At 40.2% G+C, this 57,671-nt stretch carries 53 protein-coding genes, 1 pseudogene and 1 riboswitch (2 of these 55 cut by a window edge); of the genes and pseudogenes, 15 read left to right on the plus strand and 39 right to left on the minus strand.

Annotated features, from left to right (window positions below; translation table 11 throughout):
- The 9 genes and pseudogenes from P6N53_RS12905 to P6N53_RS12945 form a co-directional block, all read right to left on the minus strand.
- A protein-coding gene (locus tag P6N53_RS12905; RefSeq protein WP_373323046.1) for a phosphoribosylformylglycinamidine synthase crosses the window boundary here: on the minus strand, positions 1–805 show its start. The gene continues 2,912 nt to the left of window position 1, outside the view; 805 of the gene's 3,717 nt are visible here — the first part of the coding sequence; the start codon lies at positions 803–805; its stop codon lies off the left edge, out of view.
- A 315-nt stretch (positions 806–1,120) separates the two neighbouring features.
- The gene (locus P6N53_RS12910) at positions 1,121–3,085 is read right to left on the minus strand and encodes a CoB--CoM heterodisulfide reductase iron-sulfur subunit A family protein (RefSeq protein ID WP_304543796.1); all 1,965 of its coding nucleotides are present in this window, start codon (positions 3,083–3,085) and stop codon (positions 1,121–1,123) included.
- 23 nt (positions 3,086–3,108) lie between these two features.
- Positions 3,109–3,969 (minus strand): CoB--CoM heterodisulfide reductase iron-sulfur subunit B family protein, encoded by an 861-nt coding sequence (locus P6N53_RS12915; protein ID WP_304543799.1) that lies wholly within the window; start codon positions 3,967–3,969, stop codon positions 3,109–3,111.
- On the minus strand, positions 3,966–4,508 hold the full coding sequence (locus P6N53_RS12920; protein WP_304543801.1) for a 4Fe-4S dicluster domain-containing protein: 543 nt from the start codon (positions 4,506–4,508) through the stop codon (positions 3,966–3,968). The genes P6N53_RS12915 and P6N53_RS12920 overlap by 4 nt, the downstream gene beginning before the upstream one ends.
- Positions 4,509–5,011: 503 nt before the next feature.
- Positions 5,012–6,220, minus strand: coding sequence for an aminotransferase-like domain-containing protein (locus P6N53_RS12925; protein ID WP_304543803.1), 1,209 nt, complete (start codon positions 6,218–6,220; stop codon positions 5,012–5,014).
- A 161-nt stretch (positions 6,221–6,381) separates the two neighbouring features.
- Positions 6,382–7,263 carry an NAD(P)-dependent oxidoreductase gene (locus tag P6N53_RS12930; RefSeq protein ID WP_304543804.1) on the minus strand — a complete coding sequence of 294 codons (882 nt, stop codon included), beginning with the start codon at positions 7,261–7,263 and terminating at the stop codon, positions 6,382–6,384.
- Positions 7,264–7,507: 244 nt separating this feature from the next.
- A pseudogene (locus tag P6N53_RS12935) lies at positions 7,508–8,935 on the minus strand (methyl-accepting chemotaxis protein); the annotation flags it as partial.
- 430 nt (positions 8,936–9,365) lie between these two features.
- Positions 9,366–11,228 carry a methyl-accepting chemotaxis protein gene (locus P6N53_RS12940; protein ID WP_304543808.1) on the minus strand — a complete coding sequence of 621 codons (1,863 nt, stop codon included), beginning with the start codon at positions 11,226–11,228 and terminating at the stop codon, positions 9,366–9,368.
- Between the two features lie 267 nt (positions 11,229–11,495).
- A complete protein-coding gene (locus P6N53_RS12945; protein WP_304543810.1) occupies positions 11,496–13,967 on the minus strand; it encodes an EAL domain-containing protein in 2,472 nt (823 codons plus the stop codon).
- Between the two features lie 408 nt (positions 13,968–14,375).
- On the opposite strand from P6N53_RS12945, the gene P6N53_RS12955 reads away from it, so the two are divergent.
- On the plus strand, positions 14,376–14,840 hold the full coding sequence (locus P6N53_RS12955; RefSeq protein WP_304543943.1) for a superoxide dismutase family protein: 465 nt from the start codon (positions 14,376–14,378) through the stop codon (positions 14,838–14,840).
- Positions 14,841–14,968: 128 nt separating this feature from the next.
- On the opposite strand, the gene P6N53_RS12960 is transcribed toward P6N53_RS12955, so the two are convergent.
- Positions 14,969–15,514 carry an NADH peroxidase gene (locus P6N53_RS12960; RefSeq protein WP_304543812.1) on the minus strand — a complete coding sequence of 182 codons (546 nt, stop codon included), beginning with the start codon at positions 15,512–15,514 and terminating at the stop codon, positions 14,969–14,971.
- Positions 15,515–15,913: 399 nt separating this feature from the next.
- On the minus strand, positions 15,914–17,509 hold the full coding sequence (locus P6N53_RS12965) for a methyl-accepting chemotaxis protein (RefSeq protein ID WP_304543814.1): 1,596 nt from the start codon (positions 17,507–17,509) through the stop codon (positions 15,914–15,916).
- Positions 17,510–17,632: 123 nt separating this feature from the next.
- Positions 17,633–17,716, minus strand: a riboswitch (cyclic di-GMP riboswitch).
- Positions 17,717–17,877: 161 nt separating this feature from the next.
- Between P6N53_RS12965 and P6N53_RS12970 the strand changes: the two genes are divergently transcribed.
- Positions 17,878–18,480, plus strand: a complete 603-nt coding sequence (locus tag P6N53_RS12970) for a DUF4397 domain-containing protein (RefSeq protein ID WP_304543816.1) — start codon at positions 17,878–17,880, stop codon at positions 18,478–18,480.
- 85 nt (positions 18,481–18,565) lie between these two features.
- Here the strand turns inward: P6N53_RS12970 and P6N53_RS12975 are convergent, their stop codons facing one another.
- Positions 18,566–20,251 carry an AMP-binding protein gene (locus tag P6N53_RS12975; RefSeq protein ID WP_304543818.1) on the minus strand — a complete coding sequence of 562 codons (1,686 nt, stop codon included), beginning with the start codon at positions 20,249–20,251 and terminating at the stop codon, positions 18,566–18,568.
- Positions 20,252–20,263: 12 nt separating this feature from the next.
- Complete coding sequence (locus P6N53_RS12980; protein ID WP_304543820.1) at positions 20,264–20,818, minus strand: helix-turn-helix domain-containing protein; 555 nt, start codon at positions 20,816–20,818, stop codon at positions 20,264–20,266.
- A gap of 192 nt (positions 20,819–21,010) precedes the next feature.
- On the opposite strand from P6N53_RS12980, the gene P6N53_RS12985 reads away from it, so the two are divergent.
- Complete coding sequence (locus tag P6N53_RS12985; RefSeq protein ID WP_304543822.1) at positions 21,011–21,844, plus strand: methyl-accepting chemotaxis protein; 834 nt, start codon at positions 21,011–21,013, stop codon at positions 21,842–21,844.
- 274 nt (positions 21,845–22,118) lie between these two features.
- Here P6N53_RS12985 and P6N53_RS12990 read toward each other — a convergent pair whose 3' ends face one another.
- Positions 22,119–22,367 carry a helix-turn-helix domain-containing protein gene (locus tag P6N53_RS12990; RefSeq protein ID WP_304543824.1) on the minus strand — a complete coding sequence of 83 codons (249 nt, stop codon included), beginning with the start codon at positions 22,365–22,367 and terminating at the stop codon, positions 22,119–22,121.
- 229 nt (positions 22,368–22,596) lie between these two features.
- Here P6N53_RS12990 and P6N53_RS12995 point away from each other — a divergent pair, with 229 nt between their 5' ends.
- Positions 22,597–22,791 (plus strand): hypothetical protein, encoded by a 195-nt coding sequence (locus P6N53_RS12995; protein ID WP_304543826.1) that lies wholly within the window; start codon positions 22,597–22,599, stop codon positions 22,789–22,791.
- 617 nt (positions 22,792–23,408) lie between these two features.
- Here P6N53_RS12995 and P6N53_RS13000 read toward each other — a convergent pair.
- Positions 23,409–23,624 carry a hypothetical protein gene (locus P6N53_RS13000; RefSeq protein WP_304543828.1) on the minus strand — a complete coding sequence of 72 codons (216 nt, stop codon included), beginning with the start codon at positions 23,622–23,624 and terminating at the stop codon, positions 23,409–23,411.
- A gap of 190 nt (positions 23,625–23,814) precedes the next feature.
- Positions 23,815–24,150, minus strand: coding sequence for a helix-turn-helix domain-containing protein (locus P6N53_RS13005; protein WP_304543830.1), 336 nt, complete (start codon positions 24,148–24,150; stop codon positions 23,815–23,817).
- A 298-nt stretch (positions 24,151–24,448) separates the two neighbouring features.
- Here P6N53_RS13005 and P6N53_RS13010 point away from each other — a divergent pair, with 298 nt between their 5' ends.
- The 4 genes from P6N53_RS13010 to P6N53_RS13025 all read left to right on the plus strand — a co-directional run bounded on the left by P6N53_RS13010 (position 24,449) and on the right by P6N53_RS13025 (position 28,920).
- Positions 24,449–24,673 carry a hypothetical protein gene (locus tag P6N53_RS13010; protein ID WP_304543832.1) on the plus strand — a complete coding sequence of 75 codons (225 nt, stop codon included), beginning with the start codon at positions 24,449–24,451 and terminating at the stop codon, positions 24,671–24,673.
- 452 nt (positions 24,674–25,125) lie between these two features.
- The gene (locus P6N53_RS13015) at positions 25,126–26,280 is read left to right on the plus strand and encodes an iron-containing alcohol dehydrogenase (protein WP_304543834.1); all 1,155 of its coding nucleotides are present in this window, start codon (positions 25,126–25,128) and stop codon (positions 26,278–26,280) included.
- A 193-nt stretch (positions 26,281–26,473) separates the two neighbouring features.
- The gene (locus tag P6N53_RS13020; RefSeq protein ID WP_304543836.1) at positions 26,474–26,836 is read left to right on the plus strand and encodes a BlaI/MecI/CopY family transcriptional regulator; all 363 of its coding nucleotides are present in this window, start codon (positions 26,474–26,476) and stop codon (positions 26,834–26,836) included.
- Positions 26,837–26,847: 11 nt separating this feature from the next.
- Complete coding sequence (locus P6N53_RS13025; RefSeq protein ID WP_304543945.1) at positions 26,848–28,920, plus strand: M56 family metallopeptidase; 2,073 nt, start codon at positions 26,848–26,850, stop codon at positions 28,918–28,920.
- Positions 28,921–28,986: 66 nt separating this feature from the next.
- Here P6N53_RS13025 and P6N53_RS18770 read toward each other — a convergent pair whose 3' ends face one another.
- Entirely contained in the window at positions 28,987–29,226 is a 240-nt protein-coding gene (locus P6N53_RS18770) for a type II toxin-antitoxin system antitoxin SocA domain-containing protein (protein ID WP_373323047.1), read from the minus strand.
- 360 nt (positions 29,227–29,586) lie between these two features.
- On the opposite strand from P6N53_RS18770, the gene P6N53_RS13030 reads away from it, so the two are divergent.
- From P6N53_RS13030 to P6N53_RS13060, 7 genes are all read left to right on the plus strand, one after another.
- Positions 29,587–30,036: a DUF2975 domain-containing protein gene (locus tag P6N53_RS13030; protein ID WP_304543838.1), complete on the plus strand. Its 450-nt coding sequence runs from the start codon at positions 29,587–29,589 to the stop codon at positions 30,034–30,036.
- Between the two features lie 10 nt (positions 30,037–30,046).
- The gene (locus tag P6N53_RS13035) at positions 30,047–30,262 is read left to right on the plus strand and encodes a helix-turn-helix domain-containing protein (RefSeq protein ID WP_304543840.1); all 216 of its coding nucleotides are present in this window, start codon (positions 30,047–30,049) and stop codon (positions 30,260–30,262) included.
- Positions 30,263–30,326: 64 nt separating this feature from the next.
- Entirely contained in the window at positions 30,327–31,574 is a 1,248-nt protein-coding gene (locus P6N53_RS13040; protein WP_304543843.1) for a DUF4153 domain-containing protein, read from the plus strand.
- Between the two features lie 31 nt (positions 31,575–31,605).
- A complete protein-coding gene (locus P6N53_RS13045) occupies positions 31,606–32,034 on the plus strand; it encodes a DUF5412 domain-containing protein (protein ID WP_304543845.1) in 429 nt (142 codons plus the stop codon).
- A 455-nt stretch (positions 32,035–32,489) separates the two neighbouring features.
- Positions 32,490–32,795, plus strand: coding sequence for a hypothetical protein (locus tag P6N53_RS13050; protein ID WP_304543846.1), 306 nt, complete (start codon positions 32,490–32,492; stop codon positions 32,793–32,795).
- A gap of 13 nt (positions 32,796–32,808) precedes the next feature.
- Positions 32,809–33,276 (plus strand): hypothetical protein, encoded by a 468-nt coding sequence (locus P6N53_RS13055; protein WP_304543848.1) that lies wholly within the window; start codon positions 32,809–32,811, stop codon positions 33,274–33,276.
- Positions 33,277–33,642: 366 nt separating this feature from the next.
- The gene (locus tag P6N53_RS13060; protein ID WP_304543850.1) at positions 33,643–33,819 is read left to right on the plus strand and encodes a hypothetical protein; all 177 of its coding nucleotides are present in this window, start codon (positions 33,643–33,645) and stop codon (positions 33,817–33,819) included.
- 692 nt (positions 33,820–34,511) lie between these two features.
- On the opposite strand, the gene P6N53_RS13065 is transcribed toward P6N53_RS13060, so the two are convergent.
- From P6N53_RS13065 to P6N53_RS13170, 22 genes are all read right to left on the minus strand, one after another.
- The gene (locus tag P6N53_RS13065) at positions 34,512–34,835 is read right to left on the minus strand and encodes a replication protein (RefSeq protein WP_304543852.1); all 324 of its coding nucleotides are present in this window, start codon (positions 34,833–34,835) and stop codon (positions 34,512–34,514) included.
- Positions 34,836–35,183: 348 nt separating this feature from the next.
- Positions 35,184–36,362, minus strand: coding sequence for a nickel pincer cofactor biosynthesis protein LarC2 (gene larC2 / locus P6N53_RS13070; protein ID WP_304543854.1), 1,179 nt, complete (start codon positions 36,360–36,362; stop codon positions 35,184–35,186).
- Positions 36,363–36,394: 32 nt separating this feature from the next.
- Entirely contained in the window at positions 36,395–37,495 is a 1,101-nt protein-coding gene (locus tag P6N53_RS13075) for a M24 family metallopeptidase (RefSeq protein WP_304543856.1), read from the minus strand.
- Positions 37,496–37,513: 18 nt separating this feature from the next.
- Positions 37,514–38,317 carry an energy-coupling factor ABC transporter ATP-binding protein gene (locus P6N53_RS13080; protein WP_304543858.1) on the minus strand — a complete coding sequence of 268 codons (804 nt, stop codon included), beginning with the start codon at positions 38,315–38,317 and terminating at the stop codon, positions 37,514–37,516.
- Positions 38,310–39,287, minus strand: coding sequence for a cobalt ECF transporter T component CbiQ (cbiQ, locus tag P6N53_RS13085; protein WP_304543860.1), 978 nt, complete (start codon positions 39,285–39,287; stop codon positions 38,310–38,312). The genes P6N53_RS13080 and cbiQ overlap by 8 nt, the downstream gene beginning before the upstream one ends.
- A 23-nt stretch (positions 39,288–39,310) precedes the next feature.
- Positions 39,311–40,324, minus strand: a complete 1,014-nt coding sequence (gene cbiM, locus P6N53_RS13090) for a cobalt transporter CbiM (protein ID WP_304543862.1) — start codon at positions 40,322–40,324, stop codon at positions 39,311–39,313.
- 319 nt (positions 40,325–40,643) lie between these two features.
- Positions 40,644–41,396 (minus strand): nickel pincer cofactor biosynthesis protein LarC, encoded by a 753-nt coding sequence (gene larC / locus P6N53_RS13095; RefSeq protein WP_304543865.1) that lies wholly within the window; start codon positions 41,394–41,396, stop codon positions 40,644–40,646.
- Positions 41,397–41,398: 2 nt separating this feature from the next.
- Positions 41,399–42,151 carry a nickel pincer cofactor biosynthesis protein LarB gene (gene larB / locus P6N53_RS13100; protein ID WP_304543867.1) on the minus strand — a complete coding sequence of 251 codons (753 nt, stop codon included), beginning with the start codon at positions 42,149–42,151 and terminating at the stop codon, positions 41,399–41,401.
- Entirely contained in the window at positions 42,138–42,962 is an 825-nt protein-coding gene (gene larE, locus P6N53_RS13105) for an ATP-dependent sacrificial sulfur transferase LarE (RefSeq protein WP_304543869.1), read from the minus strand. Before larE ends, larB begins: the two co-directional genes overlap by 14 nt.
- Positions 42,963–42,994: 32 nt before the next feature.
- Positions 42,995–43,954, minus strand: a complete 960-nt coding sequence (locus P6N53_RS13110; RefSeq protein ID WP_304543871.1) for a DMT family transporter — start codon at positions 43,952–43,954, stop codon at positions 42,995–42,997.
- A gap of 188 nt (positions 43,955–44,142) precedes the next feature.
- The gene (locus P6N53_RS13115) at positions 44,143–45,486 is read right to left on the minus strand and encodes a UbiD family decarboxylase (protein WP_304543872.1); all 1,344 of its coding nucleotides are present in this window, start codon (positions 45,484–45,486) and stop codon (positions 44,143–44,145) included.
- A gap of 85 nt (positions 45,487–45,571) precedes the next feature.
- Positions 45,572–46,729, minus strand: a complete 1,158-nt coding sequence (locus P6N53_RS13120) for an iron-containing alcohol dehydrogenase (protein WP_304543874.1) — start codon at positions 46,727–46,729, stop codon at positions 45,572–45,574.
- A 21-nt stretch (positions 46,730–46,750) separates the two neighbouring features.
- Complete coding sequence (locus P6N53_RS13125; protein WP_304543876.1) at positions 46,751–48,454, minus strand: aldehyde ferredoxin oxidoreductase C-terminal domain-containing protein; 1,704 nt, start codon at positions 48,452–48,454, stop codon at positions 46,751–46,753.
- Positions 48,455–48,706: 252 nt separating this feature from the next.
- On the minus strand, positions 48,707–49,261 hold the full coding sequence (locus P6N53_RS13130; protein ID WP_304543878.1) for a UbiX family flavin prenyltransferase: 555 nt from the start codon (positions 49,259–49,261) through the stop codon (positions 48,707–48,709).
- A gap of 111 nt (positions 49,262–49,372) precedes the next feature.
- On the minus strand, positions 49,373–50,143 hold the full coding sequence (locus tag P6N53_RS13135; protein ID WP_304543880.1) for an IclR family transcriptional regulator: 771 nt from the start codon (positions 50,141–50,143) through the stop codon (positions 49,373–49,375).
- Between the two features lie 253 nt (positions 50,144–50,396).
- A complete protein-coding gene (locus P6N53_RS13140) occupies positions 50,397–50,630 on the minus strand; it encodes a MoaD/ThiS family protein (protein WP_304543882.1) in 234 nt (77 codons plus the stop codon).
- A 174-nt stretch (positions 50,631–50,804) separates the two neighbouring features.
- Positions 50,805–51,992: an iron-containing alcohol dehydrogenase gene (locus P6N53_RS13145; RefSeq protein WP_304543884.1), complete on the minus strand. Its 1,188-nt coding sequence runs from the start codon at positions 51,990–51,992 to the stop codon at positions 50,805–50,807.
- A 105-nt stretch (positions 51,993–52,097) separates the two neighbouring features.
- Positions 52,098–52,964, minus strand: a complete 867-nt coding sequence (locus tag P6N53_RS13150; protein WP_304543886.1) for a DUF7973 family transport facilitator — start codon at positions 52,962–52,964, stop codon at positions 52,098–52,100.
- Positions 52,965–53,046: 82 nt separating this feature from the next.
- Positions 53,047–54,249: an iron-containing alcohol dehydrogenase gene (locus tag P6N53_RS13155; RefSeq protein ID WP_304543888.1), complete on the minus strand. Its 1,203-nt coding sequence runs from the start codon at positions 54,247–54,249 to the stop codon at positions 53,047–53,049.
- Positions 54,250–54,402: 153 nt separating this feature from the next.
- Positions 54,403–56,292 carry an aldehyde ferredoxin oxidoreductase family protein gene (locus P6N53_RS13160; RefSeq protein ID WP_304543890.1) on the minus strand — a complete coding sequence of 630 codons (1,890 nt, stop codon included), beginning with the start codon at positions 56,290–56,292 and terminating at the stop codon, positions 54,403–54,405.
- A gap of 15 nt (positions 56,293–56,307) precedes the next feature.
- On the minus strand, positions 56,308–56,763 hold the full coding sequence (locus P6N53_RS13165; protein ID WP_304543892.1) for a 4Fe-4S dicluster domain-containing protein: 456 nt from the start codon (positions 56,761–56,763) through the stop codon (positions 56,308–56,310).
- A gap of 401 nt (positions 56,764–57,164) precedes the next feature.
- On the minus strand, positions 57,165–57,671 hold the 3' end of the coding sequence (locus P6N53_RS13170) for a hypothetical protein (protein WP_304543894.1). The gene runs 915 nt beyond the window's last position; only the last 507 of its 1,422 coding nucleotides appear in the window; its start codon lies off the right edge, out of view; its stop codon occupies positions 57,165–57,167.

Here is a 57,671-nt window from a genome sequence, read left to right on the forward strand (position 1 = left end):
GTCCCCTTTTCTTAAGCTCCTTCATGGCTAGGACAGCAATATCCATCAAGCAGACATCTTTTTCCTTGTCACCGTAAACAAATTTTCTTGAGGCCAGATATTCCTCGTAGGCTTTTTCAACAGGCTGATTTAGTAAACCTTTTTCAAATGAAACCTCTTCAATTTCCGTCATAAAGGTGGTGTGCCGGCAGTGATCCGACCAATAGGTATCAATAAGCTTTATTTCAGTTATAGTTGGGTTTCTATTTTCTGTATTCTTAAAATACTGCTGGCAAAAAATAAGATCTTCACTATTCATAGCCAGACCCAGGCTTTGTGACAATTCCTGAAGTTCCATGGCTCCATGATCAATAAAGTTATCAAGCACAGCGACCTCCCCGGGGACTATGGCCTCAAAATCTAAACTGGTAGGTTTATCCAGGGAAGCTTCCCGTGACTCCACAGGGTTAATACAGTAAGCCTTAATTCTGAGAAATTCCTCTTCACTAATTTGCCCCTTGAGTATAATTATCTTTGCAGAAACAATATTGGGGCGTTCCTTTTGAGTCAAAATTTGCACACACTGGGCTGCAGAATCGGCCCGTTGATCAAATTGGCCTGGTAAATACTCCACCCCAAAGACCCGTTCCCCTGGAGCACATGCCAAATATTCATCATACACTTGATCCACAGGAGCCTCAGAAAAAATTGTGCTGCGCGCCGCCGCATATTCTTTATCTGTAATACCCGAAACGTCATAGCGATTTACTACACGAACAGCCTCTAAACCTTTAATGCCCAGGTTCTCTCTTAGGTCTGACAGCATGCTCCTGGCCTCAATATCAAAGCCGGTGCGTTTTTCCACAAAAATCCTTCTTACATTTTTCAGCAATTAACTGCCCTCCTATAATTTCCTGATATATTTTTTAAAGGTTTAACCTGTCCATCTAAAGGGTCAGGTAACGAAAATAAGGGTTACTATTTAAAATAACCCTGGACGAATTAACTATATACTTGATTATCTGATATTTACACCTTTAAAGCAACGAAAATTTCTGCTCTTTTCACCAAAAATTGCATTTAAGGTTTAGATAAACAGAATATGGACTTCAAAGGTAGTTTTAAAGTCCATATTGTATATTTATTGACAAAGGGCCGATATCTCCGCCATTATTTGTTTATTGGAAAAGCCCTTTACGTCGGCGGCCCCGCTGCGGCAAGAAGATGAGCAGGCACCACAACCCTGACAAAGGCTGGTATTTATTGAGGCTACGGTCCTTTGCGTTTTAGGGTCGACTTTTGCCTCAATGGCTCTAAAGGGACAAACATTTTTGCAAACCAGACAGCCGGTGCAAATCCTTTCATTAATTTGGGATACCATGGGATCCGTGGCTAATTCCTTCTTGGCTAGTATGCCTAGAACCTTGGCTGCCGCTGCACTGGCCTGGGCTACTGAATCAGGTATATCCTTAGGTCCCTGACAGCAGCCGGCCAGAAAGACACCTCCGGTATTTGTTTCCACAGGTTTTAGCTTGGGGTGGGCTTCTTGATAAAACCCATCCTTGTCGGTTGAAAATCCCACTAATTGAGCTAAATTATCTGCACCTTGACTTGGCACAATGGCTGTAGCCAAAACCACTAAATCAGCTTCAATCTCCACTGGTCGTCCCAGGAGGGTATCTGCCCCCATAACAATCAGCTTATCTCTCCGTTGGTAAACCTTGGATACCCGGCCTCTGATATATAGGGCCCCTTCATCCACTGAACGCTGATAGAATTCCTCATAGCCCTTCCCAGGAGTTCGCACATCCATATAAAACACAACGGCCTGGGAACCTTCAATTTTTTCTAATACTTGATGGGCATGTTTCGCAGTATACATACAACAAGCTCTGGAACAATAGGTTTTCCCCTTTGATTCATCCCTTGAGCCTACACATTTGATAAAAACAACCCTTTTGGGTTCCTGCCCATCTGAGGGTCTAAATATCTTACCTGCCGATGGCCCGGAGGTATTTAACATCCGCTCAAACTGAAGTCCCGTAATCACATCAGGAAACCTGCCATAACCATATTCACCATAGGCTTTTTCCCAGGCAAATAGGTCATATCCAGTGGCCATAACAATTGTTCCCACTTGAAGTTCTAGAAACTTCTCAGTATCTTGATAATTAATTGCTCCAACCTGACAAACCTTCTGACATACTCCACACTTCCCGTTTTGGATCATCCGGCAACCCTTTGGGTCTATCACCGGTTTGTTAGGTACTGCCTGTGGAGAATTAATGTAAATGGACTTCCGCTTGCCTAAGGAAAGGTTATAATCACTTGTTACCTTAGCAGGGCACTTTTCAATACAGGAACCACAGCCATTACACTTATCATGATCTACATACTTTGTTTTTTGTTTAATCTTTACTTGAAAATTGCCTATAAAACCCCCTACCTCAACTACTTCAGAGTAGGTATACAGCTTTATATTGGGATGCTGTACCACAGCAACCATCTTGGGGGTAACAATTCAGCCACTGCAATCTAACGTAGGAAAGGTTTTATCCAGCATGGCTAGCTTGCCACCTATAGAGGGTTCCCTTTCCACCAGTACCACCTGGTGTCCAGCCTCTGCGATATCAAGGGCTGTCTGCATTCCTGCAATTCCCCCGCCGATTACCAGGGCTACCTTTGTCACCTCAATCTTATTTTCATATAGAGGTTCCATGTCCCAAGCTTTAGCAACTGCCCGACGAACCAGGGAAATGGCTTTATCTGTTGCCTTTTCCATCATCTTGGGGTGTACCCAGGCACATTGCTCCCTAATATTAGCTATCTCTAGCATATAGGGGTTTAATCCCGCCCTTTTCAGGGTTTTTCTAAAGGTTTGCTCGTGTAATCTGGGAGAACACGACGCAATAACCACCTTGTCCAGCCTTTTATCCTTGATGGTCTCCACAATCAGGTCTTGTCCCGGCACAGAACACATATACTTATAATCAGTACTATAGACTACTCCAGGAAATTTAGCGGCTTCCTGGGCCAGCACAGACACATCCACTGCACTGCTGATATTTGAACCACACCAGCAGACAAAAACGCCAATCCGGTTCATATAATCAATCCCTTCTGTTTTTGCTAACCAACTAAAGAAGTTACGGGATCTGTATTAACAAAATGTGTCTTCATATTTAATTCCTTGGCTTGTATACCCATAGCCAACCCCAATAACTGGGTAAAATAAATGATGGGAATGTTAAAGTTTGTATTGTAAAGCTTATTTATCTTTTTCTGCCTCATATCAAGATTAAGATGACACTGGGGACAGGCATCAACAATACAGAGTGCCCCGGCGGCGGCAGCACTGGACAAAATATCTTTAACCATTTTAAGAGATACTTCTTCATTTGTGACCGAAAGAGAGCCTCCACAACATTCTACTTTATGGGACCATTCCACAGTCTCAGCACCGGTAGCCTTAATTAGATTGTCCAAAAGTTGTGGGTTTTCAGAGTCATCAATACTAACTACTTGGGGCGGTCTGACTAATAGGCAGCCATAATATACAGCTACCCTTAGTCCCTGGAGGGGCTGCAATACCCGAGACTGAATTTTATCCACGCCAATTTCGTTAAATACGTCTATGATGGAGAGAACCTTAACACCCCCTTGATAGGGTTGTTCCACCGCCTGGTTTATTTTAGCCAGTAAATCCTGGTCCCTGGTTAATTTCCAGTTGGCATGTGCTAAGGACTGGTAACATGCGGCACAGGGAGATGTAACATTTAACTTCATTTCCTCTGCCAGGCATAGATTCCTAGCCGACAGTGCCGTTGCCAGATATTCGCTGGAGGCATGGGCAGCACTGGCACCGCAGCAATTCCAATCAGGAATTTCTATTAATTCAATGCCAAGGGCCTTACTGACAGCCCTGGTGGATGAATCATATTCTTTAGCTACAGATTGCAGAGAACATCCAGGGTAATAGGCTACTCTCATTTTTTCTCTGCCTCCAATCTTTTTACATTTTCCATAATACGCTTGATATCCTTCGCCCCCTTAATCCGGTGAGGTCCGATATTTAATTTACCTTTGGTAAACAAGAAAAATCCCATAAAGGCATTCTTCAAAGGATCAAGGGTGTTCAAATTATATTTCATCATCAGGCCCATTTCATGGGTTCGCCCATATTTTTCCAAATCGCTTAGAAACAAACTGTTAAATATTGATACCCTTCGGCCTCTTCCCGTTGGTCTAATTCCCCGTTCAATTGCCTTCTGTCTCAAACTATCCATAAGCTTGGCCAGGTCAACTCCTTTAGGACAACGGGTGGAGCAAGTGGCACAAGAAGCACACAGCCAAATAGTTTCTGTTCTAAATGTTTCTTCTAGTAAGCCAAATTGTAACATTCTGATAATTTTGTTCGGGGCAATATCCATGGCAAAGGCTACCGGACAACCTGCTGTACATTTACCACATTGGTAGCATTGCTGAAGATTAAATTCATTGTTATTAATTGGTAGGTTAACTGTTTGCATCAAACCAACTCCTTCTTATGGCTTAATCCACCCTCATACTAGTTTAACTTCAATATGCTTAAATTACTATTTGTATTAATAGCGTAATCCCTTATCCTAGCCCGATTAGTCAAATTCCTTTTACCATATCCCTGCACCAGTTGATATTATGTCATAATACGCAGGTGTTTCAATATTTTCCAAAAATAAAAGGGCCACGAACTGCGTAACCCTTAAGAAATTTCCTTATACCCATACTTAATGTCATCTAATTAACCAAGGTTGTTATGAAACATCGGATTGTCGAGAAACTACCTACATTCGGGTTTTAATAATCCCTCACGACTCCTATCTCCGCAGTGGACAGCGTTAATCCCTTGCTTCGGGCGAAAATGGGCCGCCTTCGAGTAAACATCGTGTTTACCTCAGGCTTGCCCGGACGTCCATGTCCGGGCACCCATTTTCGCATCCTCAGCTTCGCGAAGCGCTGTTTCCACTGCTCCGAATGTCGCTGCTCGGGATTATTAAAACCCATTTGTACCTTTTTCAACAGTCTGAAGGTTGTTATGAAACAACCTTGCTAAACGGCTGATGCCCGTTTCGATTTGGTCTGGCGATGAATTGGAGAAGTTTAACCGCAGGCAATTTCGCCCCCCTCCAGTCGGAAAAAATGCCGGGCCTGGTACATAAGCAATTCCCAGTTTGATGGCTTCATTTAATAGAGAAGTTGTATCTAATTGGGGCGGCAGGGTGACCCATAGGAACATACCGCCCTGGGGTTCTGTCCATTTTACTCCCTCTGGAAACTGCCTTTTCATTGCCGAAATCATAGTATCTCTTCTTATTGCGTATTCTTTACAGATAGCTTTAATATGTCCCTTAACGTTACTGGAAGTCAGATAATTGTAAAGGACCCGTTGGACCAAGGTTCCGGTATGCAAATCGGCACCTTGCTTTGCCAAAACCATTTTGGGCATTAGCCCGGCGCTGGTTGTGGCAAAGCCCAGCCTTAAGCCTGGTGCAACTGTCTTAGAAAAGGTTCCCAGGTAGATCACCTTACCGTCTTTATCAAAGGCTTTAATAGGAGGAACCGGAGTGCCGCTGTACCGAAGCTCCCTATAAGGATCATCTTCAACCAGGGGTATATGATGCCTTGCTAAAATAGCTGCCAGATCCTTTCTTCTTTCTAGGCCCATTGTTTCACCTGTGGGGTTTTTAAAGGTCGGGGTTATATAAATTAACTTTGGTTTATATTGGGTTATGGCCCTCTCCAGTGAGTCCAGTTCAATTCCTTCCGGGTCTGTTGGTACTGCAACCAGACTAGCTTGATAACTATTAAATACTTGCAGGGCACCTAGATAACTGGGACTCTCTACCAATACAACATCCCCTGGATCTAAAAATAGTTTAGCCACTAGATCAATGGCCTGCTGGGAACCATTGGTTATCAATACTTGATCCGGTGAAGTATTAATTCCTATTTCAGCTAAAGCTGCGGCAATATACTCCCTTAGTGGATAAAATCCCTCTGTGGCACTGTACTGCAGGGCAGATTCATCACCTTCACCAAGGACTTTATTAAAAGTCTGCTTAATCTCCTGCAGTGGAAACATCTCTGGAGCCGGCAGGCCACCGGCAAAGGATATTATGCCAGGCTGTTCTGTGACTTTTAAAATCTCCCGAATTATCGAGCTTTCCATTCTTTCTACCCGGCTTGCAAAGTTATACTCCACCGTTATACCCCCCATTTCATATCCGCCCAATCAAATTTTGTTTATTCATAATAGCAACCTAATTACCGCAAGGTAAATATCCAATTAAGGGGTAAATTTTTATATTGGATACCAATATAAAAGGGTCCGCCTAGGCGCACCCTTTTACTAATAATTATTTATTAACGGTCATAATATTTATATAGGGCCTGAGTCCCGCAGTTTTCCTCTCCTTCAGCAGCCAGCTGATCGTATAGGGACTTTGTTAATTCCAGTCCAGGTGTACTCAATCCCATTTCCTTTGCTGCTTCTAAAGCTATTCCCATATCTTTAATAAAATGCTTTATATAAAAGCCTGGTTCATAATTATTATCTATTATTCTCGGAGCTAAATTGTTTAGGGACCAGCTTCCTGCAGCACCGGCACCAATGCTCTTTAAGACCGAATGGGGATCTAGCCCGGCCTTTTTTGCATAAATCATTGCTTCACAGACACCTACCATGTTGGCGGCAATAGCTATCTGGTTGCACATTTTTGTATGCTGGCCCGCTCCAGCCTTTCCCTGAAGTATTATATTTTTTCCTAAAACCCTAAGGACTGGCTCCACTGCATCAAAATCCCCTTGCTCGCCTCCCACCATGATGGTTAACGTGGCATCCCTTGCCCCTATGTCCCCTCCGGAAACAGGTGCGTCCATAGCCATCATTCCTTTGCTTTTGGCAGCCTCATATATTCTTTGGGCTAATGTAGGTGTGGAAGTAGTCATATCTATTAAGTAGGTTCCGGCCTTGGCATTTTCAATAATTCCCCCTTGACCCAGATATATCTCTTCAACATCCCGGGGGTACCCTACTATGGTAATAATTACTGTGCACTGTGCCGCTAAGCCAGCCACCGTGTCTTCCCAACGGGCACCCATCTCTATCAAGGGATCAGCCTTAGCTTTTGTTCTGGTATTCACCATTACCTGAAATCCACTCTTTAGTAGATTAGCAGCCATACTTTTCCCCATTACCCCCGCACCGATAAAGCCAATCAAAGTGTTTTCTTTGTTTAATATCACTGTACCCTCTCCTCTGGTTTAGGTTTGTCCTTCTTTTTGAACGCAATAGGCGACGTTGCACATTTGCCTCGTCGCCTGCTTGGTTTACCATATAATTATATCATATTTTGAAATGCCTGATAAGTTCGTTTACATCCTCTGACATCTTGGACATGGCTGTTGCCGATCCGGTAATTTGTTGTACCACAGCACTAATTTGTTCAGAAGAACCTGCCAAATCCTGAGTGCTTTGACTGATATGCTCCGCCCCGGTGGCGATTTGATTTACATTTTCTGTTATTGTGGCTATGGCCATGTAAATCTCGTTAAAGGAATTGCCGGTGTCTAAAATTACAGTAGTAACATGCTCGGCATCACTGCGGCTGCTTTCCATTTCCATTAGTACTGCATCTACCCGACGGAGCACCCTACCGATAAGATCCTGAATTTCCTTAGCCGCAGAGGCTGATTTCTCAGCCAATTTTCTGACCTCATCGGCAACCACTGCAAAGCCACGGCCCTGTTCCCCTGCCCTAGCAGCCTCTATGGCGGCATTTAATGCCAGCAAATTGGTTTGATCTGCAATCTGAGTAATAACCTCTGTAATTTGGTTAATATTTTGGGAACGTTCATGAAGTATCTTTACAGATTCAGCAGCCGTATTTACAGATTGCTGAAGGGTATTCATCTGTTCTACCGATTGTTGGGCCAATTGGTTACCCTTTTGGACCTCGACGTTGGTTAAGGTCATTGTTTCAGCAACCTGCCGGGACCCTGCCGCACTTTGCTCAGTTATTGCAGCCACTTCGGTGCTGTTGGAAGCTATACTATCCACTGTGGCGCTAACCTCTTCGCTGGCAGCAGCAAGCTCCTGGCTATGACCGGACAGTATCATAGCCTGATTAGATAAGTTACTAACCATTCCCCGTAGGTTTGCTGCCATGGTGTTGAAGCTTATGGCTAGCTCGCCTAATTCATTATTCACAGACACCTTGACATCATGGGTTAAATCTCCCTGGGCCAAGGCTTGAGAGCCTTCATTCAATAAACTAACTGGCTTTAGGATCAACCTGTTTGCCAACCAAAGTATAAGAATCGCTGATAAGACTAGGATAAAAAGGCCGGCTATCACAATATGTTTTAAAGCTGTTGAAAGGATCTGATCAACAAATTCCTTGGATACTCCTACATAAAACATACCAACAGCATTATTGCTCTGATCATAAATTGGCCGATAGGCTGTCTCGTATTTTACTCCCACGACAACGGCCTCACCATAGTAGGGCTGTTTGTTTTTTAATACTGTCTCAATTACCTGGGGAGATGCCTGTGTTCCCACGGCCCTTTGTCCGTCCCTAATAACATTGGTGGTAACCCTTGTATCATTAAGGAATATGGTGCATGTATCGCCCGTCAATTTGCCTATGTTATCCACGATAGCTTCATTTCCATTAATAAGCATCTCGCCTTTATAAAGTTTATCCCCCTCCACCCGCCAGGGTCCGGGGTAAGACTTTTCTATTAAGGCTAGTCCCATTTCAATATCGCCCTTAGCCTTTTCTATGGCTGAAACATTGGCCGCGTTTTGCACCTCATAATATGCTATATAACCAGTTGCTGCCATAGAAATTAGCAGTACTGTGCCAACAATAGCAATAAGCTGGGATTTTATAGACTTGATGCCCTTATACATTTGTACGCCTCCCTTAACTATGTCCTTAACTCAATTGTATATAAATTAGTCCATGTACAGCTTTATACTTGTATACATTTGTAAAAATTATAGGTTAACAAATCTATCTTAACAATGTATTTCGGATTTGTTTAAGCTTTATTTAATTATTTTTAAACTATTATGGCAAAGCTTTCATGAAGTTACTTCTATTTAAATTTAACATTTCCTTTTTTATATTAGCATATTAATGGCATTACCACTTTATGGACAGCACTATTCATTTTTTTTATTTTCCATCCCTAACCCCCCTCATGATTTTCTTGAACTTATTCCATATCTAACGCCCAAGTCCCTCTAGTCAGTGTGTGAAAATTTTAAATTTTGGCATAATTTTTTTGTTAAATAAGGGCCCCACCACATTCTTGTGGTACGGCCCTTATTCTTAGCCCTATGACCTTAATTGAAATTTCAGTGTCAGTCCCTCCAACTCCTCTGCGATCCTGGTCAACTCCTGGGCAGTAGATGCTACCTCCTCCATAGCTGCGGACTGTTCCTCCGTGGCTGCCGCAACAGTTTGAAAAGAACTGATTATTTGGTCTGTCGCTGTGGCAATAGCTATGATATCAGTTCCTACGCTTTCTACCCCATTACTAATATTTTTAAAGGCTTCCCCTGCCACCTTTACCGCTCGGGAGCCTGCTTGCACCTGAACTGTTCCCTTATTCATTGATTTAACTGCCTCTCTGCAGCCTTGTTGAATATCTCTAATGATGTTTCCAATCTCCTTAGCAGCATCAGAAGATTGTTCGGCAAGTTTCTTTACCTCTTCGGCAACAACGGAAAATCCCCTACCATGTTCTCCGGCCCTTGCGGCCTCTATAGCAGCGTTTAATGCCAGCAAGTTTGTTTGTCCAGATATTTGGCTTATAAAATCTATAATCCTATTAATCTGATCAGCAGATAGATTAAGGTCATTCATTACCCGTTGACTGTGCCCCGTGGCCTGCTCAATAATCATCATTTGCTCCTGAACCCGCTGTATACCCTGCTGCCCTTCCCTGGCATAAATATTTGCCTGGGTAGAAACATCCTCTGCATTACGGATATTATGATTAACCTGTTCTACTTGACCAACTATTTGGTTTACAGAGTTTGCTGTTTCACTGCTGCTTGCTGTTACATTCTCTGCACTTGCTGATAATTGATTACTGGAGGCAACTATATCAACTACCTTATTCTTTACCTGCTCAACCATTAGGCATAAATTACTATGCATAGTATTGAAGGCCCCGGCTAATTGTCCCAGTTCATCCTTGGAGGAAATTGCTATCTTATCAACTGCCAGATTTCCTTCTGCAATCTGTGTAGCCCTGTCTGCCAAGCCCTTTATGGGTCCTAAGGTTTTGTTTGTCATAACCACCGTAAAAACAATTACCATAAGCACCACCGTCAAAGTAATAAGAAATACAATGAAGGAAATTTTCTTAATCATGGCTAAAGCATCGGCCTTGGTTTTGCCGGCAAATATTACACCAATGTTCTTGCCATCTGCCCCTACCAGAGGCATATAAGAAGCAACATATGATTCTCCTAAGATTTTGGCATCACCAAGATAACTCTGGTTTTCTTGTAGAATCCTATGGGCTATTTCAGGATCAAGCTGCGTGCCGACCAGTCGCTTATTTTCCTTGACTATGGTTGTATTGACTCGGGTGTCCTGTAAAAATAAGGTTGCGTCAGTTCCAAACAAGTCTTTTATTTCATCCACCACATGCTCTTTGCTAAGATCATATCCAACAGATATAACTCCCACTATCTGACCCTGTTCATTTTTAACAGGTACACCGGACCTGGCGGAAAGCTTTACTACAGTTCCGCTTTCAATAACTGCAATTGGCTCACCCTTAAGTGCCACCTGTACATTCTTTTGATTCATAACGCTATCACCCATTTTGGCAGGATCATGGGTGCGGGCTATGACAATGCCTTTTTCATCCGTAATGGTGGCAAAGTCAATTCCAGTGCCCTCCACAAGGGGAGTCAGTACATCTAGCACCCCACGGCTATCCTTAGCTTCTATGGCCTCCGGTACTCCCTTATATTGGGAAAATACTTTGGCCCGGTTCAGAGATTCACTCATATATTGCTCCAGGGCCTTATTTAATCCAATCATTCCACTAAAAGCCTGTTGTTGACTTATCTCTTCATTGTATTGGGAAAATATGTAGATGGCTGATCCCACAGTGGTAATGATAGCTAGCAAGATTAAGGCACCGATATACAAGAGAAGTTTTGTTTTTATTGATTTCATATTATTCCTCCCTATTTATCCATTTGTTATAAACCAATTTCCCAAAAGCGCAAAATGTTGTCAAGAGCCACTTAAATATAATCAAAATGAACACAAGTATATAACTAAAATTTAGTCATTTATATTATTTTGTTATTGCCTATGAAAAAAATAAAAAACGCCAAGCTAAATTAACTCGGCGTTGGCAGCTATTTTTTATGTGACAACCTTTTCATATTTAATCATTTGGGCTTGAAATAATATCCCCCTTGTGAAAAAATATACAGGTTATGGATTATAGTAAATACGCTCCTTAAGCATTCTTTCAAATTCCTTTGCAGGTACGGGCTTAGAAAACAGGTATCCCTGCATCTCGTCACAATTACACTCTTTAAGGAAATTATACTGTTCCGGGGTCTCAACCCCTTCAGCAACCACACCAATCCTCAGACTTCTCCCAAGTACAATCACTGTTGATGCTATGGCGGCATCTTCATTTCCTCGGCTTAGGTTTGTGATAAAGGACTTATCAATTTTCAACTTGTTGATTGGAAAACGATTTAGGTAGCTGAGGGAAGAATAACCCGTGCCAAAATCATCAATAGATAATTGTATACCCATCTTAGTTAGCTTTTCAAGCATCTGGATTGTGTACTCACCGTTTTCCATGGCTACACTTTCTGTTATTTCTAATTCCAGCCAGTTGGGTTCCAACCCGGTCTCAGCTAAAATCCGGGAAATGGTATCTGCCAGGTTTTGCAGTTGAAACTGCCTTGATGATATATTCACGGCTACACGGATTGGTGTGTAGCCCGCTTTCTGCCATTCCTTATTTTGAATACAAGCGGTGCGGAGTACCCATTCCCCAATAGGAACTATTAAACCGGTATCTTCTGCTATAGGTATAAATTCAACCGGAGGTACCAGTCCTCGCTGGGGGTGTTGCCAGCGTATTAATGCTTCCATGCCAATAATTTGCCCATTCTCTATGCTAATCTTTGGCTGGTAAAAGAGAACAAACTCCTGCTGCTCCAAGGCCCTACGCAAACTACTTTCCATCTCTAATCTTTCAAAGGCCTTTTCATTCATGGTAGGAGTATATAGCTGATAGTTGTTGCGTCCCTTTTCTTTGGCCAAATACATAGCTGTATCAGCATTTTTTAATAGGGTTTCACAATCCTCCCCATCATCCGGGTAAATAACTATACCAATACTGGTACTTAGATATAGTTTGTGTCCGTAAATTTCAAAGGGCTTATTTATTGTTTCCAGTATTTTTCCAGCTACCTTTGCAGCATTTTCAGCCAGTTTGACCTCCGGTAGAAGAATTGTAAATTCGTCTCCCCCCAGTCTGGCCACTGTATCATCCTCACGCACACAAGCAGTTATTCTTATAGACACTTCTTTTAAAATCTGGTCCCCGACCCCATGACCCAATGTATCATTTATTAATTTAAAGCGGTCTAGATCTAGGAATAACACTGCCAAAACCTGTTTATTTCGCTTTGTGTGTGCCAACTCTAAATTAAGCCGATCAGTAAATAACATCCTATTTGGCAGACCTGTGAGGGCATCATGAAAGGCTTGATACCTAATGGTATCTTCATAACGCTGCCTTTCTGTAATATCCCGTGATACAAAAACAATCCTACTGTCCCCAGAGGCAGTTTTATATGTTTTGCCGGTACTTTCAAAGCGCCTAATTTCCCCATCCTTATGTACAAACCTAGCAATCAGATGTTCTGTGTTTTTGTGCTCATAAATATTATTCAATTCCTTCATAACATCATCAGCATCTTCAAAGTAGGTAAGTTCTGCAATTTGTTTGCCTTTTATTTCTGCCGGGCTATAACCCAGTACATCTTCAAAGTTGGGACTAGCATATAAATAAAAACCATTAATATCAATCTCACTAATTAGGTCATACATGTTTTCTGTTAATGTACGATACCTCTCTTCACTTTCCCTAAATCTTTCTTCTTTCCTCTTCCTTTCAGATATATCACGTATTATAAGTGTATAGAGGATCTCCCCCATGGCTCTGAACCTACTGGCGGTAATTTCAACGGGAAAGCTCCCCCCTTCTTTTCGGCGGGCAACCATAGCTCTTGTCTCTCCTGCCAGTTCTTCCAATCTAAGAGAAGCTATATCTAAATAGCATTGTTTTTCGGTACAATTCAGGTTATCAACTAATATGTTGGCATTTTCCCCTAGAACCTCTACTGCTTTATGTCCAAATATGCTTTCCGCTGCTTTGTTAAAAGTTAGAATGTAACCACCTGAGTTGATGGTAATAATTCCGTCTAAAGCATTTTCTATAATTGTCTGAGCAAATGCTTCACTTAAGCCCAAGGTCCTTTCAGTAACACTGGCCTTGATCAACCGCCCCACACGATTGCGTAATACCGCCCAATTAACCGGCTTAGTAATAAAATCCGTTGCACCTGCTTTATAAGCCTGATCAACATCCTTATCATCATAAAGGCTAGTAATAATAATTATTGGTACACGTTCTCCTCCATGAATCTGTCGAATATGTGCACAAGCTGTAAAGCCATTCATTACTGGCATTACACAATCCATTAAAACCATATCCGGCTTATGTAGATTATAGGCAGCAAGGGCCTTTTCACCATTTTCGGCTTCCTCTACCAGGTAGCCTTCATTCTCTAAAAATTCCCGTAGTTTAAAGCGCATAAATTTAGAATCATCCACCACAAGAACCAAGGCCCTCTTGCTATCTCTAAAGTAATTTATCATAAATTCCTACCTTTTATTAAAAAATAAGCTACTTGCCATGAAGTATATTCCAGAAGCGATAAAAATTCAATCTGCAAAGAAAATATTTTACCATTTAAATGTACTCGAATTGAACTAATTTATTGCTTCAAATTAATTAGACGTCAACTTTTTACGATCTATATTAATAGCAAATTAACTTACAACATTTTCCATCAAGCTGAATAATGTGTAAAAATGACTTAAATATACGAGGTGATATCTATGCCTAATAATCAATCCTTTGGGACTTTTCCCTATACCATTCAATCCGGAGATACTTTCTTCAAATTGGCCCAGCAATACAACACAACAGCAAACGACCTGGCCTTGGCAAACCCCGGAGTGGATTCTAATAACTTGACATTAGGTCAAAATATTTCCCTGCCCATGACAAACCCGGCAGCAATAGCCGACATAAAGGGAGGTCCCTTAAGACCTCAAATAAGTGGAGTGGTGAGATTTTTTAACGCACCTGGTGGCACGTGGGTTTGTGCCGAAATAAACGGGCTTCCCCCTTACCAGCCACCCACAAATGGAAATCCTGTTGGACCCCATGGCTTTCACATCCATGAATTTGGAACTTGCGAGGTTGGCGATCCGGAGGATCCCTTCCAGGCCGCGGGGGGACATTGGGACCCCACCAACCAGCCCCACGGTAACCATGCAGGTGATTTCCCTGTTCTTTTCTCAAATGACGGTTATGCAAAAATGTGCTTTTTTACGAATAAATTTACCCCCTCAGAGGCAATAGGACATTCCGTGATAATCCATAGAAACCCTGATGACTATAGAACTCAGCCCGCCGGCGACTCGGGAAGAAGGCTAGCCTGTGGAGTAATAACAGAAGCCTAGGAAAACAAGTGCAAAAAACTCTAAATCTATAACTATTGTAAAAAAGGGAATCTCAGCCAAAGCCGAGATTCCCTTTTTTTCTAGCTGCTTTAAGCAGCTGGAAATTTGCAATTTTATATGGGTGTTACCTATGCTTGAGGAAAGTATCTTTTCAAGAGACCGTAAAAGGCCATGCAGTGTCTCGCTTCGTCTTTACAGGCTTCATGAATTGCATCATGGACAGCGTCCTGCCCCTCATTTTTAGAGCGGGTGGCGATTTCCTTTTTACCGCGGTTGGCACCGGCTTCGCCATCAACCAGCTTTTTCAGGTTTTCCTCTGTGCTCTCACTCAATACTTCCCCAAGGAGTTCTGCAAAGCGAGCGGCGTGGTGACCTTCTTCCCAAGCAATACGTTTCATAGTTTCAGCTATCTCTGAGTAGCCTTCTCTCTCGGCCTGACGGGCCATAGCAATATAGATGCCCACCTCCATACACTCACCCTGGAACTGCATCCTCAGATCCTCTTCAAAGCCAGAGCCCTTTGCCACACCCAACTTATCCCAATCCACCAGATCTGGACCGGAACTGGTCATTAGTTCAAATTTTTCCTCGGGAGCTCCACAGGTAGGACATTTTTCTGGCGCATACTCTCCCTCTTGAGAATAACCACAAACAGCACAACGGAATTTTTTCATAGTATTTAGCCTCCTCATTATATTTTTAAATTAAATTGCCCCTAGGCAAGTTTTATAAAGATAATTTTAATTTCTGGCTTGGTAACCCCCAAAATATTAAGTAAAACCTTAAGGATTTGGCCTTCGAAATATAATTTATTATCTTTATTAATTAATAATCATTATAAATTACCATTAGCTTTTTGTCCAGCACTTATTTTGAAATTGACATACTTTTTTAAGATTTATAATAAAAACCCCTCACCCATTGGTGAGAGGTACTTTGTGCTGCTTTCACTTACTTTTTTATTGCGAGTAAACCGTAAAAATTCATTACTTCTTTAATTTTATCTTAATTGTGTCGGCCATGCGGTTAAAACAAAAAGGCACACCGGATGTGCCTTCTTAACCCTTAGCTAATTATTGTAGCTTAAATCTCTTAGTCATTAAATCAAGCTCCTCAGCCATTTTGGCTAAATCTTGAGAGGTGCCTGAAAGTTCCTCCATTGTGGCTGTTTGTTCCTCTGTTGAAGCAGCTGCATTTTGAACGCCGGAAGCCATTTGTTCAGTAGCTGAAGCTAATGATTGAATTTCGCTGGCCATTTCTTGAATTGACAAAATGATTTTCCCGATGGATTCACTTACCTCATGCACCACCTGAACACCATCTTTTGCTTGAATTTTCGTATTCTCCATACTCTCAACGGCTTTATGTGACTCCTGCTGGATAACCGAAATAAGGTCGTGAATTTCCTTGGCTGCGTTTGTGGATTGTTCGGCCAATTTCCTTACTTCCTCAGCCACCACCGCAAACCCACGTCCTTGCTCCCCGGCCCTGGCCGCTTCAATGGCAGCATTAAGGGCTAATAAATTCGTCTGATCAGCAATTTGGGTAATTAATTCAACAATCTTGGTGATTTGACTGCTGGCATTGCTTAGCCCTTGGATTACCTGAGAGCTATCCTCTGTAGATTTATGGATAACATCCATCTTCACCCTTATATTAGATATGGCCTCTTCTCCATTTGAAGCGTAGACAGTTGCTTTGTCTGAAGAATCGGCAATGTTTTGGGAATTGGCAGCCACTTGCTCAATGGTTGTTGCCACTTCGTTGATGGAAGCTGAAATTTCGCTGGCATTTAAAGCCATATTTTCTGCACCCTTAGAAAGGTTTTCTGCGGACGAAGTTACATTGCCTGACTTCTCCTGGAGGTGAAGAACCATATCCTTTAGGCTCAGCAGCATTTTATTAAAGGAATCCGCTAATGCTCCAATTTCATCCTTAGATTTAATTTTTATCTCGGTACTAGTCAGGTCATTAGAGGCAATCTTGGCCGCCTCTTGGCTCACGATCCGAATGGGTTTAACCATTCTCCAACCCATTAAGTAACCAATTATTGCACCTAATACAGTCACCAGTGCCAATAAAACTATAGAAATCTGTATAGTATTATTAGCATTATCAAAATTCATTTTTGTTTCTTTATCTACTGCATCAGAAATAAGAAATTCAAAGGTATTGCCCGACGAGGATAATTTGCCAAACAATTCCTCATTGGACCTAATATGGCCCATTAATCTTTCTTGAACTTCTTCCCTTTCGTCTCCCTCTATATCCTCACGTTCCTTTATTAAATTAAGGACTTGCTGCCCATATTGCTCATAGGCCATGGCTCTTTCATTAAAGTCCCCATATAATGCCTTTTCCTCTTGTTTGACCAATAATGGTTCAATGCTATTCAAATTCTCCTTAGCACGGTTTATGGCTTGTACATACTTAGAAGCGTCACTGGGGTTTCCTGTCACTGTATAGGAGATTAAATTAGCGGCAGCTTGATTATAGTTAGCATTAGTCAATGTTATCATGTACCTGGCATGGGCCTTTTCATTAATTAATCGGTCGTAATTATTGTTTATATTCCAAATGTTAACAACCAAAAATGCTCCAATGCAAAACATTAATGACAAAATCACTCCAAAACAAAGCATAAATTTACCTAGAATATTAAATCTCAAAATTATCCCCCCTATGTTTTTAGTCCTTAAAACCGCCGCTTAAAAACACAAAAAGCCCCTCGCAAAATAGGGGTTTAGCCAGACAAGGATCTTAAGCTGCCATTACTAAAAAACATATTATGGTTAGGCAACCTGGCAGTCATACCATAATGGCTTAGACCCATAGCTTTGCGTCCCCACCTTTCGATAGGTTTGCCTTTATCTATAAAAATAGGACAATTTTCCTATATCTAGATTACAGTAAATTGTAAATCTTTGCAATATAATGTTTGAATTTTGGGGAAATTGCTTTAAATCCAACTAATTGGCACTTGTTAACATAATTAGCATATATTATAAAAAAACTTACTAGAAAGGGACTGTTAGAAATGTCTTCTTATATTCGTGTTCTGCATGCCTCCCCAGACGCTCCGGCTGTTGATGTTTATGCTAATAACACCGCACTCGCTAGAAACCTAAGCTACCGAAATTTCACCGAATACCTCCAGGTTCCTGCCGGCACTTATAATCTAAGGGTTTTCCCTGCCGGTACAATGACCAATCCTGTTATAGATACTACTATAGAGATACCGGATAGAAGCATATTTACCGTTGCAGCCAAGGGCCGGTTAGCTGATATTGGGCTCCTTTTAGTTCCAGATACACCTGGCACAGTACCCCAGGGTATGATCAATATCCGCTTTGTACACCTTTCACCCAACGCACCCAATGTTGACATTACCCTTCCCGATGGGACCATCTTATTCAGCAATGTTCCCTACCAGGGTATCACGGAATATTCTACCATTAGCCCCGGAACTTATACCCTACAAGCCCGGGAAGCAGGCACTAATAACATTATATTGAATGTTCCCAATCAAACCTTTGCACCAAACCGTTTCTATACCGCCTATGCAGTTGGACTAGTAGGAGAAACTCCTCCTTTACAATTGCTTACCCCGTTAGACGGCAACAGTTATATAAGGGTGTAACCTTTTGATGTCAGGAAAAGGACCTAGTCAAATAATGAGAAAAGGATATTCACCAGTCAAGGTGAATATCCTTTTCTCTAAATACTTACCGCCTCATGTCTTTTTCCCTGATCTGAACCCGCCGTATTTTACCGCTGATGGTTTTGGGAAGCTCTGTCACAAACTCGATTACCCTGGGGTATTTATAAGGAGCGGTTGTTTTTTTGACATGTTGCTGTAATTCCTTGACCAGCTCTTCACTTGGTTCGTAGCCCTTAGATAGAACAACAGTGGCCTTCACGATAAAACCCCTGACGGGATCAGGAATCCCTGTCACAGCCGATTCCAGAACTGCAGGATGCTCTGCCAGCGCCGACTCCACCTCGAAGGGTCCGATCCGGTAGCCGGAAGATTTGATAATATCATCATTTCTGCCCACATACCATAAAAAGCCCAATTCATCACGGTAGGCAGTGTCTCCTGTATGATACAAGCCATCATGCCAGGCCTTTTGGGTACTCATTTCGTCCTGATAGTAGCCCATAAACAAGCCCTTTGTTCTAGTCTCCAGGCTTTCGGCCTTTAAACAGATTTCACCGGTCACACCCGGGTCAACCTCCTGACCATTTTCATCTACAATTACCAGGTCATAACCAGGGGTGGGAAGCCCCATAGAGCCTGGTCTTGGCTGGACCCACGGGTATAAGGTGGAACAAGAAAGGGTTGTTTCCGTCTGCCCAAAGCCCTCGAAGATGCGCAGACCCGTAGCCCGCTTCCATTGGTTATAAACCTCTGGGTTTAATGCCTCACCCGCAGTACAACAGTGTTTTAAGGCCGATAAATCATACTTGCTAACATCTTCTTTTAGCATAAACCGATACATGGTCGGTGGAGCGCAAAAGGTGGTAATACGATATTGGGCCAGCTTTTCTAAAATATCTGCCCCCTTAAAGGTATCAAAATCATAGGTGAAGACCGCTGACTCGGCAAACCATTGGCCATAAAATTTACCCCATAGGGACTTCAGCCAGCCGGTATCGGAAATGGTAAAATGCAGACCATCCGGCTCAGCCCTGTGCCAAAAGACCCCAGTAATGATGTGGCCTAAGGGATAGGAATGATCGTGTGAAACCATCTTTGGGTAGCCGGTAGTGCCGGAGGAAAAGGCCGTAATCATCATATCTGTAACCTTGGTTGCTTCTTCTCCGATTGGCCGCTGCCAATGATCAGGAGCGGCTTCAATACCTGCCTCAAAATCCAGCCATCCCTCCCCCGCTGCCTTACGCCCGGTAACGGCCTTTATCTGAACGGTCTTACATTCCGGCATAGCCTTGTCAAAATCCTCAGTGCAGCCTCCGTCGGCGGTAATGACCGCCATCTTTATACCGGCAGCCTGGCAGCGGTAGACATAATCCTTGGCAGTTAACAGGTGAGTAGCCTGAACTGCAACAGCACCAATTTTGTGAAGGGCCAGCATGGCATACCAAAATAAATAGCTTCTTTTCAGTACCAGCAGAACAAAATCGCCTTTTTTAATCCCCAAGGATTTAAAGTAGTTGGCAGTTTTATCTGACCAGAGCTTCATATCCCCAAAGGAAATTCTCTTTTCTACCCCATCCTTGCTGACCCACAGCATGGCCAGACTGTCAGGCTTGTCCTCCGCCAATTTATCCAGCACATCATAGGCAAAATTAAAATCCTCCGGGCATTTTATGGAATAATTTTTGTATAGGTCCTCTAGGGTTACAAAATCATCACGATGTCTGCCGATATACTTCTCATACATGATCATAACAGTTCCTCCTTATTTCATGACAATTGCCAGAAACTTCGCCGGTTTATCGCCATGAGCCTTCATAGCGTGAGGAACTGCGGAATCGAAGTAGACGCTGTCACCCTCACCAAGCGTATAAGTCATGTCACCAATATAAAACTCCATACATCCCGAAACCATATAATTAAACTCCTGTCCACAATGGGAGTGACGCTCCGGTACCGCATCGCCGCTCGGTTCCACTGTCACCATAAATGGTTCGGCCTTTTTATTGCGAAATGTAAAAGCAAGGTGCTTGTAATCATAGGCCTTTCTACGGTTAATATCATAGCCGCCACCCGCTCTGACCACAGAGCACAATGAGAGCTTGGGTGTCTCGCCGCTGATGATATCCACCACATCAACCCCTAAAACACCTGCCACATTATACAAGAAACTGAAAGAAAAATCCTTTTCCCCGGCTTCATAAAGCAAATAGTCCTCTGCCGAAACCTCAAGGATCTCCGAAATTTTTTCAGGCGTAACACCCATGGACTCCCGCAGCATGGATAATCTTTTACCAATATCCTTTAATTGCTCTGTCAAAATAAACTTCTCCCCTTCCCAAGGTAAACTTAAAAGTACTAGAATTTTCTTTCAAATTCCACAAAATTACCTAAAATTCCTTCTTCCCCACTCCACTACTTACATTTCTCTAAATACTTACATTTTGTTCATTAAGGCATAACCAATCAGTGTTAAAATAGAGTCCATATATTGACACAAAGGGGTGAAATTATGAACTATCAGAATGATGAAGAAATATTACAAGCAATATGCTATACTGCTCAATTTATCAGTGATTTAATGCCTTTAGATTGTATGGTAAGTGTAACGGACACAGAAAAGTTTCTTGCATATCATCCAGGTCAAAAAATCGACGTTAAGGCTCAAGTTGGTGCTCCTATTCCCGCTGAGGATATCATTAAAGCTGTTCTGCAATCCGGCCAAAAAATAGTTGCTGAGGTACCTAAACAGGCCTATGGATTCCCCTTTAAAGGAATAGTAACAGCAGTTAAAAATATTAAAGGTGAAGTAATCGGTTCATTTAACCTAGGCATTGATTTATCAACACAGGTTGAGCTTACACAAATAGCTCAACAGCTTGCAGCATCATTTGAGCAAATTTCTAGCAGTACACAAGAGCTTGCGGCGGGAGCCCAGGAACTTAGTTCATCACAACATGAACTTTTATCAGTTTCCAACAATGCCCATAAAAACCTTAAGCGGACTGACCAGATTCTAAATCTTATTAAGGACGTTTCCGCTCAAACAAAACTTTTAGGCCTAAATGCTGCTATTGAAGCCGCGAGAGCAGGTGAAGCGGGTAGAGGTTTCCACGTTGTTGCAGAAGAAATTAGAAAATTATCTGATAGAACTGCCCAATCGGTTAAGGACATTAACGAAATACTAAGCAAACTTAATGAGCAGGTATTACAGGTAAGCGAATATGTGAATAAAACTCAACACATAAGCGACAATCAAGCAGCCGCTAGCCAGGAAATCTCCGCCTCTGTGGAAGAGAATGCTGCTATGGCAGAAAACTTAGTTGAAATTGCTCAAATTCTATAGCTTTTAGCCCCTTAAAAGGGGCTTTTTTATTTATCACAGACCCATTAGTGCATAAACCCAAGTAATAGCAAGGTGCCGCCCCAAAATTAACCCTCAAGTCGCCGAAGGAGTCCTTGACCCAAAATAAGACAAAGGGACGGTTATGGTGTCTAAGTTAAACCAAAGTACACAACAACAGAATTGTGTCCAAAAAACCCTCATTTCCACGCTATTATCACGTATCAAAAGAAGGCATGGATCGATACACATAGATTACTTTGGCATATACCCGCTTTTATTTCTTTTTTCCTAACAATTCTTCAACAGAAATATCCAGTGCTTTTGCAATAGCAACAATCTCATAATCCTGGACAAGGCGATATTGTCCTTCAAGGCGGGAAAGACTCGTCGCACTGATATCCAAACCCATGGTTTGCAATTTTGCAAGGAAATCGTTCTGCTTTATTTTCTTTGCCTTCCGAAGGGCAACAATCCTAGCTCCGATCATGTTTTTGTTGCCAGGCGGATTCTTTCGTGGTTTCATACCTTCGCACCTCACTATTTTTCATTTTATGTGAGGACACGATGGTTTTGATGCGGTATTCGCAGTAAATAAGTTGACATTCGCATTAAAATTGAAGAGGGTTTGACAGAGAAATAAGACAAGAAATTTGTTGTTTTACAGTATACAGATACATCAACTGCATTATGTTGTTGATGAGAAGAAACTCCCATTTTTTCTAACTTAAAATCCAAACAAAGGAGATCAGAGCATGAAAATGGCTTCTCTCAATGAAATGCTGGAAATAGAGAAGGAAAAACTCAACAGGCTTGCGGATGAAGCCTTGAAAAATGGTATTCCTCTCACGCAGGACGATGCATTTATGGAGCAGAACCGCAAAATTGACGCATTGATATTTAATATACAAATGGAGAAAGAAATGCACAGGAAAAAGAAACCAAAGTGAGGCGCTATTTTTGGAGGTAATTTTCTGGAAGTAAAGCTCAATCGGGAATCGTATAATATACCGAAACATATCGGCTACCTTTACCTTCTTAGCTTATATTATCTGCAAAAAGAAAAAGCAGAATACCATTTTGGTATCCTGCTCTTTTGTTCTTATGAGAAACTGGGAGCCACTAGACAGTGCTAAAATGGATACAGCCGTTCCATCCGCAGTTTCTAATTATAGAATATCATTAGTTAGCCCAAAGCAAGAGTTTTTAACATAATATCTAGACAAAAAATCACTTGGAGGCCTCATATGAACCCATATAACCAGGAAAATTAGGTGTTCTTTTATTAATTATATCGTGAAACTCCCGTAGTTTTTGGTGAAATAAACTTTCATTTCGTTCAGGTCTAATATGGTTTAAGCTTTCCGTGTAAAAGCTTTCAGTACCCCTGCTACAAAATCAGCTAGTTGAATTCCTCTACCCCCAGGAACCATTTTCATAACTTTTTTAATTATACCATAATTCATAGCGGAACCCATGCTATTACATAATAATTGAGATGCGCTGGGATCCTGAAAAGACAAGTGGACGGTTCTATTGTCTGAACGTCCCTTGTTTGAAGTTGTAACTATTGACATCCTGGTCTAGTCTTCGGGGTCAGACTTGCACTATTGCACATTTTTACGGCTTCATAAAGCAAGTAGTCTGCCGGCGAAACCTCAAGGGTATCCGCAATTTTCTCAGGCATAACACCCATAGACTCCCGCAGCATGAATAATCTTTTACCAATATCCTTTAATTGCTCTGTCAAAGTAGTACCAGAATTTTCTTTCAAATTCCACAAAATTACCCAAAATTCCTTCTTCATGAAACCATTATCAATTACCTAACACGAAAAAAGGAACTCTCACCACAACCTTGAGAATCCCTTTGTCTGTTAAGAAAAGCTTCAGCTAAATTATGATTTTAATCAAGGGGACAGCCCGCCCCTTATCTTTACTCAAAGTTCAGAAGAATAAATATCCCTGCCCTTATTAATTACTTTCATTCTCCTCAATAATAGCTTTTATAACCTTGGAAATGAGACGAATCGTTTTGGGAGAACAATGCTGTAGCATTTCTGATATTTCATCATTTAAATATCCCGTTGAGGTATATAAAGAATCAAGTACCAGATAGTCAGGAGTTATATCAAGAACATTACATATTTTAACTATGGTTTCGAGACTAGGTATAGAATGACTTCTTTCTATATTACTAATATAGTTATTTGAAACACCAATTTTTTCAGCAAGTTGTTCTTGCGTTAGTTTTTTCTTTTCACGTGCAATTTTTAGACGATAGCCAAGTTTTTTATAGTCTATATTCACATATCATCACCCATTAAAAGATTAACAGGATTCCCATGCCCAAAACACGATCTGTAAGTGTAATATATACTAATTGTTTAAAGCTAAAATAATTAACACTTGAAGTGTGATTTGAACTTGTATTTTAAACATATCCATATTATACTGCTAGTGTAAATTTAAACTTAAAATGTAATTGTGTTTATAAACTGGTGACAAAGCGGTGACAAAGGGACGATTCCGGTGGCTTGTTATTTTGGTTCATCTTAGACAGCGGAGCCGTCCCCAATCTTAATATCCAGGTAAAGGAGCTTTGAGCATGAAAAAGACGTCTCTCTATGAAAAGTTGGAAATGGAGAAGGCAGTACTCACCCAGCTTGCCGACGAGGCCTTGAAAAATGGTATTCCATTTACGCAGTATGATAAATTTATGGATCAGAACCGAAAGATTGACTCATTGATACTTGAGATACAAAAAGAAAAAGAACGTAACAGAAAAAACAACAGAAACGATAAAGCAACTTCTCAGCAGCGCTCCTCTTGAAGAACTTTTTGAAAAGATAATTCAAGGGAAAAACCTGAGAAATCTATTGTTGGGTGTGCTTTAAATACAATGGTAGTCCCTTTGCTTCAACATAAAACAATTCTTTAACTGCTTGCAGACATTACATTTAACTTAGGAAGGACAAAAGACTAATTTTATTGATAAAATAATACTCTTTGTATCTTGCTATAAAATGTTTTTGTGCTGGAAATAGAGAAGGAACTACCCACCATACTTGCGGATGAGCCTACGAAAATTAGAAATGTTCCATATTTACATAGATTGTTCAAATGCAGAACGCTAATTGTTACATAATTTACCAGTTTGCTGTTGGTGATATTTTGATTTAACTAAAAATTTGCAATTTTAAGAATAATGGTGCTGGGTACAGGAATTGCAATATAAAATTGACGGGTGCATAATGCCCAATAAACGATTATAGGGGGGATAACATGAAAACATTTAGAGTGCCAAAGGATATTGTCTTTGGTTGGGGAGCATTGGAGTATTTAAAACAGGTTAAAGGTAAAAAAGCATTTATTGTTACTGACAAGGTAATTGAAAGTTTGGGTTTTGTTGAGAAAGTTAAAGGTTATCTTGAGGAAGCAGGCTTACAAACGATGGTATTCAGCGAAACAGAACCGGACCCATCCCGTGACACAGTAGAAAAAGGCACCCAGTTAATGAAAGAATTTAAACCCGATTGGATTGTTGGCTTAGGTGGTGGTTCAGCCATAGATGCTGCCAAAGGAATGTGGGTACGATATGAACATCCTGACCTAGCCTGGGACGAAGTGTTTGGAGTTTTTCCACCACTACGCCAAAAAGCTAAATTTATTGCAATTGCTACTACCAGTGGTACCGGTTCAGAAGTTACCTGTGCTTCTGTTATCACTAACCGCAATGTAGAGCCTCATGTAAAAAATGTTATTGCCAGCAATGAAATTACCCCAGATATTGCTATTGCAGATCCGGAGTTAGCGTCTCAAATGCCTCCTAAGGTTACTGCAGCTACAGGCATGGATGTATTAACCCATGCTATTGAATCCTACACATCTATCGCTGCTACCGAAGTAGATAAAGCTCTTACCTTAAAAGTTATTCAAATGGTCTTCCGCAGCTTGCCAAAAGCCTATGCTGATGGTAGAAATCAACAAGCGCGGGAAGATATGCATACTGCCTCCTTCATGGCTGGCATGGCATTTACCAACTCATTCCTCGGAATAGTTCATAGTTTAGCACACCAATTAGGTTCTCAATATGGCATTCCCCATGGAGCGGCTAATTCTCTGATGTTACCATACGTAATTAAGTTTAATGCTATTGCAGTGCCTGAATTATATGCGGAAATTGCCGATGCACTAAATATTAAATACGAAGGTACTAGAGATGCAGTTGACAAGTTAGTAGAAGCTATTTTCCAATTACAGAAAGATATTGGGCAACCTCAAGTTATAAAAGCTGCGGGTGTTGATGAGAATACATTCTTTGAAAGATTAGATGCTACAGCCCAAAATGCTTTAAATGATATTTGCACTTATTGTAACCCAAGGGTGCCAAACGTTGAAGATATGAAGCAGCTTTACAAACAAGCATTTGGGAAATAATTCGTAAGTCAAAATGAAATTGCACTATCTTAAAGGGCTGAAAAAAGACGCTATGTGATTGAAGATTCTAGACTACAATCACTAGCGTCTTTTTATACAAACTCATAACCTTTGTGGTAACTATTGACATCCCGGTCTATAAATATTAGACTAAATATGGGTCTAAATTTTATAGACCAAGGAGGGCTGCAGCATGAGCGAATATAAAATGACGCAGAGCGAAGCAAGATTTGCCGAACTAATCTGGCGGCATGAGCCAATCGCTTCAGGCGAGCTTGTAAAGCTATGCGAAAGAGAATTTGACTGGAAAAAATCCACCACATATACCGTTTTGAAGAAACTTTGTGACAGAGGTATCTTCAAAAACGAAAACGCGGTTGTATCATCCCTGATAAAAAAGGAAGAGTTTTACGTCAGGCAGAGCCGCCGTTTTGTCGAGGATATCTTCGGAGGGTCTCTCCCCAAATTTCTAACAGCATTCATCGGCGGAAACAGCCTCAGCGACCGGCAGGCCGAGGAGTTAAAGAAGCTGATTGACCAACATAAGGAGGGATAGCCGTGGAGGATATGTTCATCTCAGTCTTAAATATGAGCCTAACGGCAAGCTATGTTATAGTCGCCATTATGCTGGCGCGGCTTTTTCTTAAAAGAGCTCCGAAGATAGTTTCCTATGCTCTGTGGTCGGTAGCAGGCTTCCGGCTTGTATTCCCATTCTCCTTTGAGAGCGTGTTCAGCTTAATACCCTTCAAGTCCGCACCTATTCCTCAGCCTATGCCCCCTGTTGACAGCGGGATCAGCATGATGGACAACGCCGTCAGTCAAGTTCTCCCTGCCGCAACGCCTGCAGCGAGTCTGAATCCATTGCAGGTCTGGCTGACAGTGGGTTCGTATCTGTGGCTTGTCGGCATCGCAGTTATGCTGATCTACAGTGTGGTTTCTATCATCCTCCTGAAACGGCAGCTGAACAGTTCGATTCTCATTGAGGATAACATCTATGAAGCCGATAACCTTAAAACACCCTTTGTCCTCGGATTATTCAGGCCTAAAATCTACATTCCGGCAGGGTTATCGGAGGAGGAGAAACGTTATATTATCCTGCACGAGCAGACACATATCCGACGGCATGACCATGTAGTGAAATTCCTCTCTTACTTTATCCTCTGCCTGCACTGGTTCAACCCCCTAGCGTGGGCTGCGTTCCTTCTAATGAGCGCGGATATGGAGATGTCCTGCGACGAAAGGGTCTTGAAAGAACTGGGTGGCGATATAAAGAAGGAATATTCAACCTCGTTGTTATCCTTGGCAACAGGACGGCGCCTTATTAACGGCAGCCCGCTGGCATTTGGCGAGGGCAATATTCATGGGCGGATAAAGAATGTGCTAAACTTCAAAAAACCCACCGCATGGGTCACCATCGCTGCGGTCATGTTAGTCGCAGTTTTAAGCGTGGGCCTTGCGATGAACAGGGTAAATGACGGTACCGGTGATTATGATTTTGCCAATTTCAGTGTGAATGGGTTTGTGCTCGGCGCTGATACGAACAAAATAGATACATCGACACTTACCCCCACAGCACCTCTGAATGTCAGCAACGGCTATGATTTTAATTTTGAAGAAATTCGTTATGGCGCCGACGTGAATACCGGACGGCTTAGAAAAATGCTCGTCAATGTTTATGACGGAGCATCTATCCCACCTCATAATCTAACAAACCTTGAGCAAATTATCGAAATCTATGGACCAGGCAAGAAAGGTTGGCAGGACAGAGGGCAGAGGCTTCGCTATATGGAGTATCGCCAGGAGGAGGGGCGCTTGTCGGCAACGGTTCGGTTCGTCTATACGGACGGAGAAGCGGAAGGGATAAACCACCGCCTTATCTGGGTAATAGCCGAGAGCAGTCTGCCCTATCCCTACCCGGTGGACGCGACTAAAATAGCGGTGGGGACGCCGATTGATGAGGTCCGTGAAATTCTCGGCGAACCGTCCGGTCAGCTTTCTGGATTACGGGGCGAAATTTACGTTTTGGAGGACGGCAATAGAGTAATAATCTACTACGATGCAAACGGTTTGGTGGAACGCGTTAAAGCAGCCGAAAGTGCGGAGGAAGTTCCTAGGCTAGAGGAAACCAGATTGGCGCCGACCTCTCCGAAATTGTCGCCGGAGCAGAGTATTGGCGCCGATATGGTGCAGCTCGACTACGCATCCAATGATATTGTGATATTTCACGATTATTTTGGACTGTTTGTTTACGACCTGAATTCACAGAAAATCGTCCGCAGTCTGGACTTAAACCCTATCGGATGTACCGCGACACAGGGCGATAATTATTGCGAGGTATCGGTCAGCCCAGACGGAAATACGGTGCAGCTTCACCCCATGAGCAGCAAAAATATGTATGTCTATACCGTTTCAGACAATAGCCTGAGGGAAACGGTCTATGAGCGGATGGAAAATAGGTTTACCGGCTTTGTTGACATAACTGATATAGTCGATTATCAAAAAGCGGGAAACTACAGCCATCACGCAGTCCGCTTTGACACAGGCGAATATGGCTACCTTCATACCTCTGACTGGACACTTGGTACCCTCGCTTATGTACGCGACGATATGGTCTATAGGCTGTTTGATGTCTCTTTGTAAAATAGCATAAAAACCGCCTTACTTTTGTTAAGTAAAGCGGCCCTCGTGCGGGGAGTTGGGGGAACCCTAGAGACGGGATATGTTTGCTTCCATAAATTCTGAATATAAATAAGATATTGGGTGCTTATGCGGTGTTTCAATCCAACACTTTTCCTTGTGGGAAAAGTTACTGGTATCTTTGGAGTTCATATGTTTAAATTTTTGATTAACCAAATCTAATATTTTCATTTCCTTGTCATTAAAAGTAAAGGTGATTTCACTAGCAGGTTTAATATAATTACCATATTCATCTTCACAAATTTCTATCTTCTTTAGCTACTCCTAAAACTTCCTTCTCACAGTTGCCACAGTATATATTTCTCGTTGGCACCTTTAAATCCAACCCCTTGTAGAGCAATTTCTAATACAATTATTGACTCTAGCTGGGGAAAAATCCACAACAATATTATCAATTGATAACATTGTTGGCAAAAACATTGGGCGCCCACTTCCAAGGGAAATCCTAGTCTACAATCCCGTCGGCCATCAATTAAAAATCCCCTTAAATAACAAAGGGCTTTGAATTAATACATCAATAAAAACATAGTTTAATTCAATAATAATTTATTGAAATACGATAAATTATTTGCTAAAATAAAATTAACGACAAATAGGTGAGGTGCTTTTATGAAACGAGAAACATTCTTTTTAAAGGTTGCTGTTATACTTATTGGGATTCCGATTTTTGGTTTGTGTTTATTTGGGTTACCATCTTTTGTGAATTATTTAAATTTTCCTGTTTTAGTCGCAATGTATGCGGCGGCGGTCCCATATTTCTTTGCTCTGTATCAGACTTTAAAACTCTTAAGTTATATTGATAAGAACAGAGCTTTCTCTGAGTCGTCTGTAAATGCTTTGAATTATATAAAATACTGTGCAATCACAATCAGTATTTTATACGCAGGAATCACACCACTCTTATTTCCCATAGCCCAGTCAGACGACGCCCCAGGGATCTTAGTAATCGGGTTGGTCATTACTTTTGCTTCCATTGTGATTGCAGTCTTTGCTGCTGTTCTTCAAAAGCTGTTAAAAAATGCCATAGACATAAAATCAGAAAATGATTTGACGATATGAGGTGAAGTACATGACGATTATAATCAATATTGACGTGATGTTGGCTAAAAGAAAAATGAGTGTGACGGAACTTTCGGAAAGGGTTGGAATAACAATGGCTAATCTTTCTATATTGAAAAATGGAAAGGCGAAAGCGATCCGTTTATCGACTCTTGACGCCATTTGTAAGGCGTTAGAATGTCAGCCTGGAGATATTTTAGAATACCGAAGTGACGGGGTCAGTTAAGTAAAATTTTTTGCAGCAAGCATTGCTAATGAAACAGAACTCAAATATTAGGGGAGGTATAACCATGGATATTAGCAAGCTGATTATTGAAAATATTGCTAACCCCCATGAGCTGGAGAGAATGTACAGAAAAGAACCAGAGACCTTTAAAAAGTCAATCTCATGCGCCTTGGGAAAAAAACCTGATTCCCAGGTTCTTACCGTTTGGTATGAGAGATTGTATTTTAAGGAGCCAGCAAATACAGAAAAAGCTTCCTTGCTTCAAAAAGATTTCTTATCCATGGGCATTTTAGCAATTCTGGCCGGGATAAGCACAAGGATAATTTTGCACTTTGCTGAACAGCAAGCAATAGCTCCTATTAACCTTGCATTTGGTATACTTCCCTTTATGGCCACCTATTTTCTATACAATAATACCCCCAAAAAAAATGTTCTTTATACCCTAGCATCGCTATTCCTACTCTCGGTATTTTATCTTAATATGCTGCCACTCGAGCATAAAGACAGTATTATCCTGGCCTATTTACACCTTCCCATTTTCTTATGGGTCTTATTAGGGCTTGCATTTACAGGAAATGAGTATGGCCTAGGCAGCACAAGATTAGCCTACCTTAAATTTAACGGGGAATTTTGCATACTCTACACCAGCATGGCAATCAGCGGAATGCTGTTAACCCTTTTAACCATGCAGTTATTTAGATTCGTCGGCATGGATATTGCTGAATTCTATTTTAGAAATGTCGTTTTATTTGGTGCTGCCGCTCTCGCCATTGTGGCAACATACCTGGTATCAAGGAACCTTAAACTTGCTAAAAATATTGCACCATCTATAGCCAAAATTTTTAGTCCCCTTGTACTGGCCACATTATTAGTCTATCTTATAACGGTTGTTTGGGTCGGTAAAAACCCATTCTTGGACCGCGATTTCCTGATATCCTTCAACGGAATACTCCTAAGTGTATTGGCCGTCACCATATTTTCCATTACCGAAAGCGGTAAAGACGAGAAAAAGAATATTTCTGATTATATAAATTTTTCCTTAATTGTTCTTGCTCTTATCATTAACAGTGTGGCTTTATCCGCCATAGCGTTCAGGCTTTCTTCTTTTGGGATTACGCCCAACAGGCTTGCTGTTTTAGGCGTAAACATACTTATCTGGGCCAATTTAATTTGGATCATGATCTCCTATGTGCGTTTTCTGCAAAACAAAACCGGATCTCCAACCATCCAAGCTGCCGTTACAAAGTATTTGCCGGTCTACGGAATTTGGGCAGCTTTTGTTACATTTACTTTTCCTTTAATTTTTCATTAGGCTTTTATCAGATATTATGAGGAATAAAAAAATGAACGAAATTAATATCGACAAAGAAGAGGACGTTAAAAGAGCGAAAAAGATGGTATTAATTATTATTTCCCTGTTCCCGTTATTCTTAATTGCTCTAATATCTTATGGAGTTTATTGGGCTTGTTTTGATATGAACCGACTACCTAAACAAGTATTAATTTCAGAAGTTAAATCACCTGACGGGGCATATACAGTAAAGGCATATTTATCTAATGGTGGTGCCACTACATCATTTGCAGTATTAGGGGAGTTGAATTACAACAAGGTGGCCAAGAAACCAAAGAATATTTATTGGAACTATCGCGAGGACCATGCAGACATAAAATGGATTGATAATGATACGGTGATTATTAACGGACAGAAACTGGATGTTCCTTATCAATCATTTGATTTTAGAAAAAAGGTCTTCCCCAGGCAACTATTTTGAGGGTAATCAGTGTCAATAGTTCGTGATTTCTCTCTATAAAATTATTATTTTTAAGATAACTTATAATTGTTTTGGTTTACATTATAAGCTCGATATATAAATATTTTTGGACAAATGCATTATAGCTTTTTTAAATAGCCACAAGGATTTTAACGCTATGCGAAAGAAATAGGTTGTAAATAAATCTTAAAAGGTTTTTAATAACTTTTCATTTATGGAGATTTAAGATGATGTTTTGTCCAGAGAGCCATGTCTGCCTAATCCCATTCTCACTTATATATATAGCTAACCTTTCATGAACTTTAATTTTAAACACCACCTTTTCTAAATTCTAAGAACTGTCCATGCATTTATTGTGCATCTTAGTTTCTAAGATGAATGGATATTATTCTAAGTATTTAAGAATTAATTCCTTGTTCCTAGGAAAAATGTTACTATAAAAAAGAGATGGTTCAATGAGAAATATTATCAGCAAAAGATTGAAGCTAGACTACCTTATAAGCAATACAGACGATTCAAGACCGATAACTGAAATCGTTCAAAATCCTGATTTTTCCTCAGCCTTTGAAGCCAGCAACCTAGGTGATGCTATAGTTAGAATAGTTAACATCTGTGCAGAATTTGGTTTGTCAGATGATGTTATGTTTGAAATGATTAGAAAGGCAAAAGACAAATATGGCTTACCTGGGGGAGCCGGTGGAGTAGCTGCTCATGGCCCTGACTACCCAGGTTCTGGAGTCTTAGAAGATGAAGAAATTTAAGGGGGATAGTAAAATGACTAACGAAGAATTTCAAAAACTAGTATTAGAACAACTAGGAAGCATTAACAAAAGATTAAACTCAATCGATGAAGGGCAGGAAAGACTAGAATCTAAAGTAGGTTCGCTTGAAGAAGGGCAGATTAGACTAGAATCTAAAGTAGGTTCACTCGAAGAAGGGCAGATTAGATTAGAATCTAAGGTAGGTTCACTCGAAGAAGGGCAGATTAGACTAGAATCTAAAGTAGGTTCGCTTGAAAAAGGGCAGATTAGACTAGAATCTAAGGTAGACAAATTAGAAATTCGTATAGAAAACGAAGTTATTGAAAAAATTCGTGGTCTTTACGATTACCGAGAAGTTACAAACGATAAATTTGACCAGGTCATAGACAAACTATCTGACATAGATGACAGCATAAACTACGCCCTGGCTAAAATAGCACGGCATGAAATTAAACTACTATCAAAGAAAAAATTACCTTAAACACTGCCGACATTTTCGCGCAGCTGGCACGACAATGGAGGATGATTAGACCTGTTTATCTTTAACAACTTGTATAACCTAGCTAATGAACTAGACATCAAAGTTGTTATCACAAATTTAACCCCTGGCTTATTAAAGCCAATGCCAGAACTAAAACAATTTACTTTGAAAAATCTATAGTAAACTGCACCAAAAAACATAAATGCATCATGGCTGAAGAAATAGGGCATATTATATTCCCCCCCGAGACATGGACATATAGCATACCACTCCATAAATTTCTATGAGTCAGAAAATATTGGTAATATAAAAACAATTGTTGCCCAGGATGAGAGATTAGCTCTTGACTGGGCAACTGGTATTTTAGTGCCAGATATCGAATTTTGGAGAACTATTGAGAATAATGTAAAAACAGTTCCAGAATTAGCAGAACACTTTGATGTAGAACCTTGGTTTATACACTTATACTGGGAAGTACGCTATGATGCTGGTTTTGATGGACAAGGCAATAGAAAACAAAAATATGTTAAAATAGTTTTATGAAATTTTGTGAAATGGCATAAAAAAAACCGCCTTACTTTAGTTAAGTACAGCGGTCCTCGTGGCGGAGAGTTAGGGATTCGAACCCTAGAGACCGCTCATCACAGTCTACTCGATTTCGAGATGCGCCAATAGCTTATCATAAACTGCCACAACCTGTCTCAGGCCAGTAAAATCAAGGCTTTTACTGATGTAGGGAATTACCCTATTTCATACCCTGACAGGTTTTTTGTGAAATTCTTGTGAAATGATTTTTTGACTACTTGTTAAAAATGCCTTCATATTTTTGATGGTGCCAGTTAAAATGGGCACCATTTTTTATCTTTCTGCGGGTGCAAAATACGCACGTTTTTAGTTAAAAATCTTCCACCTTTCATTTCAAGTAATAAGGAAGTCCAAATTTATAAGCTTTCTTAATAAAATGTTCTTTTCTTTATTGTTTAAATTCATTTTCAAAATTTCTAATCCTACTCTTTAAGTATTCAAATGGGAAATCGTTTAATTTATTCTCTACATTACCGATATTTACCGTTTGGCTGTAGCTCTAGCTGTACCGTTCTGAGTAGGCTGGGTGGTATGAGAAGACCTCCTCGGGCTGAGGGGGAGATAATACTTAATTACCTGCCTTAGAAATTTAATCACCTTTGTCTCATCTTGATTCAGTTGTTTTCTTTCCTTCATAAATTCCTCTAAGATCAGTGATCACTAACCTTCCACTCTTTTCCACCATTACAGAAGGAGCTAGCCAATCCCACTTGCCACTGTTCATAATCTTTGTTGAGGGTGATCCGCTCATCGTCAATAAAGAGTACCCCTGCCCGGGATAGATGCTCCAATTCCTGCCCAATATCGGTTTTATGAATCCCCACCAATTCAAAATTCATTGGTCGTAGGAGAGCAAACTTTTTACCGCAGCCGTAGCTCATGCGAATAACCAGGTCCAGTATTTTTCTTTGTCTTTTGCTGAAGTTAGCCTGCATGATGGCTGTGTAAAGCTCATTTGATAATCTGGTAAGCATCGGTCCACCGTTAACTAGGCAGAGGAGTTCCATATTCTCGCCAAGAGTTAATCGGTAGCCTCCTTCAGTTAGCCTACTAAGCCGGTGATTACCCGGCCCAGGAAATTGTCCACATACTTTGCATGTAACCCTTAATACTATCTACTCATGTCTCCTGATTCTGCAAATATTCGTCCTGGATTTCATTCATGTCAATGGTAACTATACGTTTTCGCAGTGTTAGGCGGTAAACTCCTTGGAAGTTGAAGCCAAAGTACCGCCATTTATAAATACACAACAGTCTTCAGTATGTAGCATAGAGAGGAATTTGAACCATACTAAGTATGAAAACATCTTTTATTCATTTGACTATTTGTCCTGCATAATATCTTTATACTTATTTCTCGCCTTTTCAAATGCTTCTTGATATATTTCATTAACAGGTATATTTAGTTGACGGGCTAAAGAATTACAATCTTCATATTCCGGCTTAATATTAAAAACAGGTTGGTTGTGGCCTAGTCTTGCTACTTTTACTCTTACAGACCCGTAACAGGTATAAACTTCAATAATTTCCCTAGATAATTTTTTTCTATTGTGATAAGAAATTCTTACCCCGAGTGAAGTAGTTTCACTAAAGATTATTCCAGTTAAAACATTAACATCCTCTGGCCTACATATAGTTGTTAATTTTGTCCCTGGACGACCCTTTTTCATAACTATCGGTGTGTAATAGACATCTAACGCTCCATTAGATAAAAGCCTGTCTAATACAAAGGGATAGAATTCTGGATTCATATCATCAATGTTTGTCTCCAAAACAGCTAATTGATCCTGCAAATAGTAATCTTCAGATGTTTCCCCTATTAAAACCCTTAACATATTTTCAGGGTTATTGTCTCTACCGTATCCTAACGAAAGCAGATTTATATCAGGTTGGTCAATAAAATCATTGACCAGAGTTCTCGCTATTGAGGCACCCAGTGAAGTTACTTGTCCTAAGTTATTATTAAGTTTTATTGGAAAACCTTTTAGTAATTCCAACACCTCAGGAGATGTTGCATATGTATTGCCAATAGGAGTATTCTCAGAACCTGTTTTTACAGGAATCGAAGATATCAGTACTTTTTCCGGTGATATCTGTTCAGTACAAATTTGAATTCCTATTGTCTTTATTAATTTTGCAATCGCATCTGGTATACTAACTAAGTCAAGTGCTATTCCTGAAATATTAGACTTTGCCTTTGCTAAACAAGTAAAAATATCTTTAGTTTTTTCTTTTATACTTGAACTTAAAGTAGTCTCATCGATAAGCCATAGAATTTGAAAGAGGTTAAGTTCCTCCTGTTGACAATCTATGACAAAACGGTTTGATATAAAAGAATCTCCCTCTTTAAGTATTCTTATCTCACAAGGTGGAGCATTTAAACATGATAATTGTTTTTCTAAATAGATTTCACTAAACCCAGTCTGAAGTAAAGCTCCAAGCATCATATCCTCAGTGAGTCCATTTATGCAATCAAAATATAGTATCTTAATAAGTACCACCTCAGTAAAAACTAAATATGATAAATCTCTTTTTATAATCTAACTAATTGACGTGGATAATCAGTCAAAATCTCATTCTGTTCTTCCCCCACGTGTATTATATCTGTTATCCTTGGCCCACCAACTCCTTTAAGAAAGATTGTGGGCAAAAGTAAGTCTACCACCATATTTACATCTATAGTATCATTTCTTCCCTTGCCGATAGTTGGATAAAATTCAGATTGTCGCAAACCCACGCCATAACCAATAATATCAATAAAATGTTGTTGATATCCTGCTAACTCTATTACTCTACGTGCAGCACCATCTACTTCTCCCGCTGTTATACCAGGAGCTAAGCTATTAATAGATTTTTCTTGTGCTTCTTTTAAAATGTAATAAATTTTCTCTTGTTCTTGGGGTATATCTCCTATAGCCACTGTCCTACAGATCTTAGCACAATATCCCTCATATGTAGCACCCAGGTGTACGACCACAATTTCACCGTTATTGATTTTCTTTCTGCTGCTAGAAGGATGAGTTAATAGTGTTCGTTCGCCAGATACTATTTGTGGGCGAAATGGAGAGCCATTAGAACCGTCCTTAAGCATGGCATACTCAGCTTCTGCTAGAATATCTAGCTCACTTACTCCGGTTCTAATGGCTTTTATTGCTGCATCAACCCCACTACATGCAGCCTTAGCAGCTTTTCTAATATTAAAAACTTCCTGCTGATCCTTGATGGACCGTATTTTATAGAGCATTTCCGCTGCACTAACAAATCTACCTGTTGGAAAAGAAGATCTTAATGCTTCGTATATAGAAATATCAACAAAGTACTTTTCAAAACCAATTACAGGTTTGTTAATACCATAGTTTTTAATTTGCTCGATAACCTTGGTAGCTAAGTTTTCCTTGGGAAAAACATATCCAAAGGTTTTTAAACCCGATTGCTGTTCAACATAATCAACGTCAAGCCATAAGGTGATTACATTGGCCTCCCCTTCTTTAGGGATAATAATAGCCATGCATTCCATCTGTGTTATACCTGAAAAATAAATTAGATTCTCCCTTCCCACAATAAGAAGGAGATCAATATCCGTGTTATGAAGGGCTTGCTGGGTTCGAAGTATTCTCTCTATTAGGTTATACAACAAATCACCTTCTTAGCTTTAATCATGTGCATGATAATGCCTATGATGTCCCTCATGAATGTGGCAGTGAAAATGTTCATCTACCAGGTTTACATCAATTAATAATTTACCGTTACTTAATATTTCCTTAGGTGTGCCACTGGCAACCAACTGATGATCTTCACTAAAAACAAGTACACGATCAGCAATTTCTTCAACTATATCCAAATTGTGAGTAGCTGTAATCAGAGTTTTACCTGCCTTGTTAAGCTGGTATAACAGGTTAATAAGCCAGCGTTGTGAACGGGGGTCCAACCCGTTTGTAGGCTCATCCAATAATACCACCTGTGGATTTATAGATAGCACCGAGGCAAGGGCTACTTTTTTCTTTTCTCCACCGCTTAGTTTATATGGAGGTCGGTCTGTAATGTTCTGTAAACTTAGTAGCTCAATAACGTCTTTAACCCTTTGCCTAATCACGTTTTCTCCTAAATTCATCTGTAACGGTCCAAAAGCAATTTCCTCCCAGACTGTTGAATTAAACAACTGTACTTCCGAATTCTGAAATACAAAACTTACTCTGCTACGAAACCAATTTGAAAAATCCTCCCTGGATACGTTCTCTTCATTTAACTTCTCACCAAAGGCCCATATTTTACCTTTTTGAGGAATCTGTAAACCTGCCATTACTTTAAGTAACGTGGATTTACCGCAACCGTTAGCTCCCAGCAACACAACCTTTTCTCCAGAGTAAATATCAAGCTCAATATCCTGCAAGGCCACTTCACCCATGTCATAGTGGAAACTTACGTCTTCTAGGTGATATATGACTTCCCTAGACAAAGAATTTTTCACCCCCAAACAATAAAACCCCTATTACGCCAACAAAAACAGCCCAGGCCCAGTCCTTTAAATTAATCCTTAAGTTTTGCATTATCCTCATTTTACCGCTATATCCACGGGATATCATCGCAGTGTGGATTTCTTCACTAAGATGATAAGCTTTAAGCCATAATGACCCCATGGAACCAGCAATCATGCCTCGCTGTTTTTTGGTAGAAGTTCGCCCAATAGTACGGCATTTTTTGGCTAGAAACATATCATTGGCAGTTTGTACAAGTAAATATATATATCTGTGTGTCATTTCAAGGATCTGAACAAAAAGTTGTGGTACAAAAATCATACGCAAAGCCTTTAGCAATACATTCCAGCGAGTGGTTACCGCCAACAGCTTTGCTAGTGATACAGACGCACCAACTCTAGTAATAATCATTAGAGCCCCTTCAATACCTTCCTTTGTAATAGAAATTTCCTTTGGAAAATCCCAGACCAATAAATGGAAGGGGTGACCAAAATCCATCAGGATAATCAGTGGGCTTCCGGGGCGTACAAAGTTAAAAATGGATGGAAAAACAACAATCCCTGTAAACAATAGTACAACTAACCATACTCTTTTTATAAAAAAGTAAAGGGGAATGCGAGAAAGTTTAACAACTAGGAGAACCCAAATATTTAATATAACAAGGGATAAGATGCTGTGTACAAGGTTGCATATAATTATTAAGTAAAGCATAGATAAAATCTTAATTCTAGGATTTATCAATTGCAATAATCCCGGTTGTCTGGCTATTTTTTCTGCGTTGTACTCCTCTGTGATCCTTCTGGCAATTTCCTTTACTGTCTTATCAATAAAACCTTTGCGTTTTATCGTACCAACCTTCTTAATTGGAACCTGATTATTAGCCAGATTATTAATATTAGTCTCTTCATAATTAACTTGTAAAAGCCAGTGAGGTAATTCATTATTTTTCATATTATCTTTTTCTTTAGCAATTATTAGGAAACTTCCTGATCCGAAGGTAGCTCCCATTTACTAAAAAGAAATGTAACACCACCAATAACAGCGACCCCTAAGACAGCTGAAATTATATAAATAGCAGGCTGCCAGAAACCATTTTCAAATCCATGTAGTCTATAATCAGGCATTATACCTAACCAGTTATTTGCAAACTCTGCCATGCCAGATGGAATATAACCCGTAAGTTCTCTAATTTCTTCAGTTCCCCATTCTCCCCAGGCTGTTCCGTTGGCAAGTAGTCCAAGAGGTGATATTACAATTAAAGCAACCAGCACTACCGATATTTTACGATAGATTTGATTAATCTCAACTTGTTTGCTCTTGTTCTGCAGAAGCTCTGGGTTACTGGACCTCAGGTAACTTAGCACCAGGGCTGTAATAATTCCTTCTATGGGACCTGCTACCAATAAGTGACCAAAAGCCATTGCTGGAACTGCCAGGCTCAAGGGATATGGGTTGTAAAGGGGTACCCCGCTAGCTGTATGAAAAAATAGTGGTTGAATTCCCAGCATTAGGGCAGTTGCCAGAGCAGCGAGGTTAATACCTACAAAACCGCTTAAAAAGCCGGCCAACCATAGTCTATTGCCCGTTGCCTCTCCATTTTTCCCAATGAATCTATAAATATAGTACGAACTAAAAGGAAGTATAAATGCAAGGTTGAAACTGTTAGCACCAAAGGCCAAGAGACCACCGTCTCCAAATAACAATGCTTGTATAGCAAGAGCTACACTAATTCCTATACAAGCAGCCCATGGCCCCAGAATAATGGCCATTAGTGCACCACCCACAGCGTGTGCTGTAGTCCCGTCGGGTATAGGTATGTTAAACATCATAATTGTGAAAACAAAAGCTGCCCCAGTTCCCATCAAAGGCACATATTTAGTTCGTAATGTTTGTTTTACTTTGGAAACAGCGGTTGCCCAAATAGGTAACATTGCGGCACCAATAACAGCACATGACTGCGGACTTAAGTATCCGTCGGGAATATGCATATACTTTACCTCCAAAGATTCAGGATTAATAAGAAAGACTTGGCTTGTGCAAAGTCTTTCGGCGCTGGCGTACCCTAAAGGGCGCAAGTAAGCCCTAGTTTGCCCTTACGTAGATCAGATAAAATTTTATACTTTTCTGATCTGCTAAAAAAGCTAATTATGGAATTCTACATTACCAAACATTATTCTTTATTATAAAACATAATTCTTGTTAGCCAGGTTAGTTTCCTGCATATCTACACCAGAGTTCATTCGATATTGCCGAATGTTGTTTTCATTAAAAACAAAATGTCATATCCTAACTAGAATAAAACATTTTTTAATGGTTATGGTGTTTATTATGCTTTGCTTCCTGGTTGTTTGTATCACCAAGGATAACTCTCAAGACATTAGGTATATGAAGATCGGCTGTACCTGCACCATAGCCAATTTTCTTAGGTGTAATAGCCGGCAGGTAACCAAAGTCCTCACAAAGAGAAGTAATAATAGCTGCACCTGTTGGCGTAACCAGTTCCATATTAACACCACTGTTATATATAGGAACACCCCTTAATAATTCTAACGTTGCGGGAGCAGGGACTGGTATGGTCCCATGCACACATTTGGTCCAACCACCTCCAATATTAAGTGCAGAGGCATAAACCTTAGAAATATTCATTTTATGAAAACCGACAACTGCTCCGACAATATCAATAATTGCATCCACTGCTCCTACTTCGTGGAAATGAATATTCTCAGGGTCTACCCCGTGTATTCTACTTTCCGCTTTTGCCAATCTAGTAAATATTTTCAATGCAGACTCTTTAACGATTTCTTCTAGGCCGCTTTCCTCGATGATCTTCCGAATATCCCCCAAACTCCGGTGAGGATGATTCTCATCTGTTTCTACTGAAAATTTAGTAGCTGCAATTCCTTTTTTTATAACGAATTCATGTTTGATATTGAAATTAGCTAATTTTAGTTTTGAAAGTTCATGTTCCAGGTCAACAAAGGGCAAGCCGGCATCTAATAGAGAACCAATTATCATATCTCCACTAATACCAGAAAAACAATCAAAGTAAATGATAGACATTTTTATTCTCCTATACGATTAATCATAGCAGCAGCATATCCAGCGCCAAAACCATTATCAATATTTACGACTGTGACACCCGAAGAACAACTATTTAACATGGCCAAGAGAGCAGCCAACCCGTTAAAACTTGCTCCGTATCCCACACTGGTTGGTACTGCGATAACCGGTTTGTCAACTAAACCTCCAATTACGCTGGCAAGTGCTCCTTCCATACCTGCTACTACAACAATAACTTTTGCATTGTCTAATTTCTCTTTATTCATAAGAAGCCGGTGTATTCCAGCCACTCCGGCATCATACAATCGCCCAACTCTAGCTCCCATTAATGTAGCAGTTATGGCAGCTTCTTCGGCTACAGGCAAATCCGAAGTACCCGCGCAAGCTACCAGTACATTACCAAGTCTCTTTTGTTCACCCCTGGTAACAGTGATTAATCTGGCAACACTATGGTATTCTGCATCGGGAACCACCTTTTGTACAGCTTGATACATTTCATAGGAGGCTCTGGTTCCTAATATATTGCTTTCAGATCTATCCGCCAATGCCTCCATAATCTTTTGAACCTGATCAACGGTCTTACCCTCACAATATACAACTTCGCCAAAAGCCTTCCTTAGGCTCCTGTGATGATCTAACTTTACAAACCCTAAGTCTTGATATGGCAGGTGCTTTAGTATTTCTAGCGCATCATCTATTGTTATTGAACCCTCTTTAACTCTAAAAAGTACATGTTTTATCTCATGTTGATCCATTATACTCTCTCCTTATTGCTTCATTCATGCTGCCTGACCGAAAGCCAATTAAATCTAATGATACATATGTAAATCCTAGGTTCTTCAAGTTAGTTGTTAACCGATCAACCTGAGCAATTAAATCTATAAATTTGTCTTTTGAAATCTCTATTCTTGCTGTATCTCCAAGGTGTCGCAGACGGCAGGGTGTGAAACCAAGTTCTTTAAGATAATCCTCGCCTGATTTAATTGCTAATAATTTTTCTTTTGTTATAGTTTGACCATAGGGAATCCTTGATGCCAGACACGAAACCGCAGGGTTATCCCACGTGCTTAAACCTTTTCTTAAAGAAAGCTCCCTTATTTCGGCTTTTGATAATCCAACCTCTTGTAGTGGCTTTTTTACTTCAAGTTCCTTGGTCGCCTTATTACCTGGGCGGTAGTCACTCAGGTCATCCATATTAGACCCATCCAATACATATTGAATTCCTTTGGAACGGGCAATTCCTTTCAGGGCACTAAAACGCAAATGCTTACAATAATAACAGCGTTCCGGGGGGTTTGATACAAAATTTTGATTCTCCATCTCATCGCTTTGGATGATAACATGCTCCACGCCAAACTCCTTACATAAGTCCTTTGTACCTTGTAACTCCTCTTGGGTGAAAGTTTCCGACACAGCGGTTACGGCTATAACACCTGATGGAATTTCTTCAGAGGCTATTTTAAGCAGTAGCGCACTATCTACTCCACCTGAAAAAGCAATAACAGCCTTCTGATATTCTTTTAGTTTTTTTCTAACCCACATCTCCTTCTGAACTATTTTATCCATGTAATTCACCACTTTCTGTAATGGTTAGCTATTTAAATATCTGAACTTTTACAGTTGTAAAACCTCTGAATTAAATGATGATTACTTACAATTAACACCCCACTTATTATAATTACAGCACCACTGAATTGAACTAACGAATATGTTTCACCAATGAAAAGGGCAAATAACCCAGAGAATATTACTATCAAATGCAGAAAATTCGAAGCTTTACTTGGTCCCACAGAAATGACTCCATAATTCCAGCATAGAAAGGAAACAACAGAAGGAAAAAAACCTATATAAAAAACTGCTAACCACATCCCCAGTGATAACTCCTGATAACTAAAAGAACTCTGAGTGCTCTCCCAAAAGAAAAAAGGTAATAATATAATAAATCCTAAAAATAAGGTAGTTAGAAATGTTGCCTTTTGTGGTAACTGCTCTCCCCACTTTTTCATGAGTATTGAATAAATTGCCCAGAATATCACCGCAAGTATAACAAGCAAATCTCCCTTATTAAAGTGTAAATTTGCAAACCAGTATATCGACCCTCGAGAGATCACCCATATTACTCCAGTAAAAGACATGACAATCCCTAAATACTGTAGTTTAAATAAACGATCCTTTAAAAAGATTGCTGATAAAATAACAATCAACATTGGTGCAGTAGAATTAACCAGTGAGGCATTAATTGAAGTAGTTGATTGTAGTGCAACGTACAATAAAGCATTGAAAGCTGCAATCCCTGTTACTGAAAATAAAACTATTATTCTCCAATGCTTTAAAATTAAACTTTTGTGCTCTTTCCACTCAGACCAAGCAAAAGGTAGAAATAATAAAAATGCCACTCCAAGACGCATAATAGATAAATGAAAAGGAGGTACGATTTGAAGTAAGTTCCTAGCTACCACGAAGTTACCTCCCCAAAAAAGAGTAGCTAATACTAATAATAAATATGGTTTCTTTTGAATATAAATAAATGACTTATCCACATCTCCTCTTAAACTCAAAAATACTCTCACCTCATGTTTCTAATTAAATTTCTTTGGGCTAAGGTATACCCTAAGTACAGGAAAAATAATATATGTTTTAGATAGTGCCAAAAGACCCTTGATAAACACAATTGGGGCTAATAATAAATAGTGTCTATCAAAGGTCTTTCAGTCTAATCATCCTGTTTTATCAGTGAACCTTGTTTTCAATCCAAATAATCCTCAATATTTAACTCATCATATCCAGGTATCTTGATTGTCTCATAGGTATCTGGTGGTGCATCTAGTGGACAAGTGGCATCAATACCCATTTTGTCTGAAATACCGTCATCAGTTGATGGATCTAACTTTGAGCCCAGTGAACCGGAAACCAACATGGTATCTTTACCCATCTGACACCTAGTTGCGATAGCCCACTCCACCTCTTCCATATCAAAAACGTCTACATCTGTGTCCACAACAACAACGTGCTTTATTTCCTGCATACTGGCAAAAGCAGCAAACATTGCATTCTTCGCTTCCCCTTCATGTTTCTTATCAATTGATATTACCGCATGGTATCTACATGTACCACCGATGGTTAAATGAACATCTTTTACTGTAGGAACTGCTAGTTTTACCATCTCATATAAAGTAGCTTCCCGGGCTAAACCACCTAGCAGTAGGTGTTCCTTGGTCGCTGGTAAGATAGTATGGTAAATGGGATTATTCCTATGACAGATAGCTGTTATCTCAATAACTGGCTTTTCGCTGGCAGGACCATAGTATTTAGGAAACTCGCCGAAAGGTCCTTCGACCTTCCTTACCTTGGGTAGCAATTTGCCCTCCAAAACTATTTCAGCTTCTGAGGGTACTTCAATATCAACGGTTTGGCATTTGACTAACTTCTGGCTACCATTTTTAAAAGCGTTTGCAATCTCTAACTCATCTACCCCTAATGGCACAATAGTTTGGGAGGCTAACAATAGAAGCGGATCAACACCAATTGCAATAGCAATATCCAATGATTCATTTTTCTTTTCAGCCTTCATATAAACTTGCCATAAATGCCTTGGTAGTATGAGAATGCCCATTTCATTTTTGGAGAAAACCTGCAACCTATGAATGGATACATTCCTTTTTCCGGTCTCGGGGTCTTTGCAAATCAAGAGACCAGCTGTAATATAATGTCCGGCATCCTTTTTATGGTGAATAGGAATGGGTAACTCCATCAAATCAACATCATCAATTTTCACATTTTCCATTACCGGTGCCTCTTCTCTGGGTACAACTTGACAAGGAAGAGGCTGTTTTTGACATTCACTAATTTTTTGAGCAATGTTGTTTTTGTCAGTACCTAAGGCCTTTGCAAAAAGATTTCGATCATAGGCAATTCCAGAAACCACCGGAAAATAGTAACCTTTTGGTTTATTTAATAAAACAGCTGCTTTCCCATCGAGTTTTTTTATTACAGCGGGCATCTCGAATTTCAGGCTTACCTCTTTAGATACAGATTTTATTTTTCCTTCACATTCAAGATAAGCTAACCAATCACGCAATGAGTTTACCACTTTTATCCCTCCTAGCCCTGTGATTTTGGATAGTCCTTTTTAAACATACTAATAAACAGCATAGACATCAAAGTGTTACTAAGAATTAAAAGGCTTCTTGTAGAATCTGCCTAATTTGTTTTTCACTAGCTTTACGTATGTTAAACTTGAGCATACCACTCTTTAACGCATCCCTGGCAACATCATCCAATTTTTCTTCTGTTGCTCCTACATCACGTAATTTTTTGGGCAAGCCGCATAGCTCAACCAATTTTCCGATAGCCAGAGGTGCTTCGTAGGCATCTTCATAAATATCCTTGCCCATGAGACATATACCCATAGCCTCGGTAATTTTGGCGTACCTCTCTGGGGCAGCAGGAACATTAAAATTCATAACATAGGGTAGCATAATAGCATTTGCAATTCCGTGTGGGATATGGAAGTGCCCCCCTAGTGGACTTGCAATTGCATGTGACAGCCCTAAATTTGTATTATTGAAAGCTATTCCAGCCAGTAACTGGGCTTTAAGCATTTCTGTACGGGCCTCTAAATTATTACCATCTGTTGTGGCTTGGGGCAGGTATCTATAAATTAGCCGAATCGATTCTAATGCTATTACATCACAAATGGGCTGACTGGCCTGAGAAGTATAGGCCTCGATGGCATGGGTCAATGCATCAAGTCCGGTAGCTGCGGTCATCATTGGAGGTAGAAGCAAAGTTAATTCAGGATCTAAGATGGATAAGTCCGGAGCCAGATATGGGCTAGCTATGGTGAATTTAATATCCTGTTCTAATTCAGTTAATACAGCAAAGATTGTTACCTCGCTGCCAGTACCGGCTGTTGTTGGAATTGCAATTAGTGGAATACCTTTTTGCTTGACCTTATTAAGACCGGCATAATCCAAAAGCTTACCTTCATTTGAAAGCAGCAACCTTGTGCCTTTAGCGGCATCTATGGAACTACCTCCACCAACTGCTATAAGTGCATCCACTTCCTCCAGCTTTGCCTTGTCCCTAATCTTTTCAATCGTTTTGGTACTGGGATCAGATTCTACTTGATCGAAAACAACACAATTAATTTTAGCTTGAGCTAGAACATTAGAGATTCTTTCTAAAATCCCAGCTTTAACAATTCCTGGATCAGTAACAATCATTACTTTATGTACTTTAAAATCAGCAATAAATTTTGGAAGCTTATAGAGTGATCCAGGGCCAAATTCAATTTCAGTTGGCAATTTGAAGTTGAAACTTGTAGTTATCATTATCCATACCTCCTTTTGACATTAAAACTCCAAGATGCTATCTAGTTCCTCATTTGTAATATCAAAAACTTCCCACTTAGGGCTAAGTTTTTCTAGGTGCATATACTCGGGAATGCGATTGGACTCTGGAGTAAAACCTGCTTTCTGGTTAAAGTCCATCTCTATCTGAAGAATACTTTTACCCCAATTCCAAAAGTCTTCTGAAGTGACTTCAATCTGAAGGTAGCTCTTAATTATATCGAGCAAGGCATTAAATGTTTCGGCGTCATTAAATACTGCATAGCTGCAAAATCTGCACAGACCTGTATTGTCTAAAGCAGTGGCCTTGATGTGGTACTCTTTTGCTAGGAGTACCTGTTCTTCAGGCTTAGCCTTAATGAAGGTAGTACAACTTGGACCAGCAGTATGATCAGCACCCATAGGCGTAACAGCATAAATTGCACCCATTCCCTTAATTCCCCGTGGGTCATAAGCCGCCATTGCTTGACCCTTAACAACAGGAATTCTATTGATACCAAGCACTTGACCGGTTATTTTTGCACCCTGGCCTAAAACTTTTCCCAAAATATCTCCCCGAGCAATGGACTGGATCGCTTCTTTTGCCGCAGCAACATCACCAAAGGGTAATATTCCCGCTTCCATTGCTATACCTAAAGCAGCACCTACCTCAATGGTGTCTAGGCCAAAGTCATCGCATAACCTGTTTAAATATGCTATATCATCAAGGTTGCCAATACCAAGATTAGAACCCAGCAGGCAAACTGACTCATATTCAAATCCACCTGTTATTTCCGAACCATCTTTGTCTACGTAAATGTTGGAACAGCGAATCACACACCCCGGAGTACAGGCATGCCCTACCTTACCACCCCGCTTTATTTGCAGTTCAGTCATAGTCTCACCGCTAATTTGACTAACTTCTTCAAATGCTCCGGAAGAGAAGTTCCTAGTAGGTAAAGCACCAATACTATTTATTATATTTACTAAAACTGCAGTACCATATTTAGGTAGTGCATTACCAGATACTGGGTTTTTTAAAAGCCCTTGAGCAAATTTCTTAATGCATTTTTTTGCTAATTCTTTATCTAATGCCGGAATATAATCCATGTCTGTGCCATTTATTACAACAGCTTTAATATGTTTTGCACCCATCACTGCACCTACACCGCCTCTGCCAAACTGGCGGGTGGGTACCCCTTCTTTGTCAGTGGCAGCTATGTTAGCTGCCAGCATTTTCTTTTCACCGGCCTGGCCAATGACAAAGATACTACTCTTTTTTCCATGTATCCTTTGCAATTTTTTACATGCATCATAACAACCAAGACCTATTAGCTCACCAGCAGGCAAAAGTTGGACACCTTCTTTATCTATGTTTAAATAATGCCATTGATTGTCCTTAGGTGCTCCTTCAATAATTATTGCTTTTACCCCAAGCTTGCCAAGATATAAACCACCGGGACCACCTGCGCTACTTTCTTTTAAACCCCCTGTAAGCGGGCTTTTCGTTCCAACTGAAGTTCGGCTAGAACTTGGTACAGAAGTGCCCGCAAATAAACCTGTTGCAAAGACCATTTTGTTCTTGGGACCTAATGGGTCACAAGTTGGATCTACTTCTGATGCAATAATAGAGTCCACCAACCCCCTAGCACCAAGCAATTGATATGATTTGGGTAGCTCCTCTTCTTTTACCGTAATATCTGAGACATTAATCCTATAAAAACTCACTTTTCTTCCCTTCCTTTTAAAAGACCTCTGACAGTAATCTCATAAAGTATACTTAATTCTAATCTAAAAAAATCATAATTTGTTTTACATTATCGCACGGCGTTTTAATAATTTAATAAAAAATAATTAACCGCCTTAAATTTCCTAGGATATCAACCTTGCACATTCGCTATTGTCGCACGGCGTTTTGAAAATATACTATAAATATAGTTCTGCAAAATTCTTTGGTATCCTTCTTTCTCTGAAATTTTTCTACTCTCCCCAACGGTGAATCAAATTGTGTTCTATACCAAGTTGATCTAAAATACGTCCCGCGCTGTGATGAACAATGTCTTCAATGGTTTGAGGCTTTGCATAAAAGCCCGGTACAGGAGGCATAATGGTTACCCCAAGACGTGCCAATTTTAACATATTTTCCAGATGAATAGCACTCAATGGAGACTCACGTGTAACCAAGATTAATTTACGTCCTTCTTTAATCGTCACATCAGCAGCTCGGCTAATGAGATTATCTGCATACCCGTTTGCCACTGCAGATAGAGTTTTCATGCTGCATGGTACAATTACCATCCCGTTATGCCTAAAAGATCCACTGGAAACAGGTGCCGCTTGGTCGTCCTCTCTATATGTATATGATGCTAGTGTGTTAACTTCATCAATAGTATGATTAGTTTCCAGTTCAAGCGTACGTTTTCCCCAATCACTATAAATCAGGTGAGTTTCCAACCCTAGAGAGCGAAGAATTTTCAACAAAGTAATAGCTAGTATAGATCCTGAAGCCCCAGTTATTCCGACAACAATTCTCATGAAGTGGCTCCTTTTACATAAATTAGTTTCAAGCCCTTGGCAACCTGCCAAGGGCATTTCATCTAAGTACTAATAAAAGATATTTAGATTATATTTTTAAGAATGAGTTTATTAATAATGATATCCCATTGTTTGCGATATTAATAAAGCTGCCTTTTTAACTGGCTGTATAAGTTGATCGATTCTTTCATTAGTCATTCTTGTACTAGGGCCAGCAATACTAATTGCAGCAATTGCTTTACCATGGTGATCTAATATAGGTGCAGCCACACACCGTAGGCCGACTTCAATTTCTTCATCATCAATGCTATATCCTTGGTTCTTAATTTTAACCAAATGATTTCTTAGTTCATCAATGTCAGTAATGGTGTTAGGTGAAAAAGATTTTAATTCAATTTTTTCAAAAATTTTTTCTTGTTCCCTCTGTGGTAAGTAAGCCAAAATCGCCTTCCCTACACCCGAACAATGCATTAGCGCCCTTTTACCAATTTGGGAGTACATTCTTATTGCTTGAGGACCATCTACTTTATCAATATAAACGTATTCATTCTCTACCTTAACTACTAGATGAACAGTTTCTTTATACTCCTCAACTAAACTCTTTAAAAAGGGTCGGGCTTGTTGCCTCAATTGCATTCTTTGTTGAACCTGTTCCCCAAGTTCCATCAATCTTAGGCCTAACTTGTATTTTCCATTTTCAGGATCTTGATATACCAAGCCTCTACTTTCTAGGGTATTCAGGAGACCGAAGGTAGTACTTTTATGAAGATCTAGTCTATTACTTATCTCTGTAACACCAAGTGGCTCTATCGATTTTTCTAGAACCTCCAGAATAGATATAGCCCTGTCTACTGACTGGATTATATTTGTTTTTTTTGTCATTAATACCACCTCCAATCCTAAAGATCATGCCGTGTTTAACATTATAGCACATCGTTCTATAAATTGAATATCTATAGGTTTTATATTTATTAAATATAAATCGCCAATGCTACTAGAGAAACTCTCTCACCTGCATTGGCGGGTTAATTTTCAATAGTACCAACCGGTTCTACTAACAACATGAGAATATAAATTTGCAACCTCCCACTGAAAACTATTATATTATGTTATCAAACTAACTTGCAATATAATATTATCCACCACTTACTTGTGGAAAAAAAATAACCTTATCATCATCTTTTAAAAAATAATCTTTTTTTACCAGTTTTCCATTAACAGAAATATAGTGTACTTCATGAGATGCCAAACCTAGATGCGTAAATAAATCTTCTACTTGTTCCCCCGCTTTGATTTCTATATATTTAAATTTACTATAGGCAGGAAAATTCAAAGATAAAATCCCTAGAAGTTTAACTTGTACTTTCATCAATATATCTCCTTGATAATGAATTAAGTACCACGTTAATAATTAAGTTATTATAATTTAACAAAACTTGATTAAACTCCTCTTGATAAAAAGAATTTAGATTTAAGAATTCCTCATAATGGTACGAGGTATAGACCCTCGTACCATTATGAGGTTGGTTACTAATTAGATAAATTAAATAACCTCTTTACCGTAATAAGCGCATAGGAAAATATTTTTGACTTCTTGAATGCTGGGGACTCTTGGGTTAGGTGGCGTACTTCCGTCTTTCATGGCGTTTTCTGCTAATTTGTCAACTTTAGCTAAGAAATCAGCTTCATCAACACCTGTTTCCTTAATGCAAGCAGGAATACCTAGCAGTTTCTGTAATCCTCTTACAGCCTCTAAAAACTTAGCTGTTCCGTCATAGGCATCCTTTACTTCATAACCGATAGCCCGGGCCAAATCAGCATAGCGGGAAGCTGCTGCTGCTGTATTGTATTGAATGACGTATGGCATCATGATAGCGTTGGCACGACCATGAGGTATTCCGTACTCAGCACCAATTTGGTGAGCTGTACTGTGAACTAACCCCAATGCAGTGTTAGTAAAGGTAAAACCAGCCATTAATGATGCTGTATGCATCTTTTCTCTGGCCTCTTTATTGGTACCATCAGCAAATGCCTTGGGTAGCCAGTCAAATACCATAGTTGTTGATTTGATAGCCAGGGGGTCGGTAATATCGCTAGCATTTCTAGAAACATATGCCTCCACAGCGTGAACCATTACATCAAATCCCGTATTTGCAGTTATGACCGGTGGCATGGTAGATGGTAGTTCTGGATCACAGATAGCAATGTCTGGGGTACATTCATAGGAAAGTGTGAAGTCCTTGACATTTGGCTCTACATCACGGTTGGTGATTACAGCAGCCAAAGTTACTTCGGTAGCTGTACCACTGGTAGAAGGTATAGCTACAAATCTAGCTTTATTTCTTAATTTAGGTACACCGGTAAAGGGAACGAAAATTTCTTCCCAGGTCACATTGGGGTGTTCATAGAAAATCCACATTGCTTTACCAGCGTCTAGGGAGGAACCTCCACCTAAGCCAACAATTAAATCGGGCTGGAACTGATTCATAACTTCAACGCCCTTCATGACAGTTTGGCGGCTAGGATCAGGCTCTACTTGATCAAAAACTGTACTTTCAATACCAGCCTCAGCTAAATAACCTTTTACTTTTTCTACAAAACCTAGGTCTTGCATTACTTTGTCTGTTACAATAACTGCCCTTTGACCTTCCATTTCTTTTAAGTAGGCAAGACAACCCCAACCAAATACGATATCCTTGGGAATACGGAACCACTTAGAATAATTAGACATTTTTCATTCCTCCGTTTATTTTATTTTTTTCTACCCTTTTGAATATATCGATAATTTAACTAGTTTTAATTAATCAGCTAAATATTACTTATTCCAGCTAGGTAGTTACAATAAACCGGTTGATGAAAGAGCGATAATTATACTAGAACCTATTGCTATAGTGGTAACTGGTGGGTCTATATAGGAGTTTGTTTGACTGATCCATAGTTTATTGATACAACTTGCCAGGATTGCAACGATAATCCCCAACACCACTGCCCAGACTATTGCATTAATGCTTCCATTGCCACGGAGGGCGGCTAAACCGGCTACAATCACGATATGATGCCAAGCCGCCCCGTTGAACCCCATCTGAAGGTAGATAAGGAATAATAAAGCAAGACCAAAGGGTATAAATATATCTCCCATTTTAACTGCGGCCACAGCAGACGCCAGTCCAACGCCGCCCCCGAGCACCACTAGAAAACCAAGTTCCTTAGTGTTAGGCCAGCAACTTTCACCTTCTGCGACAGGATCCTTTTTACGATTAGCACGCCATTGACCATCAAATAGCAATCTAGCCAACCAACCAGTAATAACAACTGATAATGCTACATTATCGGTTGGAATCCCTATACCTGTGCCGATGCGTTCTAAAAGCATACCAATTACACCAAATACACCACCCACCAGTAGAACATCTGGCCTACCAAATCCAGAAAGTGGCTTAAGTATATCCAATCCACTTTCTAAAACTCCCTTTTTCCATGCATATACGGCAGCCGCAGCTCCTCCGGCATAAACCATATGGGCACCAAAAAGAGGATTAAAACCAATATTCCATATCAAATCAGGGTTATTGCCTATCAACCCGGCAAGGCCGGTGATCATTAAAACGGCACCCCATAATGTGATGGCAGGTAAAGCACCAATTGCTGCGCCTAGAATCCCCCCGCCTAAGGCACCTATCACCATTAAAGGTTCAATTGCCATAGAATCCCCTCCCAACCATTCATGATGAATCTCGGCCTAGGTATATACCCTCGTACCATAAATACTGCTTGATAAGCATCAATTAATACAGTTTATCTCCCAAGCGACCTTCATAACTTCTGGTCAGCAACTCGGTTGCAGCCTCCCTAGTCATCGGTCTCTTAGCCCAACCGTAGAAAGCAGTAATCCATGGACAATCTGTCATCATTTCTGCAAGCATGGGAATATCCTCTTTCTTTCCAAAGGGTGCCCAGGTGGGTTCAATACCAATATCTAACAGGAGTTGCTTAACACCATCTACAGCAGCCTGAGCAGCCTGACGGGGATTCATACCTTCAATATTTTGACCAAGTGCTTTGGCTATCAAGGCCATTTTCTCCATACAATGGCCCATATTGTATTCCATAGCATAAGGTAGGGCAACAGCACATCCAACACCATGAGGAACATGGTATACAGAACCTAAGGTATGTGCTAAAGCATGACCTTCTACTATCCCAGGATCATTAAATGCTTTGCCAGCCATCATTGAAGCATAAGACATTTTAACCCGAGCCTCTAGGTTATCCCCTTCATAAACAGCAACGGGTAATGCCTCAGCAATAAGTTCAACTGCCTTTAAAGAAATAGCATCTGTGAATGGGTTTTCTTGCTTAGCAATTAGAGTTTCTATTGCATGTGCTAAAGCATCTGCTCCAGTAGATGCGGTGACTCTGGGAGGCATACTTAGAGTTAGTGTAGGATCTACCAAGGCCAAATCAGGCAAAATTGATGGTGTCGCAAAAAATCCTTTAATGCTGTCTTTAGCAAAGGTGATTACCGAATACATCGTGCATTCTGTACCTGTGCCAGATGTAGTAGGGACAGCAATTATTGGAGCACCCTTTTTGGGGAAAGTAGTGGTTTTTAAATAGTCCCCTGTTGTTCCAGGCAAAGCAAGAAGTTGAGCAACGACTTTGGCAATATCTATAGCACTACCGCCGCCCAGTCCAATTACAATTTTTCCACCTTCTTTGCGAGCAAACTCGGCTGCTAGATCACATACAATATCATCAGGTTCAGGCTTACCTTGATCAAATACTGCTACTTCAATATTGTCTTTTTTAAGTGCAGCTACTACCCTATCTGCAATGCCATTTTTTGATAAGATTGGGTCGGTTACAATAATTACCTTGCCACTCCAGCCCTTTTCTTTCATGTGCTGGGAAATATTGTCTACTGCATTAACACCAAATACAATCTTTTGCGGGGTATAATACTGAACTTCTTTAAGCGTAGGAAACATAGTAACACTCCTTTAATATTATTTTTGGCATATCGGAAAGTATAAAACTTCCCGATATGCATAAGGGGCAAACTAAGCACTGGTTAAAGCATGATAGAAGCTTAGTTTTCTAATCAATTAGCTGGTAAGATACAGTTAAAAACTGTTATTTCATTAATTATCGTTTACTGCAAAATCAATTTCTAACTCTTTAAGTTTTTCAGGTTTTGGCAAACCTGTTTCTCTATCCCATTGCATAGCTTCATAGTAAGCATCAAGCATAACATCCAGGTTTGCTACTTTAGATCCTGCTGAAGGACCATCTGGAATAGCTTCTGAAAACCGTTTTGGCAGTTTATCATCAGCTCGGGTAAAACCTTCCCGGCTGTTAAAACAACGTTTTAAATTCCAAGATCGATCTGCTGCAGTAAACAACTCTTCTGCTGTAACATTCCAACCTGTTAGAGCACTTAACATCTCTGCATAAAGTTGAGGTGTTATGCAATTACCCTCGAAGCCCCAGGAATAGAAGATACATGCTCCAAGATTCTCACTTATTTCACCTTGTAAAGCTACGTATCTATAAGCAGTACCTTTAACTGCCGATTCATCTGGAACTTCAGTTGGCGGCCAGGGTACTCCGAATTCCTTCATACCACAATCCAACTGGCCAAAGTCCCAAGTTGCTGGCCAGTTGGGATGCATATGACAAGCACCTCTTGGGGAAGTAGCATATTGAACAGCCAGCACCTTAGATTCGGAACGAGGTTCATGAGCAGGTAACTCGAGACCTTTTACGTGCATGGCTGCTTCTTCTGCACCCGCACCAAGTTTTTCTGCCATACGTTTTACACCCTGGGCTAAGAAGGCACCGAATCCTTCTTTGTTGGCAATTTTCTCAACCAACTGCACCATTGCTTCTGCATTACCCCAATGTAATATTAAGCCATCAGTATCTTTCTCGGTCAGCAGGCCCTTTTCATAACACTCCATGGCAAAGGCTATACTCATGCCTGTACTAACAGTGTCCAATCCATATACATTGCATAAAAAGTTTCCTCTAATGATTGCCTCTAAATTATGAACACCCAAGTTAGCACCCAACATGTCTACAGTTTCATATTCTGGCCCTTCCATTGGTGGCGTTTGAAAACTTCCATTCTTTACTGCAGAATATCGTCCACATGCAAAGGTACATCCGTAGCAAGCACGTTTTTTAATGTTGTATTCCCGGTTAAATTTCTCACCGGAAATTTCCTCTGCCTTATCAAAGTGGGCCGCTTGAAAGTTTCTGGTGGGTAAAATACCTAAGCTGTCATGTAAAGAAACTAGTCCGATAGTACCTGCTGCAGGAATACTACCTAAAAGATAATTCTTTAACCATTCTTCTGCCTTAGACACCGCATCCATAAATTCTTTCGGCCTGACAACTTTAATACCACCATGTCCGTTTACAGCAACGGCCTTTAAGTTCTTTCCGCCAAGAACTGCACCAATGCCGCCCCTACCAGCTGCACGACCCCGATCATTAATTAAAGCTGCATATAGTACTCCATTTTCTCCGGCCTGACCTATGGTAGCAACAGATACTTCTGGATCATCTAGTTCCTTTATTAAAGCCTCTGTGGTTTCTTCTACATTTAGGCCCCATAAATGTTTTGCCGGCTTAATTTCTGCTTTACCATCAGTGATATTAAGATAAACAGGCTCTGCAGATTTTCCTTCAATAACAACATAATCGAATCCAGCATACTTAAGCTTGGGTCCAAAGCCTCCACCTGACCGAGCTTGATTCCAAGTACCTGATAGTGGTGACTTATAACATACCTCGTAACTTCCGCCACTTGGACTAAGAGTCCCTGTGATAGGCCCTGTAGCAAGAACTACTTTGGCCTCAGGAGACAGGGGATCTGTACCACCGGGCATTTCTTTGTAGAGTAGTTGTAACGCATATCCTACGCAACCTATATATTTTCTTAGTTCCTTTTGGTCCAGTTTTTCAATAGCAATCTTGCCATTAGATAGATCAACTCGTAACAACTTCCCAGTATATCCGTATGACATATTTCTCACCTCCTATTATCCCTTTGATACGATTGCTGTAGCCCACTGTTCCCGACGTTTGGCTGCAACTTTATTTACTTCTTCATAGCGGATAGCGCCTTGCGGACAGTGAGTTGCACATGCTGGTTGTCCACCGCATAAATCGCACTTAGCAGCTAAGTTTGTTTCTTCGTCAAATCTTAAAACTCCGTACGGACAAACAGTTACACAGGCACCACAACCAGCACATAAGTCAGAGTCCACTATAATTGCATCGGTGCCTTCTCTTTTTAATGCTCCAGTTGGACAGGAGTTAATGCATAAACCACATTGAATACAAACCACCGGTACATCGATGGCAGGTTCCCTTCTGATAACATAAACGTTACTGCGTGAAGGGTTAACCTCTCCGTATTTTGTCATCGAGCACCACATTTCACAGCGGTGGCACCCTGTGCACAGGGATGGATTAACTGATAATAGCTTTGACACCCTAGTCACCTCCTAAAATACTTACCTTACCATAGACTAAACCTAGAGATTAATAAAAAATTATTGTATTTTCATTAACCCCCCCTCACATGTTGTTATTTCCTTAGCTCAACAAAACTTTATCCCATGGTCTGATACGGCAAATCTGATTCAAGCAATCCTATATTAAGTTTTATAGTTAGTAGGGTCATTTTTATGCTTAATCGTTTGATATTGCCGTACAATGTTTTTATAAATAGGCATAATTGTATTTAACAAAATTTAGATAATCAAACATTATAAAATATTTTGAAAATTTTTTTAAAAAATATAAGGATCTTATTAGGGTAAAGATGGGCTATTTAGGCATATAACATAGCCCATATAGATATTCTTTTAATCAGGTTGCAACTTACCAAACTCTATAATTTAACTCCCCTTTGTCGCAACCACTTAGGCATCAGCTCTTCGTCTACACGTCGGCTTACTTCAGGTGCTTTCTTAAGCAATAACTCCGCAAGAGGCTCACTGACATTGATTCCACCCATAGCTCCGTCAAAAACTACTACCTTTTTTGTCCCTGTTGCCTTATAGGCAAACTCCATAGCCGCTTTAGTATCTTCCGCTAACATAGTATGTTTCATATAAGTTAGATTTTGAGGGTCGCAATTAAACAGGTCAGCTTGTTCCTGACCTACCACGACTGTTGGAATGTGTTCACTGAAGAATGCACTGGGATATCCCGTCCAAGCATAGTTGTGTACACACATCTTAATAGCAGGGTTAAAGCGTGGTATATCATCCAACAGCGGTGTTCCCCGTTTTCCATAAAAGGACTCAGTGTACCAGGTATATGCAGGTAATGGCACATCCAGGTCATACAGGTCGGTGTTAGCTCCAGCAAAATTCGCATAGATCACACCGGCAGA

This window comes from Desulforamulus aquiferis (assembly GCF_030577015.1).
Lineage (GTDB): Bacteria > Bacillota > Desulfotomaculia > Desulfotomaculales > Desulfotomaculaceae > Desulfotomaculum > Desulfotomaculum aquiferis.

Coding starts and splice junctions, on each gene's coding strand:
- P6N53_RS12970 (WP_304543816.1), top strand. CDS start 17,878: ATGTCTTCTTATATTCGTGTTCTGCATGCCTCCCCAGACGCTCCGGCT.
- P6N53_RS13135 (WP_304543880.1), bottom strand. CDS start 50,143: ATGACAAAAAAAACAAATATAATCCAGTCAGTAGACAGGGCTATATCT.
- larC (WP_304543865.1), bottom strand. CDS start 41,396: ATGTCTATCATTTACTTTGATTGTTTTTCTGGTATTAGTGGAGATATG.
- P6N53_RS13030 (WP_304543838.1), top strand. CDS start 29,587: ATGAAACGAGAAACATTCTTTTTAAAGGTTGCTGTTATACTTATTGGG.
- P6N53_RS13010 (WP_304543832.1), top strand. CDS start 24,449: ATGAAAAAGACGTCTCTCTATGAAAAGTTGGAAATGGAGAAGGCAGTA.
- cbiQ (WP_304543860.1), bottom strand. CDS start 39,287: ATGAAAAATAATGAATTACCTCACTGGCTTTTACAAGTTAATTATGAA.
- P6N53_RS13065 (WP_304543852.1), bottom strand. CDS start 34,835: ATGCTTACCAGATTATCAAATGAGCTTTACACAGCCATCATGCAGGCT.
- P6N53_RS13155 (WP_304543888.1), bottom strand. CDS start 54,249: ATGTTTCCTACGCTTAAAGAAGTTCAGTATTATACCCCGCAAAAGATT.
- P6N53_RS12915 (WP_304543799.1), bottom strand. CDS start 3,969: ATGAGAGTAGCCTATTACCCTGGATGTTCTCTGCAATCTGTAGCTAAA.
- P6N53_RS13160 (WP_304543890.1), bottom strand. CDS start 56,292: ATGTCATACGGATATACTGGGAAGTTGTTACGAGTTGATCTATCTAAT.
- P6N53_RS12985 (WP_304543822.1), top strand. CDS start 21,011: ATGAACTATCAGAATGATGAAGAAATATTACAAGCAATATGCTATACT.
- P6N53_RS13045 (WP_304543845.1), top strand. CDS start 31,606: ATGAACGAAATTAATATCGACAAAGAAGAGGACGTTAAAAGAGCGAAA.
- P6N53_RS12995 (WP_304543826.1), top strand. CDS start 22,597: ATGAAAATGGCTTCTCTCAATGAAATGCTGGAAATAGAGAAGGAAAAA.
- P6N53_RS12945 (WP_304543810.1), bottom strand. CDS start 13,967: ATGATAAATTACTTTAGAGATAGCAAGAGGGCCTTGGTTCTTGTGGTG.
- cbiM (WP_304543862.1), bottom strand. CDS start 40,324: ATGCATATTCCCGACGGATACTTAAGTCCGCAGTCATGTGCTGTTATT.
- P6N53_RS12990 (WP_304543824.1), bottom strand. CDS start 22,367: ATGAAACCACGAAAGAATCCGCCTGGCAACAAAAACATGATCGGAGCT.
- P6N53_RS12975 (WP_304543818.1), bottom strand. CDS start 20,251: ATGATCATGTATGAGAAGTATATCGGCAGACATCGTGATGATTTTGTA.
- P6N53_RS13050 (WP_304543846.1), top strand. CDS start 32,490: ATGAGAAATATTATCAGCAAAAGATTGAAGCTAGACTACCTTATAAGC.
- P6N53_RS13040 (WP_304543843.1), top strand. CDS start 30,327: ATGGATATTAGCAAGCTGATTATTGAAAATATTGCTAACCCCCATGAG.
- P6N53_RS12955 (WP_304543943.1), top strand. CDS start 14,376: ATGACAAACCCGGCAGCAATAGCCGACATAAAGGGAGGTCCCTTAAGA.
- P6N53_RS12920 (WP_304543801.1), bottom strand. CDS start 4,508: ATGCAAACAGTTAACCTACCAATTAATAACAATGAATTTAATCTTCAG.
- P6N53_RS12940 (WP_304543808.1), bottom strand. CDS start 11,228: ATGAAATCAATAAAAACAAAACTTCTCTTGTATATCGGTGCCTTAATC.
- P6N53_RS13035 (WP_304543840.1), top strand. CDS start 30,047: ATGACGATTATAATCAATATTGACGTGATGTTGGCTAAAAGAAAAATG.
- P6N53_RS13130 (WP_304543878.1), bottom strand. CDS start 49,261: ATGAGAATTGTTGTCGGAATAACTGGGGCTTCAGGATCTATACTAGCT.
- P6N53_RS13140 (WP_304543882.1), bottom strand. CDS start 50,630: ATGAAAGTACAAGTTAAACTTCTAGGGATTTTATCTTTGAATTTTCCT.
- P6N53_RS13015 (WP_304543834.1), top strand. CDS start 25,126: ATGAAAACATTTAGAGTGCCAAAGGATATTGTCTTTGGTTGGGGAGCA.
- larE (WP_304543869.1), bottom strand. CDS start 42,962: ATGGATAAAATAGTTCAGAAGGAGATGTGGGTTAGAAAAAAACTAAAA.
- P6N53_RS13145 (WP_304543884.1), bottom strand. CDS start 51,992: ATGTCTAATTATTCTAAGTGGTTCCGTATTCCCAAGGATATCGTATTT.
- P6N53_RS13020 (WP_304543836.1), top strand. CDS start 26,474: ATGAGCGAATATAAAATGACGCAGAGCGAAGCAAGATTTGCCGAACTA.
- P6N53_RS13055 (WP_304543848.1), top strand. CDS start 32,809: ATGACTAACGAAGAATTTCAAAAACTAGTATTAGAACAACTAGGAAGC.
- P6N53_RS13025 (WP_304543945.1), top strand. CDS start 26,848: ATGTTCATCTCAGTCTTAAATATGAGCCTAACGGCAAGCTATGTTATA.
- P6N53_RS13120 (WP_304543874.1), bottom strand. CDS start 46,729: ATGATAACTACAAGTTTCAACTTCAAATTGCCAACTGAAATTGAATTT.
- P6N53_RS12960 (WP_304543812.1), bottom strand. CDS start 15,514: ATGAAAAAATTCCGTTGTGCTGTTTGTGGTTATTCTCAAGAGGGAGAG.
- larB (WP_304543867.1), bottom strand. CDS start 42,151: ATGGATCAACATGAGATAAAACATGTACTTTTTAGAGTTAAAGAGGGT.
- P6N53_RS13150 (WP_304543886.1), bottom strand. CDS start 52,964: ATGGCAATTGAACCTTTAATGGTGATAGGTGCCTTAGGCGGGGGGATT.